Source organism: Laspinema palackyanum D2c, from assembly GCF_025370875.1.
GTDB classification, from domain to species: Bacteria; Cyanobacteriota; Cyanobacteriia; order Cyanobacteriales; family Laspinemataceae; genus Laspinema; species Laspinema palackyanum.
The window spans coordinates 148,131-205,801 of record NZ_JAMXFD010000006.1 but is presented as its reverse complement, the minus strand read 5'-3'; the positions used below and the strand labels follow the sequence as shown (position 1 = coordinate 205,801).

Below are 57,671 nucleotides of genomic sequence, written 5' to 3'. Positions count from 1 at the left end.
GGCGATCCAAAGAATCGAGGTTTTTGAGCATATCCGAGAGGGATACGGGTAATAACATATCCTCGCGCAAGCGGGACAGAGTAACCGGACTCTTGGCGATCGCCAACCAGTACAAAATCTCTTCTTCTGAGGGAGATAAGCGCCCGAAATGCTGCGCGAGTAACTGATTCAGCGTATCTTCGATAAACAACTCGGTGGCTTTGAGAAAGGTTGCCGTATTTCCATTAAAGAATTCTTTAATGGTTGTGGCAACAACCTTATACGCCAACAGATTATCTCCATAGCGTTTAACCAGTTCGAGCCACTCTTTATCCGTGGGAGCCACTCCTTTATCGGCCAAGATTTCCCGGGCGATTTCGTGGGAATCCATCGGTTGCAGGGTCTGGACTTTTTCTCCATGCAACAAGGCAATTTCAGCGGGTTCTTCCGTGGTGACTAGGACGAAGCAGCTTTGATGACGGGTTTCGGCAATTCGTTTGATGAAATCGCGATAATTTTCAAATTCTGGACGATAATTCCCGGCGAGTTCATCACCCTTGAGCAAGGCATCGATATCGTCTAAGATGATCAGGCAGCGATTCTTTTTCAGCAAGTCTAGCAGGCGTAAGATTCTGCCGCTGAGATCATCGGGAATATCCGGTTTCTTTTGGGTGGAAAGGGTTTGCAGCAGATTCCCTAATAAGTCTTCGAGTTTGGGGGTTGCACTCAGGGACCGCCACACCACGAACTCAAACTCGCTTTCCAGTTGTTTGGCAATCTGTACGGAAAGTACAGTTTTGCCGATACCTGTCATTCCTAAGAGAGTGACTAACCGAGAGCTTTCATCGATAATTAATTCTTCTAGGATTTTAAGTTCTTCGGTGCGTCCATAAAATTGGGATACATCCGGCGACTCACCCCAATCTTGGCTACGATTTCCGGTGGAGACGACTTCAGTAGCCGGTTCGGCGGCGGCTGGTTCAGTTTTTTTGCGGGAAGTTTTAGCCGGTTCGGCTTTGGCTTTAGCTTTGGTTTTGGTGGGTGCTGGTGCTTCTGTTTCTTGGGCTTGGTATTGATAGAATAGCTGATGCCGCAATTCAGCCAGTTTGCCCGGACCACGCCCGTAAATGCTAAATTTTCTGTAGACTTCGCCGAGTCGTTTGCGAACCGCAATGTTGCTGATCCCGAGGATGGTGGCGATCGCGGCGGTGGAATTCCCGCCAAGTGCCATCATGACGGTTTCTAACTCCGCATCGGAAACGCCTCGTTCTTTAGCGACTCCAGTTAAAAATTCGGGTGGAATTTGGTTAGTCAAGGTTTCTAAATCTTTACAAACGATACAACGTTTTTCATTATACTGTGTTTCTAAGCATTTGTTGCCCGCCAATGCGATCGAGTCAAAAAATTTTTAACGGATTTAGTCTTCTCCTGAATCCGATCGCCTCGGGGGGATGATGCCGGGAGATTAATGAGCGAGATTTCACCCGATTGATCAATGTTCCAGCCCCTCTCCCCTCCGGGTTTGGACAGTTCTAGCGGGTCATTTTGGGCTGTTTATTTCTTTAGCTACTTGACAATATTTTATAGATTATGCAGATCAGCACTTTGAATAAAAAATCAAGTCTCTCCCAGATATTTCAGTCATCCTAGAAAAAACTTAACCCTAGAGAGATAAAAATTTTTCCTCCCCTCACCTCTTTCTAACTCAGGGGTTCAGAAAACATCTCCAGGAAGCATTCCCCAGCCCAATCCCTGCTCACTTCCGTGAGGAAAGGTTCCTGCCTCGGCAAGGCAGCATTCGGACACCGCAAGTTCTACCGGGCTGGGAAGACAACCCCGACGAGAGCAACTTTTAGTTGAATATGATGAATAATCGAATATATACTTAGGCCAAAAGAGGGAAATTTTAACACAAGGGATAGAAAAAATCAACTGACGCAACAAAAAGTGACAAAACTTGCGATTAGTCCAAAGGAAACCGGAGGGTGAACTATGCTTTGTGTTTCCCCCAACTCCAGGTATAAGGGTTCTATCCCGGCGACATCACCCCTCACCCTCACTCGGACATTCCTGCCAAAGCCCGCAACCGGGACAAATCTAACAAGCGAATCCGCGCCCCCTCAATCTCCAAGACCCCCTCACTGCTGAGTTTTGCAAACACCCGAGAGAGAGTCTCCGGAATCGTCCCCAAAAAAGCCGCCAATTGCCCTTTCGTAATATCCAATTCCACTTGTTCCAAACTCCCCTGGGGTGAATCACTTAAATAAAGAAGATAAGCAGCCAAGCGTTGCGGGACATCCTTCAAAGACAGATCTTCCACCACTTTTGCCAACCACCGCAGATGACGGGCAAAAATTCCTAACAAAGTTATGGCAATATTGGGATGAGCTTGCATCAAAGCCACGAATGCAGTCCGGGGAAAGAATAACACCTGAGTGGACTCTAGGGCAGCAGCAGAAGCGGGAAAAGGTTGACCATCAAAAGCAGGCACCTCCGCAAAATGCTGACCCCCCGCAAAGATTTGCAAAATCTGTTCTTTGCCTAAGGGAGATTGTTTAAACACTTTAACTCGACCAGAAATCACGATGAAAAAACCAACTCTTTCATCATCTCCCTCCCAAAACAACACCTCTCCTTTCTGATAGGATTGGCCGATCGCAATCTGGGCAAGGGCCTGATGTTGGTCTGGCGGTAAACTCTGAAACAGGGGAGTTTGGGCAAGAAATGCTTGTTTATCAAAGGATTGGTCTTTCAAGACTGGATTCCGGGGACTGGATCAACTCATTGATTTGATTGTACCGGCAAAACTGGCTAATCCAGAATGGGGTTAAGAAAAACTCACACCCACAGAACTGATCCATGAGGAAACTCCAAAAAATAAAATCCCTCAAATGTTCGTAGTGACTGCTTTAGGAGTCATCTTAAAGAAACCCCTGAAGGGGTTACTACGAACCTGGAGAGGATTTCAGTCCTGGATGAGAACAGAAGGGAGTATCAATCTGGCTTTCTTTGACTTAAGTCAAAGACATTACCCGAGGGCCAACTTAGAGTAAAGATAACAAGACGAAAGCGATCGAGAGGTAACATCATGTATTGCAGCCAATGCGAACAAACTGCCGGTGGAGAAGCCTGTTATCAATGGGGTGCCTGTGGAAAAAGTCCCGAAGTGGATGCCCTCCAAGACTTATTAACCCATTTATTGCGCGGACTCGGACAAGTGGCGATCGCCGCCCGCAAACACGGAATTATTAACCGCCATGCCGATCGCTTTACCTGCGAAACCCTGTTTTCTACCCTCACCAACGTCAACTTCGACCCCGAAAGTTTTGTTCAATATATCCATCAGGCGATCGCCCTGCGGGATGGATTGAAAGCGCAACTGCAAACTGTCGCCCCCGAGGTCCGTTTTCCCCAAGGTCCCGCCACCTTGGCACCCGCCCCAACCCTCGATGAATTAGTCCAACAAGGTCGAGATGTAGAATATGGATTTATCTCCAAATCTGCCAAAGATGTTGATATTTTCTCCCTCAAACTGACCATTATTTATGGACTCAAAGGCATCGCCGCTTATGCCTACCATGCCCAAGAACTGGGACAGGAAGACGATCGCCTCTATGCCTTCTGTCATGAAGCCTTAGCCGGACTTGACTCCGTGGATTTGACCTTAGAAGACTGGGTACAAATGGCCTTAAAAGTCGGGGAAATCAACCTCTTGGCGATGGAACTCTTAGATGCCGGAAATACAGGCAACTATGGTCATCCGGTCCCCACCCGCGTTCCTCTGGGAACCCAACCGGGTAAAGCGATTCTCGTCTCGGGTCATGACCTCAAGGACCTAGAGGAACTCCTCAAACAAACGGCTAACCAGGGGATTTACGTCTATACCCACGGGGAAATGTTGCCAGCGCATGGGTATCCGGGACTCAAGCAGAAATATCCTCATCTGTATGGTCATTATGGGACCGCATGGCAAAATCAAACCCGTGAATTTGCGAAATTCCCAGGGGCGATCGTCATGACCACCAACTGTCTGATGCCTCCCCACAACTCCTATATTAATAGAGTGTTCACCTGTGGCCCTGTAGGTTGGCCCGGACTGACCCATATTGAAAACCGCGACTTTAGCCCTGCGATCGCCTGTAGCTTATCCATGCCTGGATTTACCGATAACGGCGACCCCCGCCAAGTCACCACCGGATTTGCCCGGAATGCCGTCTTGGGGGTTGCCGATGAAGTAATCGCTGCCGTCAAACGGGGAGATATTCGCCACTTCTTCCTCGTCGGCGGTTGCGATGGGGCCAAACCCAGCCGCAACTATTACACCGAATTCGTGGAAAAAGTCCCGGAAGATTGCGTTGTGCTCACCCTCGCTTGTGGCAAGTTCCGGTTCTTTGATAAAGAACTCGGAGACATTGGGGGAATTCCGCGCTTGATGGATGTGGGTCAATGTAATGATGCTTATTCAGCCGTGCAAATTACCCTAGCTTTAGCCAATGCCTTTGGGGTGGGAGTGAATGAACTCCCGTTGTCGATGATTTTGTCATGGTATGAACAAAAAGCCGTATCGATTTTGTTGACCCTGTTCCATTTGGGAATTAAAAATATTCGCTTAGGGCCAACACTGCCTGCGTTTATTTCTCCGAATGTGTTTCAGTTACTTTCCCAGACTTACAATCTCAAGGAGATAGGCACCCCCGAGGAAGATTTAGCCGCCTGTTTAGGAACGAGTGTCAAGGCATAATCTGGTCTATAAAAACCCGCAGGCTAAAGCCTGGGGCTACACGGACGAAGCCTGCCTACGCAGGCTGAAGAGAAAATCTACTTTTACCACCCGGATTGGGTACGAAAAGTCATTTTTATAGAGGAGCCCGCGCAGGCGGGCTTTGTCCGTATAGCCCCACCCTTAAGGGTGCGGGCTTTTTTGTTGGTGAATTTTTAACCCGTCCGGTTGATAAACCAGGCTTTTTTTTCGTTAATTTTAGGGAGAGTTACCTACGCAAAAATACCCTCGTGAATTTCACCTTGAAAGTGTTACGGTTGGCAAAGTAATTGGGGGAAACTCCGATTCATCCCGATGGGGGAAGAGTCGTGAGGCTCCAAGCCATTCCCTAGACTGCGTTAAATCCCGAAATTATGAAAACTACGACCCAGTTAATTGTTGCAGCCGTTGCTCTATTTACGTCTTCTTTTATTAATGTGGTATCCGTTTCCTATTTGATTAATCGCATGAGTGATGATGGTCGAGTGGTCAATCATGCCGGAATTATCCGAGGTGCGGGCCAAAGACTGGTTAAGTTAGAACTGGCTGATGTGGAAGAAGATGATTTAATTGATGAAATTGAGCGAATCATCCAGGGATTGATTGAAGGCGATCGCGACTTACAACTTCCCCCGGCAACCGATCCCAATTTTTTACAGAAAATGCAGGCCGTTCAAACCGGGTGGTTTACCCTAAAAGCCACCATTCAAGAGCATAGAAATGCACCCCAGGGAGACGAGATTCTCCTGGAAGAGAGTGAAATATTTTTTGCATTGTCCAATGCTGCTGTATTTGCGGCTGAAGATTTTGCCAAGGGGAAAGTTCAGTTAACTCAAGTCAGTCAAATTACTTTGTTTTTATTAAATTTGGCCGTATTAGTGGGGATTTGTTGGGTCACCCATATTCTCCAGTCTCAAATCAAAAAAGCGATTGTGGCGATCGCCTCCTCTTGCACAGAGATAGCGGCGATCGTCACCCAACAGGAAGTGGTGGTTTCTATGCAAGCGGCTTCTGTCCATCAAACCAGCACTACCACTACCCATATTCGTCACAGTTCAGAAGAGTCCGCACAAGAGGCGATCGCCGCAAAAAAAGCGGCTTCTGCTGTCATTAATTTGGCCGTGCAAGGAGGTAAAACCGTGCAGGAACTGTTAGAAGAAATGGCGAGCGTTCAAAACAATTCTAAGGCAATTTATAATAAAATTAATGACTTAAAAGAACATACCCGATGCAGTGAAACTATTTCCAATGTGGTCAGTCGCATGGCGAATCAAACCAATCTTTTAGCCTTAAATGCAGCTATAGAAGCCAAACGTACCGGAATTGATGGAAAGGGATTTAACATTGTAGCGGCTGAAATTCGCCAGCTTGCCAACCACAGTAAAAAATCTGCCGAAGAAATTCAACAGTTGGTTGCTGATATTCAAACTGCGATGAGTTCCACCTTACAGGTAACCCAAGAAGGGAGTAAAAAGGTAGAACAATCTGTGGAAAGTATCCAGAAGATGACGGCAGCCTTTCAATCTGTTGCCGATGCCATTGATGAAATTTTCACCCACAATGCCCGAATTTCTGTGACTGCCCAGGAACAGGCTAACGCTATTCAGCAAGTAGTTGAAGCAATGGATTCTATCAACAATGGGGCAAAAGAAACCGTGAATGGCATCAGTCAAACCAAACTGGGAATGCAGCAACTCAATCAAGCAGCATGGAGTTTAAAGACAATGGTTTAGCAAAACTGCCCGGGTGTATCTTCAGTTTAGGCGCGTGAGTTAGAGTTGAGACTGCGGACAATCCAGTAACTAATCGATAGGGCAAAAATAGCAACAGCCAAACCCAGTAAGGCAAATTCTGAATATTTTTCTAGGTCAAAAATAATAATTTTTCGGGCAACCGCAACTAGGGAGGTCACAATCACCAGTTCCACTTGCACCGTATGCTTTTTCATATAGGCTGTAATATTCTCTAAAATTTCCATAGAAATCAGAATATTCAGGAACAAGCCAAATATTTTAAATAACGTATTCGTTAAAAAGCCCACAGGTTCCGTAAACAGAACTTGGGCCAAAAAGATAATCAAGTCACAAACGGCAACTAAAATGATAATAATCATTAAAATTGACAACACTTTGGCGATGACAATCTGAATTTGTTCCGTGATATGAACAAAATTATCATCTCTAAAACTATCACTCAGTCGGGAATACCCTCTTCTGAAACGTCTCATCGTTTAACTTAAAAATAAAAGGACTTCGCACAGCCACCCGCCATTGGGTAACTGGCGATCATCCGTCAGTCACCCGATGGCGGGTTGTCGCCTATACTCCTGCCGGTGCTTTTGCCAGCACCTCGGGGGTTAAGACCTGATTGAGTTTACCACTCCGATACCCTTCTAGGTCTAAATTAACGTAAATAAATCCAAACTCTTGAAAGGCAGCCACTAACGCAGGCAAATCCGTGATTAAGACAAATTCCTTGATTTGTTCCGGGGGTAATTCAATGCGGGCGCTGTCTCCTTCGGACCGAACTCGGAGATTTTTGAGTCCTAATTTTCGCAAATAACGCTCGGCGCGACCGACTCTTTGGAGCTTTTCTACGGTGATTTCTTCCCCATAAGGAAAGCGAGAACTTAAACAGGGTTGGGCGGGTTTATCCCACCAAGGCAAGTCTAAGAATTTCGCCAGTTGACGCACTTGGACTTTCGTGAGTCCGACTTCGGCAAGCGGCGATCGCGCCCCTCGTTCTTTCGCCGCTTGAATCCCTGGGCGATAGTCATGCAAATCATCCCCATTCACCCCATCCACCACATAAGGATATCCCCGAGATATCGCCAGCGGTTTGAGGGTATCATGGAGTTCACTTTTACAGAAATAACAGCGATTAACGGGATTGGCGGTGTAATTGGGATTCGCCATTTCCTGAGTGGTTACTTCTTCATGAGCAATGCCAATTTCTGCCGCTTGAATCCGCGCATCTTCTAAGTCTTCGGGAAGGAGAGAGGGCGAAACTGCGGTAACCGCTAATGCTTTTTTTCCCAGGGTATCGTAAGCAATTTTGGCGACTAAGGTACTATCAATGCCGCCGGAATAGGCAATTAATGCCCGGTCCATTTCTTGAAAAATTTGTTGAAGTTGTTGGAGTTGTTGCATGAGTGATTCGAGTAAAAAATAGTCATTCAGTCAAAAGGGGGGTCGGTACAGGGGTTAGAAACCGGGTTGATTTTGGAAAGTTCCTAGAAATTATCAGCCTCTTTGGGAGAAAAATTCTCTTGTTGGTGCCTTAATTTTTGACAGGAATAACCCCTTAGAAATAGAGGGAAAATGCCGGTTTAAAATTCCTTTCGAGAAAAGATTAAATTAGCGATCGCCAACAGCAGCACGATGTAAAACAAGGCATAAATAAAATTGAAACTCAAGGTCATGGCATCGGGTAATATCCCATAAACGGCTTGATTTTTGAGGTCTAACCGGGATAAGTCGGGTAAGATTAAATATAACCCTCGGGTAATCGCTTCAACCGTGGGATTTTTACTCAGTTCACCGGCGGCAACGATATCCTCACTGAGGTGTCCCATCACATAAACGGCAAAAGTCAGGAGGGTTGCCAGTAACGAACTGGTAAAGACACTTAAGGCGATCGCCACCGCCGTGAGTAAAGACAGTTCTAAAAATAGATAAAACGCCGCCACAAGCAGACTCAACAGGGGATAGTTTATCTGAGATAAACTCATCAACCCTAAATATAACCCCATCGTCACCGTAATCAGGACCGCCAATACAGCACAGAGCCCCAGATGTTTGCCCACGATAAATTCAGCGCGGCTAATGGGTTTAGCCAACAAAACAAGAACCGTGCGATTTTCGATTTCATTTTGGATCGGTGCAGTTCCGACAAATGCCGCAACGATTAATCCCAAAATGCCGATCGCCGCAATTCCCAAATCCAGAAGAATTTTATCCTCAGTGAGAACAGCATATTCTGGAATGAGGCGCATTGCCCCGATAAAAAATAACCCAAACACCATGATAAAATAGAGGACGCGAGCGCGAATCACTTCCCAAAAGACATTGTTTGCGATCGCTAACGTTCTGCCTGGGTTCACCAAGACACCTCCTCGCTTTAATTTCAACTGTTATCGATTTTGCTATGAGAAAATTTTAAAGGAATAGGGGCTAAAATGCAATAGAAAAATCAAGGGACGTGGCCCAGTCAATCTATGCCTGAGAATCGCCTCTCTATTTCTATTTTAATCGAAGCCTTGCCCTTGGGAGGGGATGGGTCCGGATTTGCGATCGCTGGCAGGTCCGCACTCTACCTCAGCCCGATCTAACGCCTCTGCGGGGGGGCGACTGCTCGCCGGTCCCCGTTGCCGAAAGGTCCGTGAGATTTCGCAGGATTTTTCCAGATAATAGTCCTCCGATACTAAGGGCACCCCGTCAAAAATTGCCAATAAGGTGATGCCAAATCCTGCTTGACGCTGAATCACCGTTCCCCGCAATGTCCACCATTCATTTTCTTCAATCTCCGGTAACCTTTTCTTAACCGCCTCATCAATGTCAATTCGGTTTTCTAGCAATCCCGAAATCACTTGATTTGCTCGGGGCCACTGTTGCCCATCCATCTGTTCCCGAAGGAAAGCTTCCATCTCGTTAATCATGATATTTCCTTGGGGGATTTCCGGTGCCTCAATTCCTCGGGAAATAGCAAATGAACTGCGGGTAAAATCTTCTGCTAATAAGGTGGGATACTCCTTTAACCACTGATTCATTACAAACCCAAATTGTAACCATAAACTTACCAAAACATGAAATAAAAACATCACCGTTAATTCTTTACGAATTGAGATAGGAGGCCAACTGGGTAAGAGTCGCCCTCTAAAAAATTTCGGCAGGGACCGCACCGAACCAGTCAGCAGGGGCCAAGTGACAACCATTGCTTGATGCCGCCAATTTTCAGATAAATCATCGAACAAAATAAGACTGAGTAATAATCCCACAATCCAAGGACCTATCTTGATGCCAAATAGTGTTATCGGTCGTTCCCATTGCCACCAAGCCGTTCCCACCACAAAAAATATCAATCCCCCGGTATGGGTGAAATGATAGGCATTCTCAGCCGGGGGAACAAGCAGCCAGGAAAAGGCAGAGAGCAACCAAGAAAATATGCTTAATAAAATAAAAGTTTCCCAACAAAAAGGTCGGGGAGGTCTCAATCTATCAATACAGTATTTGAGCATTTTAGTCGGTAGATAGGTGAATAACAGGAGTAATAAGCAACTCAAAAGTGCGATATTTATGCCTGATTTTCTTATAATTTAAAACCTTATTTGCTCCGGTTCTCATCTCGAAGAATCTCAACTGGTATTTTGAAGATTTTTTAACCATAAAACTAATAAAATAACACTATGACTATAGGAATGACCCCATAAAACAGCCATTGCTTGGCGGCGCTCGGGGGCTTTTTTGACTTTTCGAGTGTAATATCTAGAGTTTTCTTCTAGTTCAGCCTCTGGTTGAAGGGGGTAAGCGTAATCAACAAGTTTATTAAATAAATTTAAGCTAATTAGCTTAATTGAAAAATTAGCCCAAAACACGAAAAATCCGATGATAAAGATTAAAGAAAGACCCCCCTCTCCCAGTTTATTTAAAAAAACATAAGTAACGAGTTGGATTTTGAGAGGAGGTGAAAGAACAGGCTCAATATAGAAGAAGAATATCCAGCCCACACAAGCGGAAATTAAATTAATCGTCAGTGCATATTCAACGCTAGTTTTTCGGCTGACTTGACAGCGCGCATAAAACACGGAGGATTCAATGGCGACGGAAATTGTTAAAAAAAAGGTTTGAAGTAAAATTGTGGGCAGAGGAAAAACCATAATGGCTATTGGCTCCTAATCTTGCCTATTCTACCTGACTGGGAGAGGGGATGGGGAGGATGGGGGAGATGTTCGTAGTAACGACTTTAGTCGTTACCGCGTTACTTGGCATTCGCCAAGTAACGCTCCCATGTTTGGATCCTCCAGTTCCTTCATCGGCGCTTAAGCCCCTCATATTGAGTGTCACCGATTCAGGCATGAAACGACAGCAAGTCGTTACTACGAACTGAAGAAACGACAGCAAGTCGTTACTACGAACGGGGAAGAACGACTGAAGTCGTTACTACGAACTGAAGAGAACGACTTCAGTCGTTACTACGAACTGAAGAGAACGACTTCAGTCGTTACTACGAAGATCCTCCCCATCTCCCCCATCCTCCCCATCTCCCCCATCCTCCCCATCTCCCCCATCCGCCAATCTGCCACCAATTAGGGAAAAGGGGACGAGAACTCGGATAATAAGAGGTGAAGGCATTCATAAAATATAAACGAGCTATGACAAGAACTGGCATCGGCATTCGCACGGCTGTTTCTCAAGAGCGCATTGTAGGTCAGATTCACGTTTATGATGGCGCGGGGAAGGGGAAATCCCAGGCGGCCCTTGGAGTCGTGCTGCGTTCGATTGGCTTGGGTATTAATACGCCCCTACAAAGCAGAGTGCTGTTGTTGCGGTTTCTCAAGGGTCCGGCACGGCATTATGAGGAAGATGCGGCGATCGAGGCTCTGCAACGGGGTTTTCCGCATCTGATTGATCAGGTTCGCACGGGAAGGGCGGAGTTTTTTGGTCCTGATGAAATCACAAGGTTTGACCGACTGGAAGCGCAACGGGGATGGGATGTGGCAAAAGGAGCGATCGCCTCGGGTCTCTATTCGGTGGTGGTGTTGGACGAAATCAATCCGGTTCTGGATTTAGGATTACTCTCGACTGAGGAGGTGGTTCGCACCCTGGATCATAAACCGGAACATCTGGAAGTTATTGCCACGGGGCGATCGGCACCCCCAGCTTTATTAGACATTGCGGATTTACATTCGGAAATGAAGTCCCACTATCATGCCGGAGGGGCGGAAAATGGCATTGATGGGATTGAAATTTATACGGGTGCAGGAAAAGGTAAGTCTACCAGTGCCTTGGGTAAGGCGTTGCAGGCGATCGGGAAGGGAATCAGTCACGATCAATCCCATCGGGTGCTGATTGTGCAGTGGTTGAAGGGGGGAAGTGGCTATACGGAAGATGCAGCGATCGCCGCGTTGCGTCACAGTTACCCTAATTTGGTGGATCATCAGCGCTGTGGCGGTGATGCCATTGTCTGGCGGGGTCAACAGAAAGAAATTGACTATGTGGAGGCAGAACGAGGATGGGAAATTGCGCGATCGGCGATCGCCTCGGGACTCTACAAAACCATTGTCCTGGATGAACTCAATCCCACCGTTGACTTAGAACTGCTGGAAGTTCAACCCATTGTTGATGCCTTACTCCGCAAACCCAAAGACACGGAAATCATTATCACCGGGCGCTGTCAAAATATTCCCGCCTATTTTGAATTAGCCAGTGTTCATTCAGAAGTCTTCTGTCACAAACATTATGCCAATCACGGGGTAGAACTCAAGCGCGGTGTTGATTTTTAAATTGGGTCATGGGTTGTTAGCAATTGTAGCAATTGTAGGGTGGGCAATGCCCACCGAACAGCTATGTGGGCAGTGCCCACCCTACAACTTCATCCTTCATCCTTCATCCTTCATCCTTCATCCTTCAACTAGCGCTCCCAGTGCGAACCAGCATCACGGTACAATCACAATTGCGGGCGATCGCCTCCGGGATATTCCCCTTGACCACCGAGTGCAGTAACCCTTCCCGACTGGCACCGAGAACAATTACATCACATTGGTCTTTTTGGGCCAAATCAATCAGCGCATCCTCAACCGAGTTGGCGCAGAGGGAGGTTGAAATCACCGGACAGGTGACTTGCCGTTCCAGAAAGGCCAAAGCCTGGTCAAGGACCCCCTGATCGGAGCCATAAGTTCCGGGCCCAAACACTTGACAGAGGCGAATTTCAGGATTAGTGGTCATCGACACCAATCCGGGGAGTAATTTCACCGTTGCTAAACCACTCGGCCCACCGCGAATGGGAACCAGCCATCGTTGAAACGACCGAGGACGGGGGAGGGGGCGCTCCAGTCCAGTTGTCAAGACGGAAATCTTGCCTGAACGGGGGGTTTCCGGCCTGCGTCGCGAGGGGGAGAAGGAGGTTTTACCCATTTTCACCAAAATTGCATCGCAAGGGGCTTGGCGAATGATGGTATCCGCCACATTCCCAAAAATCCGCCCGGGAGTGCCGGTACTGCCTTTCCATCCCATCAACATCAGGTCAATATGTCGCTCATCAATGGTTTCCAGCATGGCTTGGGCGACATCATGGGCCACGCGAACTTGAGTATGCACGGGCACATTCCAATCCCGACCGATGCGTTCAGCAAGGCGCAATAACCGACGAGAGGGAATCGTTGTCACAGAGGTTTCATCGGGGGATTGGTGACGGGAGATGACAATGGTTTGCAGACATTCCAGTTCATAGTTGCGCTGATGGGCGATCGCCACAGCCAAGCGGAGCAATGCCGGGGCGGTTTCAGGATTAGCCAGGGGGACGAGTAAGCGCCCTTGACCTGTGGCGGGCGATCGCGTCTGATAGACCAGATAGGACGGTTCGGGGTGCGGTCCAAATCCCTGTTTTCCCGTGAGGCGATCGCTTTCCGCCCGAATGATATCCGTGCGCGTAATAATCCCCACCAGCTTTCTGCCTTCCGTCACCGGCACGCGGCTGAGATTGTAGCGGTTGAGTTGAAACAGCACTTCCATCAAGGTATCCCCTGGGGAGACTTTCACCGCCTGGGGAGTCATAATCTTTTCCAGGATGGTATCCGGGGGTAAATTCAGCTTAGAGATTTTGGCCAAATCCGACTGAGCCACCATTCCCACTAATTTCCCCCCCTCTAGGACCGGAAATCCGCGATGATGAGAGCGAGAGAATGCCTGGACGACTTCCTCAATGGAGGTTTCGCGGGTTAAAGTTTCCACTCGGCGCTGCATGACATCGGCTGCGCGAATTTCACTGAGAATCGCATTCGGGGTGGCTTCTGCTTTGAGGTCAATGCCATTGAGTTTGAGTAACTTATCATACAAAGAACCGCTTTCAGCCATTTCCGCGACGAGATAAGATACCAGGGAACCAATCATCAGGGGGAGGACTAAATTAAAGTCCGTGGTAATCTCAAAAATCATCACGACGGCGGTAATGGGGGCTTTGGAAACCGCACAGAAAAAAGCGCCCATGCCTGCTAGGGCGTAAGTGGTGGGTAATCCGGCACCGAGGACCGAAAATTCCCAAATGCCTACGAGATAGCCTAAAGCCGAACCGAGAATCAGGGAAGGGGCGAATAAACCTCCCGGTGCGCCGGATCCAGCGGCAATAATGGTCAGGCAAAAGTGACTGAGGAAGGCGATCGCCGAGGCTCCGGCAGTGGGGGAGCCGGTGAGCAAGAACTCCCGCAAGCCGCTATTATTGCGAAATAACGGGGGTAACAGGGCGATCGCCACGCCGCAAATTAATCCCGCCAGTCCCATCCGCCAAGGCAAGGGCACTCGGATCACCTTCCGGTTGAATTTAATACTGGCGATAATGCCTTGGGTGAAGAGGGTCCCCAGCAAACCGGAGAGGATGCCTAAAATCAGGTAGAACGGGATTTCTGGGGCGGTGAATTGAGATTGAAAGCCCGTTGCGCTTAAATTTAAGTCAAGACTTTTTCCCCCTAAAATGCGGGAGACAACGGCCCCAATAAATGAGGCGAGGATAGCTGGCCCTAGGGAGAAGGCCGAAATATCACAGAGAAGTTCTTCAACGGCAAACAGCACGCCAGCGAGGGGGGCATTAAAACCAGCGGCTAAACCGGCGGCTGCACCAGCGGCGATCAGTTGCCTTCGGTAATCCGGGGAGGTGGGAAACCATCGGCCAATTTCAGCGGCGATCGCCGCACCGATTTGCACCGTTGGACCCTGCCGCCCCAAGGTCAAGCCCGATCCCACCGTAATCCCGGTACTGACTAATTTAATGAAGGCGACTCGTAAATCTAGGGATAACGGTACTCCGGCTAGGGCCGCCTTGACCTGGGGAATGCCACTCCCTGCCGCTTCCGTGGCACAGCGTTCGACGAGAAATCCGGCGATCGCGCCTCCCATGAGTCCAATCATCGGCAACCCAATCCAAGAAGGCAGATTGAACGACGCATAAATCCGCCATCCTCCCAACCATCCCACCCCTTGTTTCAAAAAAACCGCCGCCAGTCCAGAGACCAAACCTATTAAACAGGCTTCAAACATGGCAAGCCGTTTTGGTCTCAGGAAAAAAGCTCTAAGCCTTGCCACTACCCAACTATACGAGGAAAGGGACTGGAGCCACATGATCTCGTTTGCTATGAATATTTAAGTGGGGAAATTTGTATCATTTGTCATTTGTCATTTGTCATTAAACGAAAGAACCAATGACCAGCATCCAATGACAATTGACAATTATCAATTATCAATTATCAATTATCAATTCCTGCCCCCTAATGACCAATGACCAATGACCAATGACAATCAAATCTAATAAGTTTTTCCCGTAACCGAGAGGCCCTCTAAAATTAGAGAAGGGGTATAGCAAGCACCATTCCATTCGGCATCCCCCCCGATGTCGATGACTTGTTTAAGAGCAGTATAGACATTTCCAGCCACCATTGTATCCTTGACACGCCCGATGACCTGACCGTTTTTGACCCGGAAACCGAGGTCTACATTAATGGAAAAATCCCCAGAAATTCCCGTAGAACCCCCGAGCATTTGATCCACAATGATCGCCTCATCTAATCCGGCAATCAATTCAGCTAAAGATTTAGAACCCGGTTGGATGAGCCAGTTAAACAGACCCGGAGTGGGATAACTGCCTAAACCGGGGCGAAATCCGTTGCCGGTGGTGCCGATTCCTAGTAATTTTCCGGTGGTGCGATCGCTGTAGAACTGCTGGAGCACCCCATTTTGAATAAAAATAATCCGTTGGGTGGGGGTGCCTTCATCATCAAAGGGACAACTATAAGGCCCCGCCTCTGGTTCTTGAGAAATGGTTAGAGACTCTGAAACAATTGGCGACCCGAGGCGATCGCTCCAGGGAGAGGACTGCTCCCAGACTCGCTTACCATTGATGGCTTCTTGGACCGTTCCCCAGAGCATATCCGCTGCTTTGGCGGTAAATAAGACAGGGATTCGGCCACTAATTGCCGGAGCATTTTCTTGACTCCAGGCTAAACGTTGCAAAATTTGTTGAGCCACTCCAATTGGTTCGAGACTTATGCGTTGGGTTTGGCCGTCGGATACACTCAGAAAATCTTCTGAGCGAATCCAGTCAGCGGAGAGATAGCAACTTAAAGTCGTGTCTTTATAGCTACAATCCAGACCATTGGAGTTAAGCAGGCGGGTGGTTTCGCTATCGCAATCCCATTCTCCATTGCAGAGAATTTCTGGGTAGGCATCGCGAATCAAGGCGATCGCCTCTTTTCCCCAGTCGAGCAACTGTTCCACCGGGACCATTTCCCCTAAATCGGGATAGGATGCGGAACGGTTGTCCGTCATTTCAATGGTTTCCGGCTGTCCCAAGGTACTCAAGGCGATCGCCTTTTCCACCAAGGATTTCGGGTCTACCGGCCCATAGGCGACGGCTAAACCCGGACGCCCATTCTTCCAGAGTCGCAGCGCCGTGCCTTCAGATTGCGCACTTTCGAGTTGTTTGAGACGATTCGCCTCAAAATAAACAGGGCGAGAGTGCGATCGCGACTGAAACACCTCCGCCGCCTCGACCCCTGCATGATGAGCCAGATCTAAGAGCTGTTCTGGCAGTTCCTCTGCTTGCAAATGTTCAGACCCCATGAGAATTCAAGGATGAAGGATGAAGGGTGAAGGGTGAAACAGCTAGGGTAAAATCAGAAATCTCTTTCCCCAACAGTTCACACTTGTAGAACGCAACTGGATGTTGCGGACGCGACAAGACTTCACACTTCACAACTTTACGCTAAGTTGAGTTCCTGTAATAGCCAAAATCCGGCAAAAGATTCCGAATTGGGATCGGTTTGAATGGCTAAAAAATGCACCCCTTGGGCTTTATCCTTGGTTTCGGCAAATCCAGCCGCTTCGGCGCGAGTGGTTTTATCTGTTAAATTCGCCAAAATCCATCGCTCATTAAACCCGGTTTCTAAAACCACCTGTCCGGGTTCTTCCAGTTCGGGCTTCAAAAACCCTAACTCTAGTCCTGACATCCATCCCGCTAGGGCTTTCGCCCGGTTTGAGAAGACAATCATCCCCGGAATGATGGTGTCTGTGCTGATCTGAGGCACTAAACTTTTTTCACCTAAAATGGGAAAGGCTTCTTTAAAGCCAATATCCCACTCGTTCATTTCTGCAAAGCTACCCGCCTCCAAGGTGACGAATGCCCAGCGATCGCCCTGTAGCGCATCGGGAAGGCGTTCCGGTTTCGGCGTTTCAAATTGCACCGAAGGAGTTAACCCCGCCCCTTGAAACCCCGGTTCTAAGGGATAAATGGTGTCCATCCGTTCCTGCAACCAACGGTATAGCGCGACAGTCCGCCGGGAGGGTTTGGAGGTAATTCCCAAATCCTTGCAGGCTTTTGTGATCATATTGTTCATCTGGCGACGGAAAAAGCGAATCTGCGTCGGCGGTTTGCCAGCCAGGGCGATCGCTTCGTTGATGGCATCTCCTAACCACATCGAATTGACTTCGCTACTGGAACAATATTTTGAAAAGCGCAACAACTCTTCCGTGGAGCAGGTATCGGTCGGACTCTCACAGATGAGCACTTCCCAGCGCTTTTTGCCATTCTCATCGAGAATCGGTTTGGAGTAAAAATCTAGTTCCCACGTTTTGCTCATCGATATTTTGCGCCGTTTTCCCAGCCTACTTTCTCTATGAGCGATCGTATCATTAACTGGAGTTGATCTATGATTCATATTGACGGCTCGTTTGGAGAAGGTGGGGGTCAGGTCCTCCGCACTGCCCTGAGTCTGGCGACCCTCACGGGGACTCCCCTCACCCTCGATCGCATTCGTGCTGGACGCCCTAAACCCGGTTTAGCCGCCCAACACCTCACCGGGGTCCGCGCCGCAGCGACCCTCTGCAATGCCAAAGTTTACGGGGACTCCCTGGGCTCTCAATATTTAGAATTTATTCCCCAATCCCCCCCTCAACCGGGTCACTATCGGTTTGATGTGACTACTGCCGGGTCCGTGAGTCTAGTCTTACAGACGATTTTGCTCCCTTTAGCCCTCACCCCAGGAGAATCCCGGATTACCCTATGCGGGGGGACCCATGTGGCCTTTAGTCCCGCTTTTCCCTACATTCAGGAGGTTTATTTACCGGCGATCGCCCGCATGGGAGTCTGTGCCGAAGTCACCTTAGTCAAGTGGGGGTGGTATCCCCGAGGTGGGGGCGAAATCCAACTCCGGGTGACCGGGGGCCAGCCCCTCTCGGGACTTAATCTCCAGGACCGGGGTAAACTTCAACAGGTGAGAGGATTAGCTGCCGTCACTGAACTCCCCTCTCACATTCCCCAACGCATGGCCAACCGCGCCGAAAATCGCTTACGCGAGGCCCAAATGAAAGTTCAGGTACAAACCACCCGGGAAAAAGGAATTGCTCCCGGGGCGGGCCTATTTCTAACGGCGGACTATCGCAATAGCACCGCTGGATTCAGTGCATTAGGGAAACAGGGATTGCCCTCGGATCAAGTCGCCGATCGCGCCTGTGATGCCTTGTTGGAATTTCATCACAGTGGTGCCGCTGTTGATATCTATCTCGCGGACCAATTATTATTACCTGCAGCCTTAGCCACATCTGACACCTATTATCATGCCCAAGCCCTTTCTTTACATTTAACCACCAATGCCGGAGTCATCGAACAATTTGGTCGGGCCAAAATAGAGATTAATCCAGACCAAAATCTAGTCTCAGTTTTCCCGCAATAGCTGACTTTTTTTGGAAATTTGCCCTTAACTCAATCCCTTAAAACAATGCACCCTGGTTAAATAGCATAAGATGGAAATTTGGCAATAATTATCTATTAAAAACAGCGAATCAAACTATTGACAGAAACAAACCCTTTAATGGGAGCTTCTATCTCCACCCACGAGCGTTGAATTCCCCCGGGATCGGGAATATATTCGTAATCTTCAATCAATTGCACTCGCCCATTGGCGGGAACTCCTCCGAGATACTGAGAAGGACCAGAAACAGCAGAACGAATCGCCAGACCCTGGGGTGTCACCAGTCCATTCACTTGGCGGCAAAACTGACCATTGGGAATCTCAGGCGTTTCCGCAACTGGGGATGGTGCCGTAGAAGTCCGTGGGGGTGTAGAGGGTCTGGGTCCTGCACTGCCGGAACAGTAGGCGAGATTGCCACCACTATTCGGGGGGCCATTGGAAATATAGCCTTCAACAGGTGCAGTGATTTTAATCCAAATTCGACCATCAGAACCGACAATGGGTTCAGCATCAGCAGCTAAAGTCACCGTGGCATTGGGGTCTACGCCGCCAATTTGGGTTTGACTGGGGTCTGGGGTCCGATGGACCGCTAAACCCCGGCGTTCCGTGACGCGACGGCACAGATCGGGGGGTTCTGCCTGTGCCAGAGGGGTGGCGATCGCCTTGGGTAGAGTGCTGGTTATGACACTCAGGAGGGCGATCGGGATTGTCCACAGATTTAACAACTTCATGGGTTAATTTTTGTCTCCAATTCAAACAGGTTCAGTCTTTAATTTTAGCGGTAAATTCTGATGTTAATGAAAAATTTATCAGAGTTTACCGAGATTTATATCGGGAAATTGGGGGAGCAGGCAAGGGAAAAATGGTTTAATTTTATAGGGAATTTCGGCTCAATTAATTCATTCTTCTGGGGGAAATTAAGTAATCTTTTTTGGCGGGGTGATGAAGATCCGGAAACGACTGAAGTCGTTACTACAAACGGGGGAAGGAACGACTGAATTTCCCATCCTCCCCATCTCCCCCATCTCCCCTATCGACACATAATTAAACTATCTGTAGAGACAAACCCCGATACTGGGGTCGTAATTTGTACCCACTCTCGTGCTTCTGAGTTGCGATCGCGTAGGATTTGATAATTGGGGATGAGAGTCACCCTTGCTCTAGGGGGGACGACACCTAGATAGGCGGCGGAACTGGTGGGTTCAGCGCGAATGACCAATCCATCCGGTGCCTCTCGACCTTCTACTTCACGGCAGAGATTGGCAGTTACGGGAGTGGGATTGAGGGGATTCGCAGAAACTCCTCCATTGCAGTAGATTAAGCTTTCCGTGGGGATATACCCGACGATTGGGGAGGAAATTTCAATCCAAGTCCGGGGTTCCCGATTTTGATCCGGCAGATACTGAGCATTCGGTGCGAGTAAAACCTGTGCTCCCGGTGCTAATCCACCGCGATTGGTAGCAAATCGGTTGGCATCGGCATGAACAGTGATGCCTTGGGGGGCCAGATTGGGGTCCACTCGACGGCAAAGGGAGGTTGTACCGAGGTTGGGAGAGGGGGTTTGGTTGGGGAAAGGGGTGGCAGTTCCGGTACAGGGGACAAAATTGCCCGAACTTCCGGGTTCGCCGTTAGAAACGTACCCCCGCACGGGTGCTATGATTTCAAACCAAACTCGACCATCGGGACCGGGAATCTGGCGAGCACCTTCGGCGAGGGTGAGGGTGCCATTAAAATCGACGCCTCCGATCGCAGCCGAGTTGGGGTTGGGTTGGGAACGGATCGCCAGTCCCTGTTGTTCGGTGACTTGCCGACAGAGGGTGCCTGTTGCCTGCGCCAGTTGTAAGGGGGATTGCGCGGTGGTGGCGGGGATGTTGAATCCCGTGGAGGCGATCGCCCAGAGGCCCAGTCCTACCCCTAGAATGGTCCGATTTTTAAACGGTTTCATCACTATCCTTCTTTACCCTTGCGAAACTTTATTTTAATTTTAGGGAGCGATCGCCACAAACGGAGACCTGTGTTGGCGGTGAGTTCCCAACTTTAGAGCGATCGCTTTTGGCCGGATAATGTTTCCACTCTTGAGTAATTTTCAGCTAGGGTGTCAGAACTTTCCACCCTATTCCAAGGACAATCTTGCTATCTCATCCGATTCAGAGGGCTTTTTAGCACTCGATGCTATCATCCACCTATCTACCCTATTCTTTGACAGGTTTTATGAAGATTGTTAAAAAGGACATCGATTGGGCAGTCTTGGAAGGAATTCTCTCCCCAGAACAAGGAGAATCCCTCTGGAATGCACTCCAAAAGCGGACGAGTAACCGCCCCCAGTTTAATTTCGCCAATGTTGCCTACTATTTTGGAGCATTCATTGTGCTGTCAGGAATGAGTTGGTTTATGACTTTAGCTTGGGAGGAGTTTGGGGGCAAGGGTTTGTTATTCTTAGCTTGCTTTTACGCTTTTTTGTTTGTCCTTGCCGGGAACACTCTGTGGTTTAAGCAAAATTTAAAAATACCGGGCGGACTCCTGTTTACTATTGCAGTCTGCATGACTCCCCTGGCTGTGTTTGGCCTGGTAAGTCAGATAGAATCATGGCCGATTCCCTATCTTTACGATGCTCCTTATACCTATTTTATTCAGGAAAAAAGCATTTTTATTCTGATGGAGTTAGCTACTATTTTGGTGGGATTGATTGCAATAAAATTTATAAAATTTCCTTTTTTAACAGCTCCAATTGCCTTGGCTTTTGGATTTTTATCTATTCATCTCACTGCTGTCAGTGTTTTTTATACTACCGGGGAAACCTGGTGGTCCTACCAAGACTATTGGGTATTTTTCTGGTTTGGATTGATTTGTTTGATGGTGGCCTACTGGGTGGATGTAAAAACCAGCCGCATTGAAGAAGATTATGCCTTTTGGCTTTATTTATTTGGGTTGATGTCGTTTTGGTTTAGTATGACCTTCATGGGACTGGCTTTCTCCGGTAACCCTCTTATTTATTTGTTCATTAATCTCGGCTTAATTTTGTTGTCAGTTTTGTTGCACCGACGGGTTTTTATCGTATTTGGAAGCCTAGGGATTTCCTTGCTATTATATGATTTATCCTATCGAACGTTTCAGGGGTCTTTGTTGTTTCCCTTAACTTTAATGGTGTTGGGACTGTTGGTGATTTATGCCGGGATTCAATATCAGCGCAATGAGGAGGCGATCGAGCGATTGATAGTGGGCAATTTGCCGATGAGTATTCGAGACATTTTACCTCGTCGGCGTTCATAACGGGGTCTTAAACTCATGAAAATTCCCCGTTTTAGGGTGAAAGAATGGAGTAAAAAACTTATTCATTATCTCTATATCTGTAGGCCCATTGGCTTGAATGCCCCTACAGATATAGAGGTTCTCTCTCCAAAATTCGTCAGTCCTGAGATGTTTTGGAGAACAGCCGGGTCCGGGAATTAAGTCGGAGGAATAACACGGTGATTTCCTCCGCAGCTCGCCAGGAAGTTTAAGCCCAGTTTCTTAATCATTTAATCCGGTTAAACTATCCGCGTAGGGATTAATAAATTCCGGTTGGAGTAAGGCCGGTTTTTGGCCGTTTTTCGAGTGTTTTTCCAGTTTCGCCTCTTGTTGATAACGAAGCACTGGGAGGTGCATCAATTCTTGTCGATAAATTTGGAAAATCCGGTTTAATGAATTAGCGATTCTATCCCAGCTTGCTTTTTCTGTCAAGTTTTGAGCGACTTGTTTAATCAGTTCATCCTCTTCGCTATTTTGGACGAAGGCTTGGAGGCGATCGCCATCGGTCAAAACGGTCGCTTGGTAAACTTCTCCCTCGCACCACCACAATTCCCCCTGACTGAGCAACCAAGTCAGCAAGTAGGTTTCTGCATATTGTTCTGTAACCCAAGTCGAGATTTGCATAAACTCCATTTTTGGTCCATTTAATGGTCAGCGTTGACTTTGGCGATCGCGATCGCTCGTCACTCTATCTCGAACACTCACCCTCGATCCGGTTACTCTCTTAAAATTTTTGCTGAGGGTTTATGATCAGCGAAAATATTTAACCCTCATTCATCGCCATGAAGCCGCCATTTTCTCCTAAAACAATTAATTATTCCCAGGTGATTCATCTGAGTCACCCGATCGCCTCCAATATCCCCCAATGGCCGGGAGATCCTCCTGTTGAGTTCGAGGCGATCGCCACCTTATCTACCGATGGCTATTATTTACGCCGCTTTGCGATGGGAGAACATAGCGCCACCCATCTGAATGCACCCAATAGTTTTTATCCCGAAGGAGTAGGAATTGAGACTTATTCTGCCGAGTCCTTAATTGTCAAAGCCGTTGTGATCAATATCTGTCAAATGGCCGATGAGAATCCAGATTATACTCTAACTTGCGCTGATGTATTGGCCTGGGAAGCCGAACAAGGGGAAATCTCTGCTGGGACGGTAGTCTTATTATATACCGGCTGGCAGCACAAGTGGTCCGACCCCGATGCTTTTATCAACCAGCAGCACTTTCCTGGTTTTGCCCCAGAAACCACCCAATTTTTGCTCGATCACCGTCAGATTGGCGGCGTGGGAATTGATACGCATGGGGTCGATGGGGGACAAGATTTGACCTTTGCCACCAACCGGCAAGTATTGGAACAACCACGCATTGTCCTGGAAAATCTCACAAACTTGAACCAGTTGCCACCCACGGGAACAACCTTGGCGATCGCGCCGTTGCAGTTGGTCCAGGGTTCCGGTTCTCCCGCCACAGTGTTGGCATTTTTGCCGTGAAAATAGCCAGGGTTCTCCGGTGGAGTGGGACAGAGTGCCGACGGGTTCACAACCTCTCCCCCGGGTTGCCATGTCCATTGCGATCGAGCCATTTCAATAATGCCTGTTCCAATTCCGGGGAAAGTTGCACCGGCAAAGTTCCGGATCGAACGTGCAAATCTCGTTGAGCAAAGGGAATTTCTACCCCGATATGGTGCAGCAAGGAGAAAATCCGGAAATACAAATCGCTTTTAATCCCAAACTGCTGACTGGGTTCCGAGATCCATATAAGCAGTTCAAAATCTAAAGAACTGCTGCCAAACCCTTTGAAAAGAACCCGGGGTGGGGGAACCAGCAAGACATCGGGATGTCCTTTGGCAGCATCTAACAGGGCATTTTCGACCTGGCGGACATCAGAAGTATAGGCGACGCCAACGGGCAGATGCAATCGAGAGACCGGGTTGCGGTGGGACCAGTTAATCACCTCGGTTTCCAAAAACTTGGAATTCGGCACAATAATAAAAATCCGGTCTAAGGTTTGGATGGTGGTACTGCGACCCCCAATGCGCTCAATGGTCCCGACATATTGACCGACTTCGACAAAATCCCCGATTTGAATGCGACGCTCAAAAACGAGAACGATGCCACTGCCAAAGTTTTTGGCGATATCTTGAAACCCGAAACCAATCCCTACACCTAGGGCACTAGCAACGATGGTGAGGGAGGTGATATCTAGTCCCCAGAGTTGCAGGAGGACGACGCTGCCGATGATGATCAGGGAGTATTTGGTGACGATGGAGATGGCTTCTTCTGCACCCCGATTCAGTCCCGCCAGACGCAAAACCCGCGATCGCAAGGCATTGGTTGCCATGCCTGAGATGGCGACTACCCCAATTAGCATCCCTGTGATGATTAGCAGATCGATGACGCTGTAAGAGCGTTCCGTCAGGGTGATAATGGGGGTGGTAAAGGAGGTGACCAGGACGGTGGTGATCTGGTAGCTCCATTGTCGGGTTAAGGGGAAGAGGTTGGCAATATAAAGAAGGGTCCCCACTGCCAAGACGATGCGGAAGAGTGTCCCGAGGAGGGTGAATAATAAATCCATTGCACCGATGGAGTTGTCCGTTTCTCCCTCGGAGTTTGTGCCTCTGAAGCGATCGCGCAAGGGTTGGCGATACCGTCGCCACATTTGGGTTAATCCGCGATTCAGGACCAAGATGGCGATGATAATGGCAATGGCGTGAATCAGCGATCGCTGGATAAATCGACCCTGGCGTTCTCTTCGGGCTTGTTCTAGGGCCTCTTGAATATCCCGCATCCAAACTTCAGCTTGCGCTTGGGGGGTGAAGTTATCCTCCGTATCCCCGGCAGTGACGGTGACTAAGAGGCGATCGTTGAGGTAAATGGCGGGCAGTTGATTCGTTTCGCGCACCTCTAGCTCAAAGGGCATGGCCGAATCTGCAACGGATTGGAGCTGATTTTCAATCACGTTGGCGCGAACATCGGCGGGATATTCCCCCGCACGAGTGACAAAGAAAAGGCGTCTCCCATCCAAGCTAACGGCAGCTTGTGCTTGTTGGAGTTCCTGATTGAGCCATTCCGAGCGGAATTGGGCGATGTAGGGCTCAGGTTGTGCCCTGGCGATCGCCTCCTGGGACTGTCCCACTGGCGCAACCCACTTTAGATGTGAAGGGTTTACGGTGGCTCCAGCCCTAGGCATCGGCGTTAGGGACAGGAGTCCGATGAGGGCCAGCAAAGTGATGAGGGTTGCCCCGATCTGGGGTTTAAAGTTCCCAATTCGAGAGGGATTAGCGGTTCTTCTTGGTTTCACGACGAAGCTCAATGGCTTGATTTTGGACTCACCCGACATCGACAGTCGATTTTAATTGTCCTTATTTTGCCATTCCCTAGAGGAAAACAGACGCGGTTATCCTCTCGTTTTTTGTATTTTAAAGTTGAGACAGGCCAGGAGGATATCCCATAAAACTCGGAGTCTATGTCACCTTTATTGTTGCTACAAATATTTTGGGACTAAAGGGGTCGCTCCACCCTTGGCGCGACCCTTGTTTTGGGAAAAAATAGCCGATTCCTTCGGTGACCTGCTACTTTTTTATTCTGGTGAAGGTGCAATGATTTTTTTTTAATAAAAGTGCAGTTTAATTAATTCTTAAGATTTCTGAATTCGGGAAAGTTCACCGCAAAAAAGTCCCCGAAAATGATTTTCCGGAAAATTAATTTACAAAACTGTACGGATTGGGGGTTGGAATCTGAGTATAGAGCTTGAATAAGTACCCGGTTTGATCGGGCGAGCGCCTGCATTTCCCATCCCAGAGGGAATGTTGCCAGAAGACCCGTTCTGCGAAATTTCGGTTCCCTAGAACGGCATTTAGATTGCAATATTCTTCAGGGATTAACCTGAGGTGATCAGGAAATTCCGTAGAAACACGGGATGGGCAGGATGGATTGCCAAGAGATAACCATCATTTAGGTGAGCGAGGTGATTTCTGCTAGACCCCTGGCGGTTGTTCACAGAAGAGGACCTGACCACCTGAAGGGTACGACTTTCAAGAAAGGCGTTTCCCAATGACGAACCCTATCAGGGGACGATCTGGGGGCTTTTTTATGCCCAGATTGGGTCTGAATTTAACGCTTTGTCCGACTCAGGAGGCGAACAATGAACATTCAACAGCTTGCAATTGGCACTTTAGCGGTTATTGTTACAGCGGATTTAACCCAAGAGGCCAGTGTCAGTCCCGGTGGAAGGTCCCCAGCACTGGCATCCCCAGCTAGTAACGAAGTCCACGACCCTCACCACCCTGGCGAGGATGCATTACAGCACTATGCTGTGGTTATCCCTGGCGATCGGGACAAAATGCTGGATCCCAGTCTAAATGACTTCAATCCGAGTGCTCCGACTTTGTGGGCCTCTGGGGAGCATCAAAAGCCATTAACCGACCTAGAAGGTCACTGGGCCAAAGAATTTATTGAAGTGCTGCAAGCACAGGGTATTATTCTCGGCTTCCCCGATGGCAGTTTTCAACCCGATGCAGCGATGACTCAGGCCCAATTTGCGGCAGTGCTGCAACGAGCCTTCCAGGGCCGCTATCTCTCGGAGGATGAGCCGTTGAGTGCAGAGGTTCCGGGGGACGATTGGGCGGAAACTGCGATCGCCGTCGCATCGTTCAGAGGATGGATGGGAGGAGATCCAAACCAAGGGTTTGAACCCAACCAACCGATCCCCCGATTGCAAGTGTTAATCGCCCTAGTTAATGGCTTAAACTTAAAACCCCCCAGGGACATCCTGGGAAATGTAGACACTTATTTTTCTTCCTCGGCATCGATTCCCGCCGATGCACAAGAACCCCTAGCCGCGGCGATTCTCCTGTTAGAGAAACTGGAACAGCATCGGCGTCTTTATGGAGGGACAATCCCAAATGACTGGTTTTCCAATCCCGATCGCATCGCCACCCGTGGGGAAGTCGCCGCTTTTATTTACCAGGCCCTGGCGATCGTTGAGGCAGAATCCTCCGGAAACGAGCTTCCTACGGTTTCTAGGTCTCAATCTGTAACCCCCACCGGGGAAAGTCCAGAAATAACTGCATCACTTTTTCCCGCGTTCCCAGCAGAAAGCGTGGTCCCCCTGTTTCCTCAATCCCCGGAAACTCCTGAGAATCCGGATGAATCCCTGGACAACTTCCATCAGAGCGATCGCCCCGCAGTCGAGTCCCGATTCTCCCCACCCAGTAATCGTTGGGGGATTGGAGGGGAAGGATTTGTAATGACCGCAGGGGATCTCGAACCCTTCGAGGATCTCGACTCCCAAGCGGTTCCTAGTGAGGAGACGGTGATCCAGGGCGATCGCTTTCAACCCACTTGGGAAGGGCACTCCCGCCCCTCCGAAAGCCTCAGCGCCTTGTTACCCCCTCGTCCCGTCACCCCCACTCTCTCGGAAGCCTCCCCAGACCCCCTGGAAGATAGCATCAGCCTCCGTTTAGAAACCTTACGCGGCAGAATTCAATCGACTCCCTCTCTGGTCCCCGAACTGCCCCCCCTAGCAGCAGCCGGTTCCTACCTTCCAGAACCGGGCGAACTCTTTCAAGGCTATATGTGGCCCGCCAGAGGCGTCTTTACCTCCGGGTTCGGAATGCGTTGGGGACGAATGCACAAAGGAATTGATATTGCTGGACCGATTGGCACACCGATTATGGCGGCAGGAACTGGCATCGTCACCTTTGCTGGCTGGAATTCTGGTGGATATGGAAACTTAGTGGAAATTGAGCATCCCGATGGCAGTCTCACTCGCTACGCTCACAATCATCGCATTTTGGTCAGCGCCGGTCAGTCGGTGATTCAAGGTCAACTGATTGCGGAAATGGGCAGTACAGGTAATAGTACGGGTCCTCACTTACATTTTGAACTCTATCCTCCGGGTACCGATGCGGCGGATCCGTTAGCCTATCTTCCTGGCGATCGCCAGAAGCTGCGGGTCGATTCTACGGTGGGACAAGCGGTCTATTCTCGGTGATTTGTCATGGGTCATTTGTCATTTGTCATTGGTCCTTTGTCCTTTGAATTGTTGAATACTCAGGACCAACACCCCTAGCAACAACCAATGACCCATGACCAATCACAAATGACCAATGACCCATGACTCATCACCCGGATGAACGGGAGAGGACAGATAACGCTTTCACGGTTTCAGGATGTCGTCCCAGTTGTCCTGTCATTAATCGCAGGGCCAATTGCTTGACTGGAGGCAGGGTTCGCAATCCCCATAATCCGAGATGACGGAGGATAACTGCCGGTAAGAATTGATTAGAAAACAGGCGATCGAGAAGATCTGTAAAGCCTAAAATGGTCAGATTTTCTAGTTTTCGCCAGCGTTCATATCGTTTGAGGACTGCCAGGGAACCGATATCTTCCCCCCGGTGATGCGCTTGGGTGAGAATTTCCGCGATCGCCGCTGCATCCCGAATCCCCAAATTTTGTCCTTGTCCCCCCACCGGATGACAACAATGGGCCGCATCTCCAATTAAAGCAAGGCGCGGTTGCACATAGCGACTGCTTTGCATGAGTTGCACGGAAAACACCCGGCGATCGCTAATCGGTTGGACTCGTCCCATTTGTTCGCCATACCGTTTCTGGAGTTCCAATAAAAATTCGGCTTCATCCAAGGCAGCTAAGGCTTTGGCTTCTGCGTGGGGTGCAGTCCAGACAATATTACAGCGATTTTCAGTTAGGGGTAAAATGGCAAAGGGTCCGCTGGGCCAAAATCGTTCGTAAGCAATATTGCCGTGAGGTTTTTCCGGTTTAACTTGGACTGTAATACAGGATTGCCAATATTTCCAACCGCGAGTTTTGATGCCTGCTGCTTCGCGAATCCGCGATCGCGACCCATCAGCAGCAATTAACACCCGGGTGCGAATTCGTTGGGTTTCGGGGTTTTCCTCAACCCTTGAGCGAACTTCTAGCACCACGCCATCGAATTGGTACTCCACTCCCAAAACCTCCGATGGACAGTTCCAAGTCACATTGGCACAATCGGTGAGAAAATCCTGCAACGCCGTGAGTAATACCTGATGTTCCCCCACATAACCGAGGGTTTCTCGACCTAAATCACCCGGTTGAAAGCGCACCCCTTCTTGTCCAGAATCGGAGAGACTAATTTGATTAAATGGGGTAATTTTCGGTAAAATCCGCTCCCACACCCCCACCGCCTGGAAAATTTGTCCGGATAACAGGGACAGAGCATAGACTTGATTTCGGGATGAGGCAACCGACGGAGGCAATGCCTCAATTAGCACAACTTTTAAACCGGAATCTTTTAAAGAGGCGGCTAAAGTTGTCCCAGCAATTCCACCACCGGCGATCGCAACATCATAATCAAAAGCCGATTCCGATCCGCAAGTAACAGGTGTTTCGCGAGTAAGCTGCTGTAAGGGCATGGTTATCGAGGTTTCTCAAAACACATAAAGATAGGTCCTATTCCTTATCATTGTGCCGCAAATCGCAATTTCAGGCTAGATGGGGGAGATGGGGTAGATGGGGAGGATTGGGACTTCTGTCGTTTCTTCCCCTGTTTGTAGTAACGACTTCAGTCGTTTCCGCGTGACGAAAGCGTCAGCTTTCGTCACGCACTCTGCGGTTGTATGGGGACTGGGGAAGTTACAGACCCTCCCCTGTCATGGCTTCAGCCATGACAGGGGCTTCTTGCGGCTTAAGCGCCTGGTTGAGGGACTGGATGCTTTGCCTCCAATGGGCGTGACGAAAGCTGCCGCTTTCGTCACGCGGAAACGACTGAAGTCGTTACTACAAACAAAAGAGGAGAACGACTGAAGTCGGGAGGTTGAACCTCTCCCCATCTCCTCATTTTTTCCTAAAATTGATACTCAATTCCTGTGACAAAATCAACCCGTAAATTGGGATTATCTAAAGATGGGTTATTAGCGTATCTCAAAATCAAGTTGTTATTAAAAGACCATCCTTGAAGAAGAGGAATTCCTAAAGTAGTCGAAGATTCCATGTAATAGTCTTCCACATCATCAAAGGGCAGCTCAAAGGTTAGAAATTGACGCAAGGTGAGAAAATCAAAGTACAGATCTTTATAGCGCATCCGATACTGAGCCACGGGAAAATCCAAATCATCCCGGCGGCGGTTGGATTCTTCGTAACGAATGCCTAGACCCAACTGCATATCAAAGGAGCGATCGGGACCGGCGCGCCAGATGTTAATCCCTGGCCCGGTATATAAATTGGTCCGAATATCAATCCCATCGGGTTCATCCCGACGGACTAAGGAACTGATAAAATATTGATAGCGTTCCGTGGCATGATGGCGATATTCGGCATCAATTTGACCTTTGATTTGATTATCGTTTTCCGGAGAAACTCGACTATCATCATAGTCATTGGTGAAGCTGATTCGGAAATCTACTTCATCCGTCGGCCATTGGCGTTCCAGTGCGAAGTTAAAGGTGGTTTCACTGGTGATTTTGTCCCCGGAAAAGAAGGAAGCACCCAGTCCCACTTGACCTTCCCACCCGGTGGGTTCAAAGGGAAAGAGGGCGAGGGGTTCTGTCGATTGAGTGCCCCGGGCAATGTCACGACTTTCGGATAAAATAGCGAGGGAGCGATCGCCGAGTCCGATCGCGTTGTAGGTGAGGGCAATCTCGGCTAATAAGCTGGATTTTACCCCGGGGTCATCTAGGCGATTTGCTGTTGCTAATGCGTCCGAGAGCAAGTCCGCAGCGGTTGAGGCTTGTCCCAGTTGAAAATAGGCTCTGGCGATCGCAATTTTGGCCCGAACCCGCACCGAGTCGGCTTCGATATCATTGGCGGCGCTTAAGGCATCAGCCAAGAGAGTTTGGGCCCGTTCTTCCTGGCCGATCGCCCCATAGTTTAGGGCAATTTCAATTAATAATCGGGCCTTGGTTTCCGGTTCTTCTAGGGTATTAATGACCTCTAAGGCTTCTTCTAAAATCTGCTGGTTTGACTCTGTAAATCTGTCAATTTGTTGAGCAAATACTGGAAATTGAGCTAAAAGTTTCTCAGTAATTTGACCCCCTGGCTTTTCCTCGAATTGGGTCAAATTATAAGTTTCATTGATTCTTGAGTCTCTGGGTGAAGAGAAAGAAACAATGGGAGGTTGCGATCGCCCAGGAGAAATCCAGGTTAAATTAGCCAGAAAAACTCCGATTACTACTCTGGTGCTTAAAATATTCAACTTGGGTACTTTAATGATTGAAGGGTGTCCTTGCACTTCGGTTTAATTGAGAGAAAGTTACACTGATAATTTACAGGGGATCAACTGACTAACCTGGGGAGTTTTAGGTCAATTTTCTGGTGATAATTCCGTAGATTTTACTCCAGCAACAACCGGCGGGGGATAAATCCCCCGCCTAACAGCTAAAGTCGGTTGAAACCGACTGAAAACACCACGGGATAAGACTTACTTTAGCTATGAGGCCCCCAATCGTTTAAACCCCCGCCGGGTGTCGCCACTGCTGCAAGATGTCAATTAATACCGACTATTCTCCTGGATTCTCTGGGCTAGATTCAGGGGAATAGTCAGAGGCTTCCTCCCCTTCAATGACCTGAGGAGGCATCTGAATTAATTCTTCCACATTCAGGTTAGTGTTTCCCTGCTCTGAGGACTCGACGTGATGGGGAGTCGCCACAACCGAACTCGTATCGATTTGTTGCGCCAGATTTTTTTGTCCGATCTCTAAAAACCATTTGTATTCATACAAGGTTTCAGGACGGGCATACTCGGCACAGAATTGCCACTGTTCCAATGCTTCAGCCCTGCGCTTCTGTTGTTGATAAACTTCCGCCAGCATACAGTAGGCCATTCCCCCACCTACCTGAGAATTTAAAATCTGATCATCAAATTCTATCGCCTCTTTTAACTCTTGTTCGGCTCGGTCATATTCTTGTTGTTTTAACAGAGACCAACCCAAGTTTTTATGGAGTTGATATTGGAGATTTGTTTCTTGGGGGTCAACCCGTTGCAATCCTAGAAGCAGTAATGATTCGGCAATCTTGTACTCATTTTGAGGCGTTCCTGGATTAAATTTCTGGATGTAGGTCCGCCCCGCATTATTAAAAGCTTGGGCATCTCCATACTGAATTCCCTGTTTGTACTGTTCTAATGCCAAATCAAGTGAACCCAGAGATTCATAAATTACACCTAACGCAACTTTAACCTCTATATTTTCGGGATCAAGTTTGCTGGCATTTAGATATTTGTTGTGAGCTTTATTTAAGTCCCCCTCTTCATAATGATCAATCCCTTGCTCATAGTAAATACTGCCGATGTAGGGTAAAGAGTTATTTACCCCATAACTGCCTACAGTTAGCATTCCCGATGCCATAAATATGGCCGGATTGTGAAACGGTTCAGGAATGTTAAGTTTAAATAGGAAGGCTTTTACTTTTGTCTTGCCATCTGTAGTGAGTACACCTTTACTCAGGGCACCTAATCCAGCAACTTGGGCGATGCTGCCAAAGGCTTCTGACACTCCTAACCCTCCGCTAGAAAATGCCTGAAACGTATTAATCATAAAGCTACCAGCTAAGACCAATGCACCGGCAGTCAATGAATCCCATATCCAATCAAATCGTTTCCAGTTTGGGGTTTCTTTGGGAACGCTCAAAAACCACCACCAATTACTTTCTGGTGGGTTGAAAGTGGGGCGAGACTTCTCAAGTTTATCATCGGAGGCGATCGCCGAAGCTTGTGCTTTCAGGCGCTCATCTAAGTCGAGGAGTTTGACCAGACTTTCCCCAGCGACTTCAACTCCTGGGTTACCAATTGTACTGAGAGCATCCCGAGCGCTCATCACCTCCAAGACTTGCTCTAAAGTGGGTGAATTGGGTCCGGATTCCTCGATCGCCGCCAGTGCTGTCCCATAGCGGATAAGTCCTGATTTGAACGCCGATTCAGTTCTGTCATCAGGGGAATTGAACATTCGCAAAACTCCAAAATTCAGCAGGATTCATAGAAAGTAGTCTGGGGGCATTATACGGCCTTAATGAGCCAATGGCAATCAAAATCCCATCAGTTCCACTCACCCCCAACCCATACCAATATTTGTTACTACTAGAGAGTACCCTTGGACTGGAGAACAATCACCATGACTGAACAAAAACGTCCTAAATGGGATGCAGGCAGGTTCTGGAAAACCCTATCCTATTTTGGAGTGGTCCCGTTTTTAGGGAATTTTTCCTGGATCCGCAATCTGCTCACTGGCGGAAAAAGTACCCTCAGCACCCCGGAAAAACCTGGAGTCATTCTCGTTGCCGGTGCCACGGGAGGCGTGGGGAAGCGGGTTGTCCAAAAACTCCAACAGCGAGGTTACTCGGTTAGAGGATTAGTCCGGGATCTCAAGCGGGGACGAGAAATGCTGGGGACTACAGTGGATCTGGTGGATGCGGATATCACCCTTGCCGACAGTTTGAGCGATCGCCTCTTGGAAGATGTGACCGCCGTGATTTCCTGCATCGGCACCCGAGTGCAACCCGTGGAAGGGGATACCCCAACCCGAGAAAAATATTATCAAGGAATCAAATTTTATACCCCAGAAGTCTTGGATGTACCCGAACAAGTGGAATATCACGGGATTCAAAATTTAGTCGATGCCACCCGTCGTCAACTCGCGACCCTAGGTGCACCCCATGAAAAAATCATCTTTGATTTCAGCAAACCCACGGACAACCTCAAAGAAATTTGGGGTGCCCTCGATGATATCGTCATGGGTGGAGTCAGCGAAAGTAATGTCCGCCTCGTTAACGAAAGGGCTTTATTTTCTGGGAACGTTTCCACCTCAAATTCTGGTGGATTTGTCTCCATTCGGACCCGCAATTTTGAACCCCCGTTGGATTTATCCACCTATCAAGGGATTGATATTCGCGTCAAAGGCGATGGCAATCGGTATAAATTTATTCTTCGCACGGACCCGAAATGGGATAGTATTTCCTACTGCTATTCCTTTGATACCGTGGCTAACATAGAATTTACGGTTCGCATTCCGTTTTCAGAATTTATCCCGGTTTTTCGCGCTAAAACCTTGAAAGATTGCCCGCCCTTAGATGCCAGTCAAATTCGCTCAGTACAAATCATGCTGAGTAAATTTGAGTACGATGGTGAGTTGAATCCTCAATTTACCCCAGGACTGTTTCAATTGCAAATTCAATCGTTGAAAGCTTATGGCGGTCCAACTTTACCCCGGTTTATTCAGGTGAGCTCGGCAGGAGTGACTCGTCCAGGACGTCCGGGGTTAGACTTAGAGTCAGAACCGCCAGCGGTGAGAATGAATGAGCAACTGGGGGGAATTTTAACTTGGAAATTACGGGGTGAGGAGGCGATTCGCGTTAGTGGCTTACCTTATACGATTATCCGTCCATGTGCGCTCACGGAAGAACCGGGGGGTGAGGGATTAATGTTTGAGCAAGGGGATAATATCAAGGGGAAAGTGAGTCGAGAGGATATCGCGGAGTTGTGCGTGCAGGCGTTAGAACTCTCGGAAGCCTGTAACATGACCTTTGAGGTGAAAACTGACTCAGCAGGAAGTCCGGCAGTGGACTGGCGCGGGTTGTTTGCCCGGTTGGAGCGCGATCGGCAAGCCGTTAGCTAAATTTACCCGTTGGGACAAGGCACTGCCTTGTCCTGCTGTTGTGATGTAGGAAAGCAAAACAGGTGTTGTCTAGGGCCTCAGTAAAGAGGACAACCGGCTTACTTTTAAAAATTTATGCCACAGCAGCAGCAATGAGGGGAGGTGAGGCCATCCGGTTTCTTGTCCCCTAGCTAAATTTACCCGTTGGGACAAGGCACTGCCTTGTCCTGCTGTTGTGATGTAGGAAAGCAAAACAGGTGTTGTCTAGGGCCTCAGTAAAGAGGACAACCGGCTTACTTTTAAAAATTTATGCCACAGCAGCAGCAATGAGGGGAGGTGAGGCCATCCGGTTTCTTGTCCCCTCATTCTTATGCGCTCATTCCTGTCCCCTCAATTAAATAGTTATCCTTTCGTCTTGGGACTCTACTCGCCTGACCTGCAACTTCAAAACCTGACATTTATCCCCAAAAATTGTGTTAAAAGTTGTCATTGTCAGAATTATGCGCTAACTTGATGGTAGAAATCAACTCCAAGCGTTGGAGGTGGGACCATGACCGATGGAGATATTGTTCACGACAAGCTTTCATGGCGTTACCAAAGGCCTTACAAAGCTCTGTGTGAAGGGAAAGATAGCCCAGATGAGTGTGCCTGGGTCGTAATGGGCGCAATGATAAGGGATATCAAAAAAAAAGGTGCCGCGCCTATATTACTTGCCCAACAGATGGGGGAGAGGCTGAAAGCAGCTATTGAAAACTGCAATCCGCATAGCTTTACTAGGAGTTGGGCTGCTGCTGTTAGCAAAGAGTTAGATCGGCTAGCAGCAGGACAAACTTCATGCCCGTATTACGAGAAGCAGCTTGTCCTTCGCGCCAGTAAAGGGATCCTCCATGATTTCCGTTATGGTCGGAGAATGGATACCTGCTCTTTGGAAGAAGTTGTTCTAGATCGGTATTTTCAGGAAGTCTACAGGTTCTATTTTGAAGAGCGCATTCCACTGACCCCTGATCACTATGCTGGCATTGATACCGCAACTCTTATGAAAAGAGTCAAGGCACTCGAACCCGAGCTACTTCCTGCCTTCGGTAAATGGGCTAAGCAGACCCAAGTTAATCCTTATGATGTTGCCAAGCTGAGGCGACCGCCGCGCCAGAAAATTGAAGAAATCGATCTGGAAGAGAACTTGCTATGAATCAGGCATCTTCGAGTATTAAAAAACCAAATCAGTGCGATCGCCGCGAGTACACTTTGCGTTTTGGACCTATCTTAAACTGTAATGGGTCGGTGCAGTTTTTCAATCGCTCTATTGGCAAGGAGCTAACGGTTGGCATCAATATTGATGATCAGGCATTTCAGTACCGGGTTCAGGCAGAGTTTCCAGCCATTGTTGCCGATCTCGTTGACCTCGCTGTTGCCATTCATGCTTCAGACCGTCTTGCACCGCAGAATCTTAGCGAGAAGCCTCGCCACCTTCATATTGTGCTGCCAGTGCGTCATCCAGAATTACTGAGTTCCGAACCATTTCGGACAAAGCTAGAAGGCTTGCTAAAATGGGCCACAGATAGCGAATGGGCATTTGAATTCCAAAAACGAACTGTCTCAGGACGAATAGTTGAGCGCCAACAGATTTTGCCAATGGTTCCTCAAGGATCCGAAGTAGCATTATGGAGTGGTGGTCTTGATGCTCTTGCAGGTTTGTACACTCGTATGAGGATGTATCCAGAAAAGCCGTTTGTGTTGTTCGGGAGTGGCAGCAACGATATTATCTATGGTCGTCAGGAACAAGTCGCGAAAAAGGTCCAATCTATCTTTCCAAACCGTTGCCATCTAGTCCTCGCCCCCATCCGCTTGAACGATATCCAGGAAATGCCCAAAAATAAGATTACCCGTGGGCGAGGGGTAGTATTTACCCTGCTGGGTGCCGCCTTTGCATATCTCATGGGTGGTCGGATTTTGTCTGTGTATGAAAATGGAATCGGTGCAATCAACCTTCCTTACCGTGCATCTGCTGTGGGACTGGATCACTCCCGCTCTGTTCACCCTTTGACACTTTTGATGGTCAGTGATGTTGTTTCAGAGCTTTTCGGAGAAAAGTTTCAGGTACAGAACCCATTTCTTTTCTCGACTAAAGCTGAAATGTGTCAAGCATTAGCTGAAGATGGGAAAAATGACTTAGCGTCCCTAACCATATCATGTGATAGCCTACACCGTAAGTCAAAGCAACCCATTGAGTGTGGATACTGTTCCTCTTGCATTTTAAGGAAACAGGCGCTTGCTGCGTCAAAGATAGACGACAAGACTCGCTATGTAGTGCCTCATGGAGACCGCCCATCAAAAGACCCTACCTTGATTTTGCGTAATATGCTCGCCCAGGTCCGTACCTTCCACGGCTTGCTCAGTACCTCTAATCAAATCGATATTCGGTGGGAAGCCCTGACGCGAAAATTCCCAGAATTAGATGATATTGTGGATCTTGCTTCTGAGGTAGAAGGTCTATGTCCTGTTGATATGCAAAGCCGTCTGATTCGGCTCTACTGGACTTACGTTTCTGAATGGGATATTGTAGAATCCTTGGTTGCAGGGGATCTCTTGGATACAGACAACAAACAACAGATATCACACAAAAAGTCACTCTACAAAGTGGAGAGACAACGCCATGACTAACAACGTCCTTGACAATATTGATATGCGGGGGTTGGGGGAGATGCTGCAACAGGCAAGGACTCAGTGCGGGATGACCCAAGCTGATGCAGCCAAAGTGATTGAGGCGGCACGCACTACGATGGTGGCGATCGAGAAAGGAGAGCGCCGTCTGAAGGCTACGGAACTCATCAAGCTGGCTCGGGCTTATGGAAGATCCGTGAGTGATTTTGTGCGTCCGCGTCCGGTCATTGAACCCTTCGAGGTGCAGTTTCGCGCTGCCTATCGGGGTCACGAAGTGGAACGCGAGCAAATTGAACCCGTCATTCGGCGGTTAGAAGAGTTGTGTCAGTATTATCTAGAACTTGAAGAAATTATGCACTCACCACTCCCACGGAACTATCCTCGGGACTATGAGGTGAGCGGGATGCCGATTGAGCGCACGGCGGAGGCGATCGCAGTTGAAGAACGTCAACGACTCGGCCTTGGAGATGGCCCAATTCCGATGCTTCGGGACATTTTGGAACAGAGTGTAGGACTTCGGATCTTTTACCTCAAGATGCCAGGAAAATATTCAGAGCTTTACAGTTACAACGAACAACTCGGGGGATGCATGGCAATTAATGCCAACCACCCGGAAGAACGGCGGCGTTGGTCCTTAGCTCATGGATATCTTCATTTTCTCGCCCATCGACGTAAGGCTGTACTGGACTTGGTTGAAGGGCAATACAAGAGAATGCCAGAGAGTGAGCGGCTCGCTGAAGCCTTTCCCAAATATTTCTTAATGCCGACGAGCGGTTTGCTTAAGCGGTTTAATGATATGTGCCGCGTCAATGAAAATGAAAAGTTTACGCCAGCTAATTTATTTACTTTGGCTCATTATTACGGTGTGTCTGTAGAAGCACTTGCTTATCGGTTGGAGGAAATGGAACTTCTACGTTCTGGAACTTGGGAGCGATTACGAGATCGCGGATTGAAAGTTAGAAAGGTACAACAAGAACTGGGTTTAGAGCAAATTCCCCAACGGAGTGATATGGCCCCCATTCACTATCAACACCTGGCGATCGAAGCATTAGATCAGGGTCTGATTACGGAAGGACGCTTTGCCGAGTTCCTTGACGTCGATCGCCTAGAGGCACGGCGGATTTCTGAACTGTTGCGGAACTATTCCAGCGGTATGGTGGACGAATCGACTCATGTCGATCTCCGCCCGCTACAAGACTAAGGGGGAGTGAGGTTAAATAATGACGATTTCTCACTCCCACGTTATTCTTGATGCTTGCTGCCTGATCAACTTAGCTGCTTCTGGCCATTTGCTGGCAATTTTGCGCTCTATTCCCGGTCAAGTTGTCGTTACCCAGGTGGTGAAAGAGGAGGAGTTGAAAACACTCCAGATCCTTGAAGATGTGGAGAACGAAGCTGCAATCCAGTTTGAGCAAGCGATTACCCAGGGTCTGCTGATCATTGTGGATTTTGAGTCCGACGCAGAAGCGGAATTGTTTGTCAATTATGCGGCGCTTCTGGATGATGGGGAGTCGGCAACTTGCGCGATCGCCCTACACCGAGGGTGGGCGATCGCCACGGATGACAAAAAGGCGATCGGCTTGATGAAGCGAGAAGCATCGCACCTTCAGATGTTCTCCACTTTACAAATCATCAAGCATTGGTCTGAGAAAACCGCTTTGGATGCCTCAGCACTCCGTGAAACGCTCAATGCAATTCGGTTCAAAGGAAGATACTTGCCCCCCAAAAGTGATCCGTTGCGCGTTTGGTGGGAGCAGAGTCTGGCAGATTAAAAACGCTCTTAAGTCAGAGTCAGCCCCAAAGGGTTTCTACAAACGCTCTGAAGATGGCAACGGATGTCAAGTTTCCCCCGACCCTTCATACAAAGTATCTTAATCTTAATCTCAACAGACCCTGACAATGCCACTCATGCAGGTATGTTAGTCGCTCTCGGGGCTGTTGTCATTTTGCTAAAACAAGACCCATCGGCCCCAAAAAGCCCGGTTTGCAGGCCACCGGATATCTTTTCCGTGATTTTGATGCCCCAAATGTGGGAACGGAAATATGAGGTGATCAGAAGTATTTTTGATAAATCCGCCTTCAGGGGGATGTTTTTACTGGGGTATAGAACAATGCTGTCTAAAGGAGGTGTCAAAAAAAAACTTAAAAAGACTTCATCCTCAGTGGCTCACCCCCATTCATCGAATTGTGGGAGTCAATTTTATTTACTACGTTCGAGGTAGCTACCATGTTTCAAATTGTACAAAGGATGATAGAGTTTGGCGGACTGGCTCAAGTGCCGGTGGCACCGTTGGTCCCGACGCCAGAACAGTCTTCCGTTTTATTTTCAGGACCCCAATTTTTTGCGGCTTTAGTGTCCGGGGTCCTTTTAGCCTTTGGTTTTCAACTTTTATTAACAAATCTTTCGGTTGCTGCCGGTATCTCCTACATGGGGAATAGTTCCCGGTCGTCAAGCTCACATTCTGACTCGGGAGATACCCTAGGGGGTACGATTCGGAAAGTAGAGACGGCAGTAGGCGTCTGGACTTTGGTCACGGTGAGTATTGCTCTATTTTGTGCGGCATTACTGGCGGTTAAACTCAGCCTGATGGTCAGTGTTGGGTTAGGTGCGATTCTGGGACTGGTCATTTGGGCCACCTATTTTTCCATCTTGGTTTGGGTCAGTTCGACCACTGTGGGCTCGTTAGTCGGTTCCGTGGTTAATGCGGCGACTTCCGGCTTTCAGTCGATTTTGGGAACGGCTACAAGTGCCCTTGGTGCAAAAGCGGCCTCTAATCAGGTGGTGGCGACGGCGGAAGCGGCAGCGGCAGCAGTGCGCCGCGAACTGGGTCAAGCTTTTGATCCCGAGGATATTCGCGAGAATTTAGAAGATTACATTCAGGCTTTAAAACCGGCACAGTTGGATCTAAAAGGGATCCGACAAGAATTTGAAAATTTGCTAAATGAACCCCAGCTTCATGAATTGGCGACCCAAGGAACCCTGCCGGATGTGGACCGGGAGTCTTTGGTGAGTTTAGTCAGTTCACGGACGGATTTATCAAAGCGGGATATTAATCGCATTGTGGATGAGTTGGAAGCATCCTGGAATCAAACCAAGCAAAAATTGCAACCCCAGAAAGATTGGATGGGGGAATTGGTAAATTATATTAAGGACGCTTCACCGGCGGATTTAATTTCCGATCGCCTAGGCAGCCAAATTGACCGCCTGATTGATGCGATCGGCTCTCAAGGTCAGAACAAACAGAACAAAGGCAATCAACAACAACCCGGGATGATGCAGCAGGGAATGATGCTGGCATTTAATACCGCGTTGGGGATGCTGATGGGACGGACGGATATGTCCGATTTAGATGTGGAAAAAATCCTGTCTCAGTTACAGGAAGCCAAAAACAAAGTGACGGAGGGAACTGATAAAGTCACCCGGCAAATTCAGGGTAAACCGGCGGAACCTTACAGTGCCTTGCGAGCAGATATTGAAAATTACGTCCTCAATAAGTATTCCTGGCAGATGACACCGGAAGCGATTGATCGCGAATTCCGGGATGTTCTGTTTGATCCCGAAGCGGATCCGGGACTGATTCGCCAGGAGTTGGAACGCTTCCGGCGTGGTAATTTTGTGGATATGCTGGCTTCTCGCGGGGTGTTTACCCAAAGCCGGATTCAAGAAATTGCCAGTCACCTGGAAGCAGTGCGGTTGCAGGTGTTGTACACGGTGACTCGGGCTGAGGAAGAGCAAAAAGCGCAGGATCTGCGAAATCGGGTGGAACGCTATTTGCGCCATAGTCCCAAGGAAACCCTGAAACCTGCGGATATTGAGCGGGATTTCAAGAAACTGATTTCCGATTCGACGGCAGACTATCGGGAAATGCGCGATCGCTTGGCACATATTGACCGGGCGATGATGATTGAAACCATGCGCGATCGCAATGATCTCACTCGCGATGAAGCGGCGGAAATGCTGGTGGCGTTGGAACAGACGCGGGATCTAGTTTTAGAAGAGTCCAAAGGACTCCAAGAAGCGGCGCAAGCTAATCTGGATCTCCAGTGGAATCATGTCCAGGATTATCTGCGAAACACCGGGAAAGAAGAACTCAATCCCGAAGGTATCAAGCGGGATTTGGGTAAATTATTGGATAACCCACAAGCCGGTTTCGTAGCACTGCGATCGCGGTTATCGCACTTTGACCGCGATACCCTGGTGAAGTTGCTCTCCCAACGGCAAGAGTTAAATGAGGATGAAGTTAACGAGATCGCAGACCGAGTAGAACATACTTGGTACAGTGTTTCCCATGCTCCCCAACAGGTTGCGGATCAAGCGAAGCAACAGTACGATCATGCGACTTCGGCAATTTCCGATTACCTGCGAAGCACGGGGAAAGAAGAACTCAACCCGGAAGGCATTCAGCGGGATTTGCAAAAACTCCTCAATGATCCTCAAGCCGGTGCGATCGCCATTCGCGATCGTCTCAGTCAAATGGACCGGGATACCTTGGTCCAATTGCTGGCACAACGGAAAGACTTAAGCGAAGAGGATGTCAACCGGGTTATTGACGAATTGCAACAAAACATTCGCAAGGTCCTCCGGGCACCGCGCCGACTGGCGACTCGGGTGCAACAACAAGCCTTAGAGTTTGAACAGACTTTTGAAGATTACTTGCGGAATACGGGTAAGGCCGAACTGAACCCTGATGGCATCAAGCGTGACTTGCAATTAATGATTGCCGATCCACGTCTGGGGGCCAAGAATCTCGGACATCGCCTCGCCCATATTGATCGCACCACGATTGAGGCATTGGTGGCACAACGTCCTGATATATCAGAACAAGAAGCCAAGGAAATTGTCGGTCGGGTTATGTCCGTTCGCGACCAATTTATGCAACAGGTGCAGAATGTTCAAGACCGCATTAAAGGGGTGGTGGATAGCATTTTTGCCCGAATTCGCAACTATCTCAATTCCCTAGATCGTCCGGAACTCAACTACGAAGGTCTTAAACGTGATATTCGGACGTTGTTCGATGATCCGCAAGCGGGATTTGATGCGTTGCGCGATCGCCTCAGTCACTTCGATCGCGATACCCTGGTAGCTGTCATTAGTTCTCGCGATGACATCTCCGAAGCTGATGCCAATCGGATGGTCGATCAAATTGAAGGAGTTCGGAACAATGTGTTACGACGCGCAGAACGGATGCAACTGGAAACCCAACGTCGCATCGAACAGGTGAAGCACGAAGCGGAACGCCAAGTGGAAGAAACCCGCAAAGCGGCAGAAGTTGCCGCCTGGTGGTTGTTCTTCACCGCGTTGGTTTCAGGGATTGCGGCTGCCGGTGCCGGTGCGCTAGGTGTGCTCCTGACTGCACGGGTTCTGTAATCCCGTTCCCGACTGACGCATTCCTCCTCTCCCTTGTAGGGGTACTCCATGAATAGCCCCTACAGATAGGATTTGGACGCGCTATACAGAACAAAAGCCTCTTTTCTAAGGGGCTTTTTTTTACTTAAAAATTCCCCTAAAATTCCCTGTTGATACGGAATTCAGTTGTGATAGCTCTTTAAAAAGGAGTAGGCCCTTCGACAAGCTCAGGAGGCATTGCCCACCTGCACAGAAAGGTGGGCAGTGCCCACCCTACTTTTAACTTTTAACTAAGGGGCTTTTTTTTCCTAAAAATTCCCCTAAAATTCCCTCTTGACATCAGATTCACTTTAGGTTTTAATAGAAAAATAGTAGTCTCTCAACTGAAAAACAGGAGAGAGTATTCACCCATCAATGAACGAATCGGGAGAAAACGAATGTCTGAGTTAGTCTGCATTTCTAATCAAGAATTAGGCCAAACCATGACCGGGCATTAACCTAGAGACTTTGAGAATGAATTTTCTATTGAGAACCTCAATTCGGGTTTCTCGGGATGCCTGGGAATCGACACACCAGACAAATCGAGGAACTCTCAACCATGAACCTAGAACAACTGGGTTGGACTCCATTTTTTAACGAATCATTTGCACCGTATCGGGAACAAGGCTATCTCCCGGGACGAGTGGCGATCGCCCATAAACATCTCTACGTCGTTTACTCCGAAGGCGGAGAACTATTAGCGGACATTACCGGAAAAATGCGCTATCACGCCACCAGTGAAAACGATTTTCCGGCAGTGGGAGATTGGGTAGCGATGGGACTGCGCGACGGGGAAAATAAAGCGATTATCCAGGCTATTTTGCCCCGAAAAACTAAGTTTTCCCGGAAAGGTACGGGCGTCAAAACCCGTGAACAAATCGTTGCCACTAATATCGATACGGTCCTATTAATGTCAGGAATGGACCGGGATTTTAACCTGCGGCGGATCGAACGGTATCTGATTTTAGCCTGGGAAAGCGGTGCAAAACCAGCAATTGTGTTGAATAAGGCGGATTTGTGCGATCGCCTGGAAGACTACATTGCCGAGGTTGAAGCAGTGGCGATGGGAGTGCCGATTATTCCCCTGAGTGCGATCGCTGGAGTTGGGTTAAATGCCTTAACCCCCTACCTGCAACCGGGAAACACCGTTGCCTTACTCGGGTCCTCCGGGGTCGGCAAATCTACCCTCACCAATCAATTACTCGGAACTGCCACTCAAAAAGTGCAGGAAGTGCGCCAAACCGATAGTCGGGGACGGCATACCACCACCCATCGAGAATTGATGATTTTACCCTCCGGTGCCCTGCTGATTGATACTCCAGGAATGCGAGAAATCCAAACTTGGAACAATCAAGAGGGATTACCCGAAACCTTTGCGGATATCGAAAGTTTGGCGCAACACTGCCGATTTCGGGATTGTCAACATGATTCCGAACCCGGTTGTGCCGTTCAAGAGGCGATCGCAGAAGGAACGTTGGATTTTGAACGATTTTTCAGTTATCAAAAGCTGCAAAGCGAGTTAGCCTATTTGGCCCGAAAACAGGACCAAACGGCGCAGTTAGCAGAGAAGAAACGCTGGAAAAAGATTCATCAACAAATCCGGAAACTGAGTAAGGGATAGAAAAGAAACGGGCGGGGGTTTGAACCCCCGCCTAATCACTCAAGTCGGTTAAAAACCGACTAATGCAACAACCTTTAGTAAAGGAGAAACCCGGTTTCTGACTGTCAATGAACTCGGTTAAATCAATTAAATTCGTTGATATACTATCTAATTGAACACTAATTTTCATGATTTGCCCCCTCTTTGTACATAAACTTTTATTTTATCCTACCTAGTCCCTCGTGTCAAACTGCTGCAAGACGCGCTATAGTACCCAAGGGATTTGAAGTTGAAATAGAGGAGGCAGAAGGGGAATCAATGACTTTTATTTTTCCATTGCTGGAAGAAAATATTGCACCGGAAATGACAACTAAAATCATTGAAGCTTTCAAAGCGGAAAAAAAGCATTACACCAATTGTCTGCTTGTATTACAGTGGGCTGTAACCTACATATCACGCAATAGGGAGGCGATCGCTTTTCCCACACCAACGTCGGAGACGCCCTCAATCGCGTCTCCACAATTCTTCCGTGAAAATCTGTGAAATCTGTGGCTCTTACCCCCCCGACGGCGCATTATTCGCCTGAAACTCTCCATCCTGCCATACCCCTTCCACCCGCGTCCCATTGGCAAAAATAAACACCCCTTTGCCATGTCGAACGTGATTTCTAAACTCCCCTTCATACCGATTGCCATTGGCAAACGTACAGACCCCTCTCCCATTCAATTTTCCCTCGCCCCATTGTCCTTCGCACCGGGTCCCATCACCCATAACGTAAACCCCATTTCCCTGGCGCAGGTTATTTCTAAATTCCCCTTCGTAGCGGTTCCCATTGCCAAAACTACAACTTCCTTTACCGTTTAATTGTCCATTGCGAAATTCCCCTTGACAGCGCGTGCCATCGGCAAACGCATACACCCCAGTTCCCTGTCTGACATTATTTCTAAACTCGCCTTCGTAGCGATTGCCATTGGCAAAGGTACAAACCCCTTTCCCGTTCAATTGTCCGTTTTCAAACGTACCGGAACATTGGGTGCCATCGGCAAAGGTATAAACCCCACTGCCTTGAATGATGCTATTTTGAAATTCCCCTTCGTAGCGGTTGCCGTTAATAAAATTGCAGGAGCCTCTACCGTTGAGTAAATTGTTGCGAAACGTTCCCGAACATTCGCTACCATCAGCAAACAGAAAAGTACCATTTCCCTGTCTGACACCATTGGTGAGTTGGCCGTCGTAATAGTTTCCACTGGGAAAAATGCAGATGCCGTTAGGATTTTCGCTGCTGGAACCGCTATTATTCTGACAGTAAGTGCGGGTAACGCTGCTGGGAACTTGAGCGATTGTCGGTGCGATCGCAGCCGTCCCAATCACCCCCACCGCAACCATTGCGGCGATCGCCCATTGGGAACCTGTCCCTTTCCAATCCGTCGTCACTGTTTTGGTCTGGCTAAGAAAAACAAATGGCAACATTTTTCCAAAAAACCTCCGTTTATGGCATTGTAAATCAACTCTGATTGGATTGGTCGATGCTCTCCTTAGCCCCGATTAAAACACCCCTTTGCAAGTCAACTCTCCGGTTACGCTTTGCTATCTTAATGTCTCTATTGAATGATGTCAACTATAAATTTATCTAACCCCTATCCACTAGCAATCCTTATACCGATGTCGCCCCGATGTTCGGGTAAAAGGGCGAAAAAACGATAGAATCGCGATCGCATCTCATTATCCTCTCTTGACCACCACTCATGCTGCCATTCTTCCTAATCTTTCCTATCGCCCAAACCACTGCCGTACCCACTCCTGCGCCTGCGATGCCTCCATCACAAGTGTTGCCAGAACCGGAACAAATTCCCAGTTTTGACGCTATCCCGGCGATCGATGCTTTACCGCCCAAAGAAGTGCAGGATGTTCAAGAGGTGCGCCCTCTACTGGGAGAACTGGATCGAGTGCCGGTTTTTAATAGCAATAGTCCAGAGGTGGTACTGACACCGGGAATTTTACTGTCTACTTTTCCACCCGAGGGAAAACAAGTACCGGATGCACACTTAAATTTTGCGTTTCAAGGACGATTTGATGTGTTTTCCCATCATATTGCTAGGGCGCGATCGCCGGAAGAAACTCGCACCTTTTATCAAGGGTTGATGGCGTACAATCCCACCGCAGAAACGGTGACGATTGAAGTGTTGCAAGCCGGGAGTTATTTAACCAGTCCCGATGCATTATTTATCGAGCTACCGGATATGGTAGAAGATGCGGAAGGAAAGGTGTATTCTGGGCCGGGAAGTCGCGTAATGAATGCGGTTTTGCGGGGAAACAGACAGGAAATGTTTCCGCAGAAATGGGAGATTCCTCCGGGTGGGACGGTGATGTTAATGAATGCGCCGATTCCGGTGGGAACGGTAGTGCCTTCTTCTAATGCGCGATCGACGATGATGCGGTTGTCGAGTAGTGGGGAGGTCTATTTGGCAAATTTAGCGATGAGATCGCCCTTGACGGATGATGGCAAAGAACGCGCACCTACTTTAGCTCAATGGCAGCGATTGTTAGAAAATGGGGGGTTTGCAGGGCCGCGAGATACGCCGCCGACTTCTCTGGATCCGAGCAATATCGATGTGGTGTTCGGGCGCGTGGCGGGGGTGGCGCAGGGGTCGCAGTGGCGATCGCATCTCACTGATGACCCGAATTCGGAAACTCTCACAATTCCGCCTCTGGGTCAAGCGTTTGCCTATGCGTTGAGTACGGTACATCGCATTACTTTGGGAACGGGGCAGATACAAAGTGCGCCAATGCTGGCACGGTATCCCGATACGGCCTATTTCGCTCATGCTAATTATGGGATAGAATACGATTTGAGTTTGCCATTGTACAATTCTAGCGATCAAGCGCAGACGGTGAGGTTAGAGTTTTCGTCACCGTTGAAGGAAAATGAGGATATGGATGCACTGTTATTCTTCAATCCGCGCGATCGGCAAGTGTTCTTTCGCGGGACGATCCGAGTGCGCTATCCCGATGAAAAAGGCGTCACTCAGACGCGCTATCTGCATTTGGTACAGCGACGGGGACAACAGGGAGAACCGTTGTTGTCCCTGACTCTACCACCGGGCGATCGGCGTTTGGTTGAGGTGGATTTTCTCTATCCTCCCGATGCGACCCCACCGCAAGTGCTGACGGTGAGAACGGTGGCAAGTCCGAATTAATTGGGGTGGGGAAGGGGCGATCGGGAGCATCCCGATTTTGTAAATCGGGATGCTCCCGTTTCTGATTCCCTTGCTAGAGATTATTTACAAACTTAATCCGCATCCTCCTCATCCACATACTCGACTTCATAACCATCTCCATCGATGTCATCATCATCATCGCGATTAGAACGTCCTACGGAGTTGGCAGAAACCACCGCGCCGAGTTCTAACTGTTCTCGCACCTTCTTCTCAATTTCGTTGGTGATGGGGAGATTTTCTTCCAGATACTTCAGAGAATTATCCCGTCCTTGACCGATATTATCTCCGTTGTAGCTATACCAAGCGCCTTTACGATTAATCACGCCGGTTTCTTCCGCCAAATCAATTAAGCATCCCATATTAGAAATGCCCTTGCCGAACAAAATATCAAATTCAGCAATGCGGAAGGGTGGCGCAACTTTATTTTTTGCCACCTTGACTTTAGCCCGAATGCCGTATTCTTCCGTGCCTTTTTTCAAGGTTTGAATTCGGCGGATATCCAGACGGACCGAAGCGTAGAATTTGAGTGCATTTCCCCCGGTGGTGGTTTCGGGGTTGCCGTAACCGCCAATTTTTTGCCGCAACTGGTTGAGAAAAATCACGGTACAGCCGGATTTACCAATATTTCCGGTAATTTTCCGCAAGGCATGACTCATTAACCGCGCTTGTAACCCGATGGTGGGGTCGCCCATTTGGCCCTCGATTTCCGCGCGAGGGACCAGGGCCGCTACGGAGTCAATCACCACGAGGTCCACTGCTGCCGATCGCACTAACTGATCAGCAATTTCTAGGGCCATTTCTCCCGTATCCGGCTGAGAAACGAGTAAATTTTCGATATCAACCCCTACTTTCGAGGCATAACTCGGGTCTAGGGCGTGTTCCGCATCCACAAAAGCAGCTAGTCCCCCAGCTTTTTGAACTTCTGCAAGCGCGTGGAGTGCTAGGGTGGTTTTACCTGCACTCTCTGGTCCATAAATCTCAATGACGCGGCCTTTTGGCAACCCGCCACCCAGGGCTAAATCAAGAGTAAGCGCCCCGGATGGAATCGTTTCGACCCTCATCTTGGTGGCATCACCCAGGCGCATAATCGCCCCTTTGCCAAAGCTGCGCTCAATTTGGGAAAGTACGACTTTTAGGGCCTTGTCTTTTTCAGAATTCGCTGTGCTTGCTGTAGCCATTATCTTAATTTGGGACTTGCAGATTGGGTATGTTGACTATCTATTCTACATTACTTCAGCTTGGGCTGTGGGGGGGTCATCAAAGGTTAAAATTGTTTTAAAAATGGAGTGGCTTCTCCCCCCGGTGACCGCCTAGCTCAAAACACTGTAAAAGTCTTGCTGATTATAGCTTTTATTGTTAAGTCCCTGCTTACCCCCAAAAGAACTGTTCATGAATGAGTCGAACACCTATCAAATGCTGACGGATACGGCCCTATCGGTGGCTGGATTAACCGCCTACATCCAAGAGTTGTTGGAGTTGGATTCTCAACTGCGGCAAGTCTGGGTGATGGGGGAGGTTTCGAGTGCCAATCACCATCGCAGTGGGCTGTTTTTCACGTTGCAGGAACCGGACGGGAGTGCGACGATTCGCTGTGTGGTTTGGAATTCTCAGCTTGAAAAGTTGGTGCAGATGCCTTCCAGGGGGGAGCAAATTTTGGTGTTGGGCAGTATTCGGATGTATCCGAAGCGGGGAGAGTATCAGTTGACGGTGTGGCAGGGGTTTCCGGCAGGGGAAGGGTTGCAGGCCCTGCGCTACCGCCAGTTGCGATCGCGCTTGGAAGCAGAAGGGTTATTTGATGCGGACCGAAAGCGCCGGTTACCGCGTCATCCGCAGATTATCGCGGTGGTGTCGTCTCCCCAGGCGGCAGCATGGGGGGATATTCAGCGAACGCTCAATCAGCGTTATCCGGGATTGCGGGTGTTGCTGTCTCCGGCAACGGTCCAGGGGGAATTGGCCCCGGCTTCTATTGCTTCGGCGATCGCCCGGGTGGAGGCAGATAATCGCGCTGAGGTGCTGATTTTGGCCCGGGGTGGTGGGGCTTCGGAGGATTTGGCTTGTTTTAATGATGAACGAGTGGTGAGGGCGATTTCCCAATGTTCGATTCCAGTAATTACGGGAATTGGACATGAACGAGATGAATCCCTGGCAGATTTAGTGGCGGATGTTAGAACTTCCACTCCCACTGCTGCGGCTGAAATTGTGGTTCCAGAATTGGCGAGTTTGTATGCAGAACATCGCTACCGGGTGGAACGGGTAAAAGCGGCGATGGTTGAGCAGATGGCACAGGAAGTAGAAGGGATTAATCAGTTGCGATCGCGGTTATATCGGTTACCGTTAGAACGACAGCTTAAGGAAGATTGGCAATCTTTGCAATGGTTGCAAAAAAGACTGGTGCAAGCGACGTTAAAACAAGGCGATCGGGCGCAGCAGCATTGTGAGTTGTTGCGGCAAAAGTTAGGAACGTTGGACCCGCAGAAGGTGTTACAACGGGGCTATGCGGTGTTGAAGAAAGAGGATGGGGCGATCGCTCGTAGTAGCAGTGAGTTAGTTGCAGGAGATGAGGCGATCGTGCAACTGGCTCAAGGTCAGGTGAAGGTGCAAATTACAGAGATTTTGGAATAATGGTTTATTCAAGCACCTGCTGGGTTTCTGGAGGCAGAGCCTCCAATTGTACATGACTTGGCAGAGCCAAGTCACGAGGTGAGAGGTGATCGGGTACTTACTATTTACCCCTCCCCCTAGGTCAAAACCTGATAGATATTCACCGGCTGTTGTCGTCCTTTTAATTGGACGCTCCCGATACATTGGGTGGAAAATTGTCCCTGAATATAGTGATAGGTTTCTTCCCCGATTAAAATTCTACAAATCCCCCCGTCTAAGGTTTTATCGTAACTTTCTAATCGGGCGGCGACGTTGACAGTATCTCCTAGTACGGTATAATTCAACCGTTGGCGAGAGCCGAGACTTCCGGCGAAGACTGTGCCGGTGGAGATGCCAACGCGCATGGCGACGGTGGGACGCCCTTGGGCTTGCCATTGTTGATTGAGCGATCGCAATTTTTTCCCCATCGCGACGGCACAAGCAACAGCGGCGATCGCATCTCCGGCGATTTCATCTGGTCGGGTCCGGGGAATCGGCACCCCAAACACCGCCATAATGGCATCCCCAATAAATTTATCCACCACTCCATCATGGTCTAACACAATCCCTGACATGGCTTTCATATACTCATTCAGCCACAGCATTAAGGTTTGAGCATCGCTTTGTTCGGTAATTCGAGTAAACCCTTGCAGGTCGGTAAATAGGACCGTTGCGGTCATTTGCTGCCCTAAAATCTGCCCTTCTTTGAGTAATTCATGACGACTATTCCAGACCGCTTGAGCAATTTTTGGGGAAACGTGCTGACCCAACAAATTCATCACGGTTTGGCGGTTTTCACTTTCGATATAAGCAGTATAGCCGACCATTGCTACTGCTGAACTGATTAACGCCAGTAAGGGGGGAACAACGGGTATCCACCACCCCGCTAAAAAGACTAAAAATCCTCCGCCAATCGACCCCCCAGAGACTAGGGCTAAGAGCATAATTTTGGAGCGAATTCGCAAGAATCTCCAGCCTAATATTGCACCCACTCCAGACCATAGGAAAATCCAGAACCCCTCCACTGAATCGGACCAAACAGCGATGGACCGTCTTCCCTCCAGGGCCCCACTTAATAACTGAGACAAGGCATCTGCATGAACTTCAACCCCTGCGGGTGAGGTGACCCAGCTATTGCTATAGGATGTAAAAAATCTATCTTTAAGACTCGCTGCGGTAGAGCCAATTAATACAATGCGATCGCGAAAAAAATCCGGGGAAATCTGGTTTTCTAAAACAGCAGTCATAGAGACTGTATCAAAAACATTGCAATGTGGGATCCAACTTCGGCAAAGATGATTACGAGGGTTGAACAAAATTTGAATCCCTCCGGCATCGACGCCCATATAACCGCCATCAGTTGCAGTCAAGCGGACAAACGAGGTTTTTCCCAATCCCAGTTTATACCGTTCCCGGTCTAGTAATTCAAATCCGATGCCCTGGGGTTTTAAATACTCTAACGCCAATTTTACCGGAAAACTATAAATAGTTTTATTATTTCTATCCTTAACGGACAGTAAAATCCGCCGAACTTTGCCATCACGGTCTAATAGAATATCTGCCGCCCCCACCTGTCCGAGTTCGCTTAATTGAGTCGGAGGGCCAACGGAATCCCCATAAGCATTTCCGGTTACTTTCTGAATTCCGATTAAGTTCGGCGTTGAAGCGAACACCTTGGTGAGCTGCTCATGTCCCGGTTCTACGGGGAGGTCTCGATAAATATCGAGTCCAATCACGGCAGGTTCATGACTTTTAATGGTTTCCAGTAATTGCGCTAACACTTGGTCAGAAATCGGCCAGGTTTTAGCCCGTTGAATGTCCGATTCATTGATGGCAACAATGGCAATCCGCGAATCGGTGGGTTCCATAGGACGCCACCGAAAAAATAGGTCAAGGGTGGCCCATTCTAGTAGTTGCAAGACGCCTAAACTTCGCAGGGCAATGGTCAAAATTGCCACGGTGGGAGCGGTGATGAATATCCCGCGCCATTCCCATAAAACCTGTTTAATTTTTTTCGCCGTCACATCGGGAGACTGTCTGATAAAAAATCCGGGTTTGGGTACATTTCGATTAAACATTCGCACAGGGAAAGAGGATAAAGAAATCGAAACCGTTAATATTTTAGATTAAATATAGATTCACCCCGATTAGATAGCCAACGGATCTGAGGATTATTCAATCGGGTTCGGTTGTACCCCACCGGATGGGGGCGATCAATCCTCGATCGCCTAGAAGTGTTTCCGACCAGGGTCCGTTTAGGGCTGGGTTGGTAGGGGTTTATTTTCTATTTCACAGCATTCTAAAAACGGTTGATTGACCAGAAATTCGAGATTAACAACCTCAGCACTCAACAGTTCATCCCACCCGATTTTTGCTTCGGTGGAAAAATTAGTGGGCGACTGCTGCATATCGGCTAACAGTTCCAGGGTGGGATACCAAAAGCCATTTTGTCCATAAATTTCAGCGCGTTCCAGGGGAGTTGCGGCATTTTCCAGGTCCGCCATTAAGCTTGGACTCACATCCATCGGTTGAATCCATCCCGAGACAAACAAATCTGCGGCGCGATCGCTCGGATCGCACAGGATACTAAAGTACCACCTATAATACTCGCCACTCTTTAAAGATAGCTCCTGGAGGGGAACGGTGAACCGGATAATACCGGGGGTATTGGTGAGTTCCACCATCATCTGATAAAGCTGTTCTGTCCCCGTCTCATCTTGCAGCACAAATTCCCCTGTGAGGGCTGAAGTCGTGGGCAAATAGATAAAAAAGGTGGTGGAATTTCCTGCTGTGGTTAACCCCACCCCAGAGGAAGGCATCAAGGCAGTGAGGGGTTCCGAAGGGATCTGGCGATCAATGGGACATTTGCCGCGAATTCCATTATTAAGGGGAATCTGGCGCAATGGAGGTTCTATTGGCGGCTGATAAAACCGAGTGCCTCCTGCCGAACCCTGTAAGGGAGAGGGGTTATCCCTAGGCGGATCCAGAGGGTCCCCTTGGGTGAGCAGTTCCCCGGGTCGAGTTTCGCGGAGGATTTCTCCGGCGGTGGCGGTTGCCTGTAGCGGTGTTGACAGGCGAGAGACGATGGCGATCGCCACGAAGACGGCGGACCCAAGGGGAATTAGAGATAGAGGGGACTTTTGCCCAGGCATAATACAACGCTCTCCTGTATGAATCAATCCAATTTTAAGCGGGAAATTTGTGCTTTTATGTCTTAGTCTCTCATTTAAGATTTTTTGTTCTCTAAAAAGAAAGGGTAACAGGTATTTGGCTTAACATCCCGCCTCTATAATCATTAAAGAGGAGAAAGCGATCGCGGAAAAATCGCTTACTTCCCGGTGAACCGGCGCTGAAGATATACCATAAGGGGGACGCAATGGAGGGACGATTGTGGCTCAAAATGTAAGGCAGTACCGTTGACCCTTGAGCATCCAATTATGTTAAAACACAACCTAATCAAAGTAAATCTGAGGAGGACAGCTTACCTGGGGGGGTTCCTCTTAGGCGCGATGATGGCGATCGCTTCCCCGAGTTTCGCACAAGAGGAGATGCCGATGCCTCAATCCTCTCCGGCAACGGAGGAGAGCGTCCCTGGGTTGACTGAACCCTTTTTTGCCGATGTCGTTGTGAAAAACCGACCTATTTTTCAAGTCGGCAGTGTGGGAAATCTGAGCGCACGAGAGCGCGCACAGATTATCAACCGACGCCTAAGCAGTTTGATAGGTCAATCGGAAACCGCAGACTCGATTACTGTTCAGTATAATCAGACCGAAAATTATGCAACCTTGCAAGTCAACAACCGCGTGATTATGACGGTAATCGAGCAGGATGCCGAGGATTTTGGGGTTGCAAATGCTCAAATTTTAGCCAATCAGTGGGCGGAGGAATTGAACGAAGCTCTTGATCGTCCTCCCCTGGCGATCGATGTCGCCCAACGCCTCAATGCCACGGTGCGGAATTTACTTCAAGATGCAATTGGTAACTTACCCTCGCTGGTGGGAGCATTAATTGTCATCTTATTAACTTGGGGTTTTGCTATTGCTGTCCGTCGGATTGCCTATAGTTGGGCGCAAAAAACCGAAGGCGATCACAGTACAGAACTGTTGATTTCTCGCTTGGGTTATGGGGCGATTTGGGTGATAGGTTGGGTGATTGCCTTGGGCGTTTTAGGGCTAGATTTTGCCGCGTTACTCGGAGCATTAGGACTCACCAGTGTGGCGATTGGTTTTAGTTTAAAAGATGTTTTAAGTAACTACATTGCCGGAGTGATTCTGCTGGCAGTTCGTCCCTTCCGGATTGGGGACCAGATTGCGATCGGTGACTATGAAGGCACCGTCACCGAAGTTCAACTCCGCGCCACCACCATCAGAACTTATGATGGACGGCTGATTTATATTCCAAATCAAGAAGTCTTTTCATCCAGTATTACGAACAATACCGCTTCACCTCGGCGACGCACATCGGTGATGGTTGGTATTGATTATGACGCCGACATTAACCAAGCGAAAGCCGCAATTTTAAAAGCCCTTAATGAACTTGACTTAGTAGAACCCAGTCCGGCACCTGAAGTCCTCGTTCAGGAATTAGCTGCCAGTACGATTAATTTAGAAATTCGCTTTTGGGTGGATTCCCGACGAGCCGAGTTTCTGGAAATGACCTCTCAGGGCGCTCAAAGAATTAAAGAGGCATTAGACCGCGCAAACATTGAAATGCCGACGGAAATTTATACGCTAACTTTTCGGAATTTACCTCCCTCGATTCAGTCCTCCCCACCCCAAGGCTAAAGCCCGAGAATCCCTGATTAAAGCCCAGCTATTCACCCTAGAAGAGAATGAAACCTAGGGAGGGGTCGGTCAAGTTTTACTCAGGATTCCCCCCGGGGAGATGGAGAGTGATGATGTCCGGGAAGGTTCCCGAAAGAGTGAGCAATACCTATCTCCAGACTGATTTAAAGCTAAAAATTATGGGTTATAACTAACTCATAATAATACGACAGTTTTTAGTCAAATTGGAGATTAAATCATGAGAAAATTTACTCACTCGAACTTACCCGCAGCATTTGTGAGTTTATTGGCGATCGCCGGAGGATTACTAACGGGAACTGCCCAAACCCTTTCCGCCTCAACGCCCTCCTGGCAACAAGCACAGGCACAGGCAGCCCAGAGTTTCTGCCGTCGCACCCTCGCTCCCTCTGGGTTGATTATTCGCCAAGGACCGAATCCCAACAGTCCCCAGGTGGGATTTGTTCCCTTTAACCAACAAGTGACCCTAGTCCAAGGATTTCAAGGCATCCGAGGACCCGACGGACGTCAATGGGTCGAAATTGCTGCCCCCGTGCAGGGATATGTATCTAATGGATATGGCAATACCAGCAATTTGGGCTATTGTGTCGAACAAGTGGGAACCACTCCCGTACCCAGTACCGGACCCACCCCGGTTAACTTATGCCGAGAAGTCAATGGCGATCGCGCACCCCGAGGGTTAGCCATTCGCGAAAACCCGTCCCGCCTTTCCGCCTACAAAGGCGGAGTAGATGCGGCTGCACGAGTCACCTTAGTTGAAAACTATCAACTCGTCCGAGATCTCAATGGCGAACCCCGAGATTGGGTTCAAATTACGTTCCCGATTAATGGTTATATTTCCGCTGACAGTTTAACCGTCTGTCCCCAAGGTTAATGGGGGTTAACTAGCATAAATAATCCCTCTTTTGTCTCCACAAAGGGGGGATTATTTTATAAATTTAACTTCAAGGAAATTAAGCAAAGGGCGGATCTACATTTATTGACATAAGCAGTAACAGTGCGATTATTGAGTTTCTGTTGCGGTCAAATGTGGTGATTCAATGCTTCTATTCATGGGAAAAGCGGTTGAATCTAAGCTTTCCAAAATTTTCCGTATCCAAATCTATTGTCTCTACCCCCAAACTCTCCTACTGCGATGCTAAATGAGTGAGCCATTGATCCGCCTCTTTATACTTGCGGAACTTCTGCTCGTCTTGGCGAAATTCTGGGGTATGCACATTCAAGCGTCCATTCACCCATTTTCCCTCATGCTGTTTATGGAGTAACTCGTGATACAAGACGAACTCCACCACATATTGCGGAACCCGATCGCTATCTAAGCTAATACTCAACACCACGCGATCGCGTCCCCGTTCGTAATGGCCGAATTTGCGGGTGGTAAAGGACCGATTCCAGCTTAGGCGTGGTTTGACCATTTTGCCCCCAAAATACTCTCGGTTGACGGTGTGAAACAGGCGATCGAGGTTATAGCATTTCCCTTGGGGATTCTCGGATTCTGTATCCGCTATCAAATCTAGCTCTAACACGACTTCGCTGTAGTCATCGGAAAGAGCATACTCTTTAATGGCTTGACTATCTGCTTGATTTTTGCCCCGAAAGGCTAATCTAACCAGAACGGCTAAAATCTCATCGTTGGCGTTAATAAAGGCTTCATTAATTTGAGCTTTCGCCTCTAGTGGGCCAATTTGTCCTTTGTACAAATGGGTGATATTTGTAAACTCAACGGCGATAGTTTTGCAGGGATGGTGCATCTGACTCCACAGCATTTCTTCTGCCAGTTTTTGGGTGCGTCTTGTGGCACTCAGATGGCGTTCTAAATTTGACTCGGCAGTTAAAAATTTTATCCAAGCATAAGTCTGTCTGGCGGTTTTACTTAATTGGGCTGGGGTGGCATTCTGTTGAGTGCAGATTCTTTCGATTGTAGCAACGGTTTCTTGAAGACTCTTGAGCAGGTGCTGTTGTTGTGAATGACTGTTTTTGGGATTGGCGAGGATGGAGGCGATCGCGGCTAAAACCTGTTGTTGTTGATTGCGAATATTTTTCAGGCGAATCGGTTGTACGGATACTGCCGGACTATTCGGGGATGCGACAGGCAGGTTGGATAAGTCGATTTGTGCCAGGAACTGATATGCTTTGCGCGAGGGTGTCGGGAGTTGCGCGGGACTGATATTGGCGTTGGCACAGATTTCGTCAATCTTGCCGAGGGTTTCTTGGATGAATTCCTGAAAACTGACCAGGCGACTGGGAGGGACTCCTGCCTGTAACTGACTTCGGGCGATTTGTGCTGCTTTGACGATTCCCTGAATCCGAATCATGCCGTTTCCTCCTGGGGCGATCCCCGTGGCGATTCATGTTTGAGGGTAACAGCAAAGGGATTGCTGCTGCAAATTCTCCACCGGGAGTGATCCCCAGATTAATGACCCTTGTCCTCAAGAGAGAATTTTTAGGGTTAAATCAGCTATTGCCAATTCATAATTACGGATAAAAAATTGATGAATTGCAGTATTTTAAGGGTTAAATCGGCTAGATTATAGGCTGAAAGCCTTATGGAGCAAGGTTTTGTAGGTTCAAAAGCTCAAATATTAACACAATATTAAGATTGATCCCCAATAATGTAACAAAAGGTTAATATCAAAGAGAGGGTTGCACTCAGCGCAGCCCAGTGCGGCGGTAATTTTATAAAAATGAGGCTCTAAACAATGGCTCAACTCCAGGCTCCCGAAGCAGCTATAGGTAATGGTACCGATATTCTTTGTTGCTACGTTAACATTACAAGCAAAATTCAGATTATCCGAATCTGTAAT

General features: G+C 48.6%; 44 protein-coding genes (2 of these 44 cut by a window edge). 21 read left to right on the top strand and 23 right to left on the bottom strand.

Annotation, left to right across the window (positions count from 1 at the left end; all coding sequences use genetic code 11):
- Both NG795_RS10380 and NG795_RS10375 read right to left on the bottom strand, forming a co-directional pair.
- Positions 1–1,294, bottom strand: partial view of an NB-ARC domain-containing protein gene (locus NG795_RS10380; RefSeq protein WP_367288593.1) — the 5' portion only. Its footprint begins 398 nt before the window's first position; only the first 1,294 of its 1,692 coding nucleotides appear in the window; its start codon is at positions 1,292–1,294; its stop codon lies beyond the left edge, outside the window.
- A gap of 741 nt (positions 1,295–2,035) precedes the next feature.
- Complete coding sequence (locus NG795_RS10375; protein WP_367288592.1) at positions 2,036–2,734, bottom strand: Crp/Fnr family transcriptional regulator; 699 nt, start codon at positions 2,732–2,734, stop codon at positions 2,036–2,038.
- A 333-nt stretch (positions 2,735–3,067) separates the two neighbouring features.
- Between NG795_RS10375 and hcp the strand changes: the two genes are divergently transcribed.
- Both hcp and NG795_RS10365 read left to right on the top strand, forming a co-directional pair.
- The gene (hcp, locus tag NG795_RS10370; protein WP_367288591.1) at positions 3,068–4,720 is read left to right on the top strand and encodes a hydroxylamine reductase; all 1,653 of its coding nucleotides are present in this window, start codon (positions 3,068–3,070) and stop codon (positions 4,718–4,720) included.
- A 392-nt stretch (positions 4,721–5,112) separates the two neighbouring features.
- Positions 5,113–6,471 carry a methyl-accepting chemotaxis protein gene (locus NG795_RS10365; protein WP_367288590.1) on the top strand — a complete coding sequence of 453 codons (1,359 nt, stop codon included), beginning with the start codon at positions 5,113–5,115 and terminating at the stop codon, positions 6,469–6,471.
- 26 nt (positions 6,472–6,497) lie between these two features.
- Here NG795_RS10365 and NG795_RS10360 read toward each other — a convergent pair whose 3' ends face one another.
- The 6 genes from NG795_RS10360 to NG795_RS10335 form a co-directional block, all read right to left on the bottom strand.
- On the bottom strand, positions 6,498–6,965 hold the full coding sequence (locus NG795_RS10360) for a phosphate-starvation-inducible PsiE family protein (protein WP_367288589.1): 468 nt from the start codon (positions 6,963–6,965) through the stop codon (positions 6,498–6,500).
- Positions 6,966–7,056: 91 nt separating this feature from the next.
- The gene (larE, locus tag NG795_RS10355) at positions 7,057–7,887 is read right to left on the bottom strand and encodes an ATP-dependent sacrificial sulfur transferase LarE (protein ID WP_367288588.1); all 831 of its coding nucleotides are present in this window, start codon (positions 7,885–7,887) and stop codon (positions 7,057–7,059) included.
- 179 nt (positions 7,888–8,066) lie between these two features.
- Complete coding sequence (locus NG795_RS10350; protein ID WP_367288587.1) at positions 8,067–8,840, bottom strand: ABC transporter permease; 774 nt, start codon at positions 8,838–8,840, stop codon at positions 8,067–8,069.
- A 144-nt stretch (positions 8,841–8,984) separates the two neighbouring features.
- On the bottom strand, positions 8,985–9,974 hold the full coding sequence (locus NG795_RS10345; RefSeq protein WP_367288699.1) for a DUF5357 family protein: 990 nt from the start codon (positions 9,972–9,974) through the stop codon (positions 8,985–8,987).
- A gap of 117 nt (positions 9,975–10,091) precedes the next feature.
- Positions 10,092–10,613, bottom strand: a complete 522-nt coding sequence (gene fraC, locus NG795_RS10340; RefSeq protein WP_367288586.1) for a filament integrity protein FraC — start codon at positions 10,611–10,613, stop codon at positions 10,092–10,094.
- 337 nt (positions 10,614–10,950) lie between these two features.
- Entirely contained in the window at positions 10,951–11,088 is a 138-nt protein-coding gene (locus NG795_RS10335) for a hypothetical protein (protein ID WP_367288585.1), read from the bottom strand.
- A 20-nt stretch (positions 11,089–11,108) separates the two neighbouring features.
- Between NG795_RS10335 and NG795_RS10330 the strand changes: the two genes are divergently transcribed.
- Positions 11,109–12,239 (top strand): cob(I)yrinic acid a,c-diamide adenosyltransferase, encoded by a 1,131-nt coding sequence (locus NG795_RS10330; RefSeq protein ID WP_367288584.1) that lies wholly within the window; start codon positions 11,109–11,111, stop codon positions 12,237–12,239.
- A gap of 124 nt (positions 12,240–12,363) precedes the next feature.
- Here the strand turns inward: NG795_RS10330 and NG795_RS10325 are convergent, their stop codons facing one another.
- The 3 genes from NG795_RS10325 to NG795_RS10315 all read right to left on the bottom strand — a co-directional run bounded on the left by NG795_RS10325 (position 12,364) and on the right by NG795_RS10315 (position 17,579).
- A complete protein-coding gene (locus NG795_RS10325) occupies positions 12,364–15,066 on the bottom strand; it encodes a chloride channel protein (RefSeq protein ID WP_367288583.1) in 2,703 nt (900 codons plus the stop codon).
- A gap of 183 nt (positions 15,067–15,249) precedes the next feature.
- Positions 15,250–16,563, bottom strand: coding sequence for a TldD/PmbA family protein (locus NG795_RS10320; RefSeq protein ID WP_367288582.1), 1,314 nt, complete (start codon positions 16,561–16,563; stop codon positions 15,250–15,252).
- A 137-nt stretch (positions 16,564–16,700) separates the two neighbouring features.
- The gene (locus tag NG795_RS10315; RefSeq protein ID WP_367288581.1) at positions 16,701–17,579 is read right to left on the bottom strand and encodes a Tab2/Atab2 family RNA-binding protein; all 879 of its coding nucleotides are present in this window, start codon (positions 17,577–17,579) and stop codon (positions 16,701–16,703) included.
- Between the two features lie 69 nt (positions 17,580–17,648).
- Between NG795_RS10315 and rtcA the strand changes: the two genes are divergently transcribed.
- A complete protein-coding gene (gene rtcA / locus NG795_RS10310; protein ID WP_367288580.1) occupies positions 17,649–18,671 on the top strand; it encodes an RNA 3'-terminal phosphate cyclase in 1,023 nt (340 codons plus the stop codon).
- A 95-nt stretch (positions 18,672–18,766) separates the two neighbouring features.
- Here the strand turns inward: rtcA and NG795_RS10305 are convergent, their stop codons facing one another.
- Positions 18,767–19,420 carry an SH3 domain-containing protein gene (locus tag NG795_RS10305; RefSeq protein ID WP_367288579.1) on the bottom strand — a complete coding sequence of 218 codons (654 nt, stop codon included), beginning with the start codon at positions 19,418–19,420 and terminating at the stop codon, positions 18,767–18,769.
- A 60-nt stretch (positions 19,421–19,480) separates the two neighbouring features.
- On the opposite strand from NG795_RS10305, the gene NG795_RS10300 reads away from it, so the two are divergent.
- Positions 19,481–19,687 carry a hypothetical protein gene (locus NG795_RS10300; protein WP_367288578.1) on the top strand — a complete coding sequence of 69 codons (207 nt, stop codon included), beginning with the start codon at positions 19,481–19,483 and terminating at the stop codon, positions 19,685–19,687.
- Between the two features lie 32 nt (positions 19,688–19,719).
- Here NG795_RS10300 and NG795_RS10295 read toward each other — a convergent pair whose 3' ends face one another.
- Complete coding sequence (locus NG795_RS10295) at positions 19,720–20,634, bottom strand: SH3 domain-containing protein (protein ID WP_367288577.1); 915 nt, start codon at positions 20,632–20,634, stop codon at positions 19,720–19,722.
- 266 nt (positions 20,635–20,900) lie between these two features.
- Here NG795_RS10295 and NG795_RS10290 point away from each other — a divergent pair, with 266 nt between their 5' ends.
- Positions 20,901–21,959 carry a DUF2157 domain-containing protein gene (locus NG795_RS10290; RefSeq protein WP_367288576.1) on the top strand — a complete coding sequence of 353 codons (1,059 nt, stop codon included), beginning with the start codon at positions 20,901–20,903 and terminating at the stop codon, positions 21,957–21,959.
- 240 nt (positions 21,960–22,199) lie between these two features.
- Here NG795_RS10290 and NG795_RS10285 read toward each other — a convergent pair whose 3' ends face one another.
- Entirely contained in the window at positions 22,200–22,601 is a 402-nt protein-coding gene (locus NG795_RS10285; RefSeq protein ID WP_367288575.1) for a hypothetical protein, read from the bottom strand.
- Positions 22,602–22,759: 158 nt separating this feature from the next.
- Between NG795_RS10285 and NG795_RS10280 the strand changes: the two genes are divergently transcribed.
- Positions 22,760–23,467, top strand: coding sequence for a cyclase family protein (locus NG795_RS10280; protein ID WP_367288574.1), 708 nt, complete (start codon positions 22,760–22,762; stop codon positions 23,465–23,467).
- A 46-nt stretch (positions 23,468–23,513) separates the two neighbouring features.
- Here the strand turns inward: NG795_RS10280 and NG795_RS10275 are convergent, their stop codons facing one another.
- Positions 23,514–25,277: a mechanosensitive ion channel family protein gene (locus NG795_RS10275; protein ID WP_367288573.1), complete on the bottom strand. Its 1,764-nt coding sequence runs from the start codon at positions 25,275–25,277 to the stop codon at positions 23,514–23,516.
- Positions 25,278–26,120: 843 nt separating this feature from the next.
- On the opposite strand from NG795_RS10275, the gene NG795_RS10270 reads away from it, so the two are divergent.
- The gene (locus tag NG795_RS10270) at positions 26,121–27,971 is read left to right on the top strand and encodes a peptidoglycan DD-metalloendopeptidase family protein (protein ID WP_367288572.1); all 1,851 of its coding nucleotides are present in this window, start codon (positions 26,121–26,123) and stop codon (positions 27,969–27,971) included.
- Between the two features lie 130 nt (positions 27,972–28,101).
- On the opposite strand, the gene NG795_RS10265 is transcribed toward NG795_RS10270, so the two are convergent.
- The 3 genes from NG795_RS10265 to NG795_RS10255 all read right to left on the bottom strand — a co-directional run bounded on the left by NG795_RS10265 (position 28,102) and on the right by NG795_RS10255 (position 32,916).
- Complete coding sequence (locus tag NG795_RS10265; protein ID WP_367288571.1) at positions 28,102–29,391, bottom strand: FAD-dependent hydroxylase; 1,290 nt, start codon at positions 29,389–29,391, stop codon at positions 28,102–28,104.
- Between the two features lie 431 nt (positions 29,392–29,822).
- Positions 29,823–31,034 carry a DUF481 domain-containing protein gene (locus tag NG795_RS10260; protein ID WP_367288570.1) on the bottom strand — a complete coding sequence of 404 codons (1,212 nt, stop codon included), beginning with the start codon at positions 31,032–31,034 and terminating at the stop codon, positions 29,823–29,825.
- A 439-nt stretch (positions 31,035–31,473) separates the two neighbouring features.
- Positions 31,474–32,916, bottom strand: coding sequence for a tetratricopeptide repeat protein (locus NG795_RS10255; RefSeq protein WP_367288569.1), 1,443 nt, complete (start codon positions 32,914–32,916; stop codon positions 31,474–31,476).
- 165 nt (positions 32,917–33,081) lie between these two features.
- Between NG795_RS10255 and NG795_RS10250 the strand changes: the two genes are divergently transcribed.
- The 8 genes from NG795_RS10250 to NG795_RS10215 all read left to right on the top strand — a co-directional run bounded on the left by NG795_RS10250 (position 33,082) and on the right by NG795_RS10215 (position 44,750).
- Positions 33,082–34,581, top strand: coding sequence for a CIA30 family protein (locus tag NG795_RS10250; RefSeq protein ID WP_367288568.1), 1,500 nt, complete (start codon positions 33,082–33,084; stop codon positions 34,579–34,581).
- Positions 34,582–35,110: 529 nt separating this feature from the next.
- Complete coding sequence (locus NG795_RS10245) at positions 35,111–35,749, top strand: hypothetical protein (protein ID WP_367288567.1); 639 nt, start codon at positions 35,111–35,113, stop codon at positions 35,747–35,749.
- Positions 35,746–37,221: a 7-cyano-7-deazaguanine synthase gene (locus NG795_RS10240; RefSeq protein ID WP_367288566.1), complete on the top strand. Its 1,476-nt coding sequence runs from the start codon at positions 35,746–35,748 to the stop codon at positions 37,219–37,221. Before NG795_RS10245 ends, NG795_RS10240 begins: the two co-directional genes overlap by 4 nt.
- Positions 37,214–38,422 (top strand): ImmA/IrrE family metallo-endopeptidase, encoded by a 1,209-nt coding sequence (locus tag NG795_RS10235; protein ID WP_367288565.1) that lies wholly within the window; start codon positions 37,214–37,216, stop codon positions 38,420–38,422. The genes NG795_RS10240 and NG795_RS10235 overlap by 8 nt, the downstream gene beginning before the upstream one ends.
- Before the next feature lie 19 nt (positions 38,423–38,441).
- Complete coding sequence (locus NG795_RS10230) at positions 38,442–38,993, top strand: PIN domain-containing protein (RefSeq protein WP_367288564.1); 552 nt, start codon at positions 38,442–38,444, stop codon at positions 38,991–38,993.
- 455 nt (positions 38,994–39,448) lie between these two features.
- Positions 39,449–42,589: an MFS transporter gene (locus tag NG795_RS10225; RefSeq protein ID WP_367288563.1), complete on the top strand. Its 3,141-nt coding sequence runs from the start codon at positions 39,449–39,451 to the stop codon at positions 42,587–42,589.
- Between the two features lie 577 nt (positions 42,590–43,166).
- The gene (gene rsgA, locus NG795_RS10220) at positions 43,167–44,228 is read left to right on the top strand and encodes a ribosome small subunit-dependent GTPase A (RefSeq protein ID WP_367288562.1); all 1,062 of its coding nucleotides are present in this window, start codon (positions 43,167–43,169) and stop codon (positions 44,226–44,228) included.
- Between the two features lie 297 nt (positions 44,229–44,525).
- Positions 44,526–44,750 carry a hypothetical protein gene (locus tag NG795_RS10215; RefSeq protein WP_367288561.1) on the top strand — a complete coding sequence of 75 codons (225 nt, stop codon included), beginning with the start codon at positions 44,526–44,528 and terminating at the stop codon, positions 44,748–44,750.
- Between the two features lie 12 nt (positions 44,751–44,762).
- Here NG795_RS10215 and NG795_RS10210 read toward each other — a convergent pair whose 3' ends face one another.
- Positions 44,763–45,677 (bottom strand): MORN repeat-containing protein, encoded by a 915-nt coding sequence (locus NG795_RS10210; RefSeq protein ID WP_367288560.1) that lies wholly within the window; start codon positions 45,675–45,677, stop codon positions 44,763–44,765.
- A 275-nt stretch (positions 45,678–45,952) separates the two neighbouring features.
- On the opposite strand from NG795_RS10210, the gene NG795_RS10205 reads away from it, so the two are divergent.
- Positions 45,953–47,404 (top strand): DUF3370 domain-containing protein, encoded by a 1,452-nt coding sequence (locus tag NG795_RS10205; protein ID WP_367288559.1) that lies wholly within the window; start codon positions 45,953–45,955, stop codon positions 47,402–47,404.
- Positions 47,405–47,496: 92 nt separating this feature from the next.
- Here the strand turns inward: NG795_RS10205 and recA are convergent, their stop codons facing one another.
- The gene (gene recA, locus NG795_RS10200; RefSeq protein ID WP_367288558.1) at positions 47,497–48,603 is read right to left on the bottom strand and encodes a recombinase RecA; all 1,107 of its coding nucleotides are present in this window, start codon (positions 48,601–48,603) and stop codon (positions 47,497–47,499) included.
- Positions 48,604–48,814: 211 nt separating this feature from the next.
- Between recA and xseA the strand changes: the two genes are divergently transcribed.
- Positions 48,815–50,047 (top strand): exodeoxyribonuclease VII large subunit, encoded by a 1,233-nt coding sequence (gene xseA, locus NG795_RS10195; RefSeq protein WP_367288557.1) that lies wholly within the window; start codon positions 48,815–48,817, stop codon positions 50,045–50,047.
- Positions 50,048–50,163: 116 nt separating this feature from the next.
- Here the strand turns inward: xseA and NG795_RS10190 are convergent, their stop codons facing one another.
- Complete coding sequence (locus NG795_RS10190; RefSeq protein WP_367288556.1) at positions 50,164–52,143, bottom strand: CHASE2 domain-containing protein; 1,980 nt, start codon at positions 52,141–52,143, stop codon at positions 50,164–50,166.
- A gap of 177 nt (positions 52,144–52,320) precedes the next feature.
- Entirely contained in the window at positions 52,321–53,217 is an 897-nt protein-coding gene (locus NG795_RS10185) for a DUF928 domain-containing protein (RefSeq protein ID WP_367288555.1), read from the bottom strand.
- 285 nt (positions 53,218–53,502) lie between these two features.
- Between NG795_RS10185 and NG795_RS10180 the strand changes: the two genes are divergently transcribed.
- Both NG795_RS10180 and NG795_RS10175 read left to right on the top strand, forming a co-directional pair.
- Positions 53,503–54,849, top strand: a complete 1,347-nt coding sequence (locus tag NG795_RS10180; RefSeq protein WP_367288554.1) for a mechanosensitive ion channel family protein — start codon at positions 53,503–53,505, stop codon at positions 54,847–54,849.
- Between the two features lie 238 nt (positions 54,850–55,087).
- Positions 55,088–55,741, top strand: coding sequence for an SH3 domain-containing protein (locus NG795_RS10175; RefSeq protein ID WP_367288553.1), 654 nt, complete (start codon positions 55,088–55,090; stop codon positions 55,739–55,741).
- 253 nt (positions 55,742–55,994) lie between these two features.
- Here NG795_RS10175 and NG795_RS10170 read toward each other — a convergent pair whose 3' ends face one another.
- A complete protein-coding gene (locus tag NG795_RS10170) occupies positions 55,995–57,182 on the bottom strand; it encodes a M48 family peptidase (RefSeq protein ID WP_367288552.1) in 1,188 nt (395 codons plus the stop codon).
- A gap of 384 nt (positions 57,183–57,566) precedes the next feature.
- Between NG795_RS10170 and NG795_RS10165 the strand changes: the two genes are divergently transcribed.
- Positions 57,567–57,671: the beginning of a DUF1830 domain-containing protein gene (locus tag NG795_RS10165; protein ID WP_367288551.1), read on the top strand. Its footprint extends 156 nt past the window's final position; only the first 105 of its 261 coding nucleotides appear in the window; it begins with the start codon at positions 57,567–57,569; its stop codon lies off the right edge, out of view.

Coding starts and splice junctions, on each gene's coding strand:
- NG795_RS10290 (WP_367288576.1), top strand. CDS start 20,901: ATGAAGATTGTTAAAAAGGACATCGATTGGGCAGTCTTGGAAGGAATT.
- NG795_RS10295 (WP_367288577.1), bottom strand. CDS start 20,634: ATGAAACCGTTTAAAAATCGGACCATTCTAGGGGTAGGACTGGGCCTC.
- larE (WP_367288588.1), bottom strand. CDS start 7,887: ATGCAACAACTCCAACAACTTCAACAAATTTTTCAAGAAATGGACCGG.
- NG795_RS10205 (WP_367288559.1), top strand. CDS start 45,953: ATGCTGCCATTCTTCCTAATCTTTCCTATCGCCCAAACCACTGCCGTA.
- rsgA (WP_367288562.1), top strand. CDS start 43,167: ATGAACCTAGAACAACTGGGTTGGACTCCATTTTTTAACGAATCATTT.
- NG795_RS10280 (WP_367288574.1), top strand. CDS start 22,760: ATGAAGCCGCCATTTTCTCCTAAAACAATTAATTATTCCCAGGTGATT.
- NG795_RS10360 (WP_367288589.1), bottom strand. CDS start 6,965: ATGAGACGTTTCAGAAGAGGGTATTCCCGACTGAGTGATAGTTTTAGA.
- NG795_RS10325 (WP_367288583.1), bottom strand. CDS start 15,066: ATGTGGCTCCAGTCCCTTTCCTCGTATAGTTGGGTAGTGGCAAGGCTT.
- NG795_RS10270 (WP_367288572.1), top strand. CDS start 26,121: ATGAACATTCAACAGCTTGCAATTGGCACTTTAGCGGTTATTGTTACA.
- NG795_RS10180 (WP_367288554.1), top strand. CDS start 53,503: ATGTTAAAACACAACCTAATCAAAGTAAATCTGAGGAGGACAGCTTAC.
- NG795_RS10365 (WP_367288590.1), top strand. CDS start 5,113: ATGAAAACTACGACCCAGTTAATTGTTGCAGCCGTTGCTCTATTTACG.
- NG795_RS10185 (WP_367288555.1), bottom strand. CDS start 53,217: ATGCCTGGGCAAAAGTCCCCTCTATCTCTAATTCCCCTTGGGTCCGCC.
- hcp (WP_367288591.1), top strand. CDS start 3,068: ATGTATTGCAGCCAATGCGAACAAACTGCCGGTGGAGAAGCCTGTTAT.
- xseA (WP_367288557.1), top strand. CDS start 48,815: ATGAATGAGTCGAACACCTATCAAATGCTGACGGATACGGCCCTATCG.
- NG795_RS10335 (WP_367288585.1), bottom strand. CDS start 11,088: ATGCCTTCACCTCTTATTATCCGAGTTCTCGTCCCCTTTTCCCTAATT.
- rtcA (WP_367288580.1), top strand. CDS start 17,649: ATGATTCATATTGACGGCTCGTTTGGAGAAGGTGGGGGTCAGGTCCTC.
- NG795_RS10285 (WP_367288575.1), bottom strand. CDS start 22,601: ATGCAAATCTCGACTTGGGTTACAGAACAATATGCAGAAACCTACTTG.
- NG795_RS10210 (WP_367288560.1), bottom strand. CDS start 45,677: ATGTTGCCATTTGTTTTTCTTAGCCAGACCAAAACAGTGACGACGGAT.
- NG795_RS10235 (WP_367288565.1), top strand. CDS start 37,214: ATGACTAACAACGTCCTTGACAATATTGATATGCGGGGGTTGGGGGAG.
- recA (WP_367288558.1), bottom strand. CDS start 48,603: ATGGCTACAGCAAGCACAGCGAATTCTGAAAAAGACAAGGCCCTAAAA.
- NG795_RS10345 (WP_367288699.1), bottom strand. CDS start 9,974: ATGCTCAAATACTGTATTGATAGATTGAGACCTCCCCGACCTTTTTGT.
- NG795_RS10170 (WP_367288552.1), bottom strand. CDS start 57,182: ATGATTCGGATTCAGGGAATCGTCAAAGCAGCACAAATCGCCCGAAGT.
- NG795_RS10250 (WP_367288568.1), top strand. CDS start 33,082: ATGACTGAACAAAAACGTCCTAAATGGGATGCAGGCAGGTTCTGGAAA.
- NG795_RS10215 (WP_367288561.1), top strand. CDS start 44,526: ATGACTTTTATTTTTCCATTGCTGGAAGAAAATATTGCACCGGAAATG.
- NG795_RS10320 (WP_367288582.1), bottom strand. CDS start 16,563: ATGGGGTCTGAACATTTGCAAGCAGAGGAACTGCCAGAACAGCTCTTA.
- NG795_RS10240 (WP_367288566.1), top strand. CDS start 35,746: ATGAATCAGGCATCTTCGAGTATTAAAAAACCAAATCAGTGCGATCGC.
- NG795_RS10315 (WP_367288581.1), bottom strand. CDS start 17,579: ATGAGCAAAACGTGGGAACTAGATTTTTACTCCAAACCGATTCTCGAT.
- NG795_RS10190 (WP_367288556.1), bottom strand. CDS start 52,143: ATGTTTAATCGAAATGTACCCAAACCCGGATTTTTTATCAGACAGTCT.
- NG795_RS10245 (WP_367288567.1), top strand. CDS start 35,111: ATGACCGATGGAGATATTGTTCACGACAAGCTTTCATGGCGTTACCAA.
- fraC (WP_367288586.1), bottom strand. CDS start 10,613: ATGGTTTTTCCTCTGCCCACAATTTTACTTCAAACCTTTTTTTTAACA.
- NG795_RS10265 (WP_367288571.1), bottom strand. CDS start 29,391: ATGCCCTTACAGCAGCTTACTCGCGAAACACCTGTTACTTGCGGATCG.
- NG795_RS10305 (WP_367288579.1), bottom strand. CDS start 19,420: ATGAAGTTGTTAAATCTGTGGACAATCCCGATCGCCCTCCTGAGTGTC.
- NG795_RS10330 (WP_367288584.1), top strand. CDS start 11,109: ATGACAAGAACTGGCATCGGCATTCGCACGGCTGTTTCTCAAGAGCGC.
- NG795_RS10300 (WP_367288578.1), top strand. CDS start 19,481: ATGTTAATGAAAAATTTATCAGAGTTTACCGAGATTTATATCGGGAAA.
- NG795_RS10225 (WP_367288563.1), top strand. CDS start 39,449: ATGTTTCAAATTGTACAAAGGATGATAGAGTTTGGCGGACTGGCTCAA.
- NG795_RS10230 (WP_367288564.1), top strand. CDS start 38,442: ATGACGATTTCTCACTCCCACGTTATTCTTGATGCTTGCTGCCTGATC.
- NG795_RS10255 (WP_367288569.1), bottom strand. CDS start 32,916: ATGTTCAATTCCCCTGATGACAGAACTGAATCGGCGTTCAAATCAGGA.
- NG795_RS10175 (WP_367288553.1), top strand. CDS start 55,088: ATGAGAAAATTTACTCACTCGAACTTACCCGCAGCATTTGTGAGTTTA.